Raw genomic sequence first — 53,847 nt, 5'->3', positions numbered from 1 at the left:
CTGGCGAGCCATTTGGTGGGAATGGCCGCAAGGTCTGGACAGGGGGATGCGTGGTCGGAGCCCCCTGCGATGTTGTTCACTTATAATACGTCCAACCTGAACGAATCGGCTTTGTGCCTGTCAGCCACCATTCAGCGACCGGCACCGCTTGCAGCCCGCGTCCCGCGCCCCTAACGCGCGCTCACCATGACCAACCCCGCCCCTCCCGCTCCACCCAAGGCCTCGGGCCTCGCTCCGGCGCTGGGAGCCTATCTGATCTGGGGCTTCCTGCCGCTCTACCTGCTGCTGGTGAAGAGCGTGCCGCCGTTCGAATTCGTCGGCTGGCGGATCATCTGGACGCTGCCGCTGTGCCTGGTGATCGTCGCCTGGCGCCGCCAGTTCCCCGAATTGCTGGCGGCGCTGAAAAGCCCCCGCAGCCTGCTGGCGCTGCTCGCCAGCGCGGTGCTGATCGGGTTCAACTGGTTCGTTTACATCTGGGCGATCATGGCGGGCGAGGTCTATGCCGCGAGCATCGGCTACTATCTCAACCCGCTGCTCAACGTGCTGCTGGGCACGTTGTTTCTCGGCGAGCGCCTGTCGCGGCGGCAATGGGTGGCGGTTGGCATCGCCGGGCTGGCGGTGACCTTGCTGGCGGCAGGCGCGGTGACAAGCCTGTGGATCAGCCTCAGTCTCGCTCTCAGCTTTGCCTTCTATGGCCTTGTTCGCAAACAAGTTGCTGTCGGCTCGCTCCCCGGCCTTACCATCGAAAGCGCAATCCTGATGCCGGTCGCCGCTGCCATCGCCGGATGGTACGCCATCAGCCCGCAAGGGTCAGCCTTCGGGCATGACGCATGGATGAGCGCGCTGATCGTCTTCTCGGGCGTGGTTACCGCTGTGCCGCTGCTGCTGTTTGCCATCGCGGCGCGGCGGATGGATTATTCGACGCTGGGCTTCATCCAGTACCTGTCGCCCACGATCGTGTTCTTCCTCGGGCTCACCGTGTTCCACCAGCCGCTAGCGCCCGCCAAGCTGGCGAGCTTCGTGCTGATCTGGATCGCGGTGGGCGTGTTCGTGTGGGACTTGTGGGCCAAGCGCAAAAGCGCGGCCTAACCCACGAATTTCCAACCGATCGTCTGCCCGCCATGCCAGGGCACGATCTCCTCGCCGGTGACGTGGAGATAGGCCGGCACCGCCACCTCGGCGCGTTCGAGCGTCACCGTCTCCTCATTGACCGGCAGATTGTAGAAGGCCGGGCCGTGGAGCGAGGCGAAGCCCTCGAACTGCCCGAGCGCGCCTTCCTCGTCGAACACGGTGACATAGGATTCGAGCGCAAAAGGCGCGCCGAAAATCCCTGCGCAGCCGCAGGCGCTTTCCTTGGCGCTGCGCAGGTGCGGGGCCGAATCGGTGCCGAGGAAGAACTTGGGGCTCCCGTTCGTTGCCGCCTTCCTCAGCGCCAGCCGATGGCTCTCGCGCTTGGCGACGGGGAGGCAGTAATTGTGCGGCTGGATGCCGCCCACCAGCATCGCATTGCGGTTGATGTGCAGGTGCTGCGGGGTGATCGTCGCGGCCACCTGCGGCCCGGCGGACATGACGAAGTCGACCGCGTCGCTGGTGGTGATATGCTCGAACACGATCCGCAGCTTCGGAAAGGCTGCAACAATGGCCCGCAAGTGCCTGTCAATGAATTCCTTTTCACGGTCGAACACGTCAACCGAATGATCGGTCACCTCGCCGTGGATGCACAGCACGATGTCCTCGGCCTCCATCCGCGCGAGGACGGGATAGAGCTTCTCGACATTGGTCACGCCCGCGGCCGAATTCGTCGTCGCGTTGGCGGGATACATCTTGGCCGCGGTGAAGACGCCCTCAGCCGCGCCGCGCGCCAGATCGTCGGCATCGGTGGTGTCGGTGAGGTAGCAAGTCATCAGCGGCTCGAACCGCACGCCCTCAGGCACCGCCGCGCGGATCCGGTCGCGGTAGGCCGCGCCCAGCGCCGTGGTCGTCACCGGCGGGGTGAGGTTGGGCATCACGATCGCGCGCGCAAACTGCCGCGCGGTATAGGGCACCACCTCGCGCATGATGTCGCCATCGCGGAAATGCAGGTGCCAGTCGTCGGGGCGGCGGATCGTGAGGCGGTCGGTCATGGCTTCCCCTTAGCGGCGCGCCTCCCTATCTGTCACGCATCATGGCTACCCTGCTGACATCGCGCGCCGTGGTGCGCCTTTCCCCCCTCGACCAAGCCGAGGACGTTGCCGCCTTCCTGCAAGGCCTCGTCACCAATGACGTGACCGGCCCGCTCCCGTGCTACGCCGCGCTGCTCTCCGCGCAGGGCAAGCATCTGTTCGATTTTCTGGTGTGGCGCGAGGACGCTGATCTGCTGCTCGACTGCGAGGCGGCGCACGCCGATGAGCTGGTCAAGCGCCTCTCGATGTACCGCCTGCGCCGCAAGATCGGAATTGCGCGTGAGGCACATCTGGGCGTTTACTGGCACCCCACCGAGCCGCAGAACCTCTCCCATATTCCGGGCCGCCCCCCCGGCTTGAACGCTTCAAGCGCATTGCTCGCGCCCGATCCCAGACTCGCCGCAATCGGCTTTCGCTGGATTACGGCGCGTGACGAAGCGCATGACGAAAGCGCCGATGCCCATTACCTCGCCCACCGCTTGCGCCTTGGCGTGCCCGAGGGCCACGCCGAGATGGGCGATATCCTGTGGCTCGAAACCAATGCCGTCGAACTGAACGGGGTCAGCTTCACCAAGGGCTGTTATGTCGGGCAGGAGAACACCGCGCGGATGAACTGGCGGCAGAAGATCAACCGGCGGCTGGTGGTGGTGCCCTTGGCCGAATCGGACGAGGCGCGGCGCAAGGCCGCCTATCCCGATCTTGGGCGCGCGGTCGATCACCTGCGGGTGGAAAGTCTCGATCCTGCCGCCCTGCCTGACTGGCAACGCGTCGGGGTTCAGGCCGAAACCTGAGGCACCTGATGCTCGGCGAAGCTCGCTTCGAGCATCGCCGTCGCCCGGTCGCGCGCCGCATCGCGCGGCAGGCCCAGCGACTTGGCCAGCGCCCCGCCGATCAGCGCATCGCCCAGCGCCAGCAGCACCAGCGAGAGCGTTTCGCGGTGCAGACGCCGCTCGGCCATGTGCTCGGGCGGCTCGGTCGGCGCGAGTTCATCGAGCAGGTCGTGAATGGTCGAAATGATCGGGTCGAGCGCGTCCTCGTTGCCGGTCAGCAACATCCAGCTGGTCAGCGCGCCGGCCCCTTCGCGGTCAAAGGCATCGAAGGCCAGATCGACCACCTGCCGGGGCGACCCCAGTCCGGCGCGGCTGGCGTGGACAGCGTCGAGGATCGTCTCGCACACCGACCGCGCGAGGTGTTCGGCCAGCGCTTTCTGCAGGCCCGAGGCCGAACCGAAGTGATGCAGCAGGTTCGCATGGGTGCGTCCGATCCGCGCCGAGACCGCCTTCAGCGTCACCGACTGCGGCCCCGTCTCGATCAGCAGCGCCCGCGCCGCGTCAAGCGCGGTGCTGCGCGACTCCTCAGGGGTTAACCTTTTGCGAACGACCATAGGGGGTCGCCCTAGTCGGTTTTGCATTTGCGAACAAGCATCGGCCTGACGGGCCGCGATTACGCGGCGCGCGCGAACGGCGCGGGATCCATGTCAGCCTCCATGTCGAGCGCATACTCGACCGATTCGACGGCGTGCCCGCGCGCCGCACTGAAGCGCAGGCCCGCGCGTCCGGTGGGAACAAAACCAAGCTTCCTCAACACCTTGCCTGACGCGGGATTGTCGACAAAATGGCCCGCCAGCACGCGCCGGTGGCCGAGGGTGCGGGCGATCCTGAGCACCGCCGCAGCCGCCTCGGTGGCATAGCCGCGGCCCCAGTGGTCGCGCGCGATCCAGTAGCCGATCTCGGGCTCGCCCTCATGCTCGCCCATCCCCGCGCTGCCGATCACCCCGACACCGGGGAGCGTCACCAGAAAATGCGGCAGGCGCATATCCTGCGGCATGGCGGCAAAGGCGCGCGCTTCCTCGATACCATAGGGCCACGGCGCACGGGCAAGGTTGCGCACGATCGCCTCCTCGCCGATGCCCGCCAGAATCGCGCCGCTATCCTCGGGGAAAGCGGGCCTCAGGAACAGTCTTTGGCTGCGATGGAACACGAGCGTTCTCCCTACCTCGCCCCGCGCCCGCCCCTAGGGGCTGCGCGTGACAATTTCATGGCCGCGAAACTTTGTAATTCCGCGCCTTTTTCGAGGGAGAGTGCAAAAAGGGAGACGGACCCCCTCGGTCAGAGGATGGTCCTGTCTCCCTCAAGCGTGGGTCTTGCACCCACCAGGACCATCCTTGCCGGACGATCCCTGTATCGGTCACGTCCGCTTATTCGGCGGCTTCAGCCATTGCGTCTACGCTGACGTATTTGCGGCCAAGCTTGCCGGCGTGGAATCGGACCACGCCTTCGGCGAGCGCGTAGAGGGTGTGGTCCTTGCCCATGCCCACGTTCACGCCCGGGTACACGCGGGTGCCGCGCTGACGGATGATAATGTTGCCGCCGATCACTTCCTGACCGCCGAACTTCTTCACGCCAAGGCGACGACCGGCCGAATCACGACCGTTACGCGACGAACCGCCTGCTTTCTTATGTGCCATGGTTCAGTCGCTCCTTATTCGGCCGAGGCAGCGGCTTCAGCAGCCGGGGCTTCGGTCTTGGTCTTCTTGGCGGCGGCCTTCTTGGCCGGCTTGGCTTCAGCGGCACCAACGGCGGTGATGCGCAGCAGGGTCATCTGCTGGCGGTGGCCGTTCTTGCGGCGATAGTTGTGGCGGCGGCGCTTCTTGAAGACGACCACCTTTTCGCTCTTGGCCTGGGCGATGATCTCGGCCGAGACGGTCACCTTGCTCACGTCGGCGAGATCGTCGCCTTCGCCAGCGAGCAGGATGTCGCCCAGGGTGATCGTGTCGCCGGCTTCGCCTGCGAGCTTTTCAACGGCAATCTTGTCTCCGGCGGCAACCCGATATTGCTTGCCGCCCGTGCGCACTACAGCGAACATGGCTCTAAACTCTCTTGTCTGTGCGGTGTCCGGCCATCGCGCTTGCGCCACAAAAACCGAACGGCAATGCGGGGCTAGCGCAGATGCAGCCCCGTAAAGGATGCGTGCCGTTAGGGGAAAGGCGGGCCCAAGTCAACGCCCGAGGGGCCGACGCATCATCAAAAAGTAGGATGCGCCCAAGTGTTCACTGTGATTGCCATTATCGGGTGTCATGTTAAAAGGACATGGGATCTTTATGCGTGAAAAATGGCGAAATCCTCTGGCATTCGGGCTGCTTGCGGCGGTGCTGAGCGGCTGTGCGGGGGACAAGGGCGACTATCCCTCGCTGGCGCTGCGGGCCTTCGAACGCGGCGAGGCCGTGCCGGTGCCTGCATCGCCCCCGCCCCCGATTCGCCCGCCTTCTGCCTCAGGGCAATTGGCTGACCTGATCGCCGATGCCGCCGCCGCGGAAAAAGCCTTTCTTGCGGCCGAAGGTGACGCGGCTCGCCTTGCGCGCGCGGCCAGCGGGCAGTCTGCGGAAAGCAACGCCCGTGCCGCGGCACTGGTAGCGCTGGCCGATCTCGACGCGCAGCGGGCCAGAACCGCGCTGGCGCTCGCAGGAATCGATTCGCTCGCTGCCGAAGCCGCCACCGCGCTCGCACCCGACCCGGCGGTGATCTCGGCGCAGAGCCGAATCGCGGGCGTTCTGGCCGGGCAGGACGCGACAATCACCCGGCTTTGGGGAGTGATGGGGTCATGAACCTTGCGTGCAGCACTTGTCCGGTCAAGGAGACAGCCGCCTGCGCGGTTCTGACCCCTGAAGAACGCGACGCCATGGCCGCCGCGGGCCGCACCCGCACCCTGAAGCGCGGCGAGATGCTGTTTGCCGCAGGCGACGAGGACGCCGCCTGCGCCACCTTGCTGAGCGGCGCACTCAAGGTCTCGGCGGTGGATCAGGACGGGAACGAGCAAATCCTCGCCCTTGTCCATCCGGCAGGCTTCATCGGCGAGCTGTTTGCACCTTTCGCCCATCACGATGTCGTCGCGCTGACCGAGAGCCGCCTGTGCACCTTCGCGCGCCGAGATATCGAACGCGCGATCGAGGATTACCCTGCGCTTGCCCGCGCGCTGCTGCGGCGCAGTCAGGCGGATCTGCTGGCAACGCGAGGTCTGCTCGAACTCACCGGCCACGCCAGCGCCGAGGCGCGGCTCGCCGCCCTGCTCCACGACTTTGCCGCTGCGGCGAGCGAAAGCTCGTGCCACCTGGCGCGCAGCTTCGAACTGCCGCTGACGCGCGGCGAAATCGGCAATATGCTCGGCCTCACCATCGAAACCGTCAGCCGCAAGCTGGGTGAGCTCGAAGACATGGGCGCGATCCGCCGCGAGGGGAAACGCGGGATCGCGCTGCGCAATCCGGAACTGCTGCAAGAAATCTCAGGACGATAAGGGCGCTTGCGACCGCGCTGGCGCGCGATGCAGACCGCCCGCCCCCCCACGACGACAAAGGAACGGAGCGGCGGCCGGGGAGAGTGGCCACCGCCCCGCTTGGGGAACTTGCGAAGGCTCAGGCCACCACTGCGGCGATCACCGCCACGGCAAGCCCCCAGATCACCAGCAGCACAGGCAGGATCAGCACCTGGATCGTGGCATCGCGCGCCGTAAGCCGACCGGTGTGGGTCATGATGCCGCGCTGTTCGAACTCGCCCAAGGTCTGCGGCTCGCTCGCATTGCCGGCCAGCCGCGTCCAGATCGCCGGGATGCCGAAGCCTGCAACGATGAACACCACGAAGATCGCCATCGGGATCGCCAGCACCGGATTGGCAAAGGCGCTGCCGACCACCAGCAGGAAGCCGAGATAGCCCGCGACAGTCGCGCCGTAGAGCGCGGTGGGGAGGCCGAAATTGCGGTCAGCCTCGACCTGATGACGCGGAGCAATGTCGGGCTGCTCGACGATCCGGGCATCGCCGCGGGCGAGGAGATCGTGGACGATGTGGCTCATGGGACGTTCCTTTCCGTTGTTGGAAAGCGAACTAGCCCGCGCCTGCGGCCCCTGCTTTGACGCCGATCAAATCAGGTCTGCCAGCGCGCAAGATCATTGTGATCGGCTGCGCGCGGCTCGATCCAGTGCCAGCCGTCGGCGCGCTTCTCGCGCTTCCAGAACCACGCCGCGCTCTTGAGGTGATCCATGCAGAAATCGGTCGCCGCGATCGCATCGCGGCGATGGCGCGCGGCGGCCGAGACGCAGACGATCGGCTCGCCCCGATGCATCAGCCCGACGCGGTGGAGCATCACCAGCCCGATGAGGTCAAACCGCGCAAACGCCCGGTCAGCAAGGTCGTGCATCCCCGCCAGGGTCAGGGGTTCGTAATGGGTGAGCTCCAGTGCTTCGATCCCGCCGCCAGCGCGAACCTTGCCCACAAAGCTGGCGATCCCGCCAATATCGGGCGATGCCATCGCCAGCGTGTCGATGGCGGCATTGGGATCGAACGGCGCATCGATCAGCCGGATGTCGCGCAACCTATCAGCCCCCCGACACCGGCGGGAGCAGCGCGATCTCGTCACCGTTTTTCGCCACCAGGTAGGTCTTATCGGGCAAAACCTCACCGTTCAGCGCCACCTTAACGCGCGGGTCTCTCACCGCTTCGGCGAGACCCTCCGCGACGTGATCGTCGAGCAGGGCGAGGATTTCTGGCCAGTCGAGGTCTCCAGAGCTCGAGACGAATTGGCTTTCGCCTTTGCCCGCCACGTCAGCCAGCTTCCCAAGGTAAACGATGCGGATCACCAGCGCTCCCCCTCGTCATTGCGAGGAGCCGCAGGCGACGCGGCAATCCATGGAGAGACGCTGCGCCCAGAAACAACGCGGGATCCATGGATTGCTTCGCTGTGCTCGCAATGACGAAACATGGAGCTCACCCCCCCGTCATCGACATATGCCGCGCCAATGCTGGCGCTGCGCCGCGGGTGTCCATGCGGAAGTGGTGCTTCTCGGGCTTGATCCGGAGCGCCTCGTCGAGCGCGGCGGCAAGGTTCGTCCCCGGCGCTTCAGACCGCAGCGCGGCGCGCAGATCAACCCGCTCGCCCCCGCCGAGGCAGGGGTAGAGCTGGCCGGTCGCGGTCACCCGCAGGCGGTTGCACCCGGCGCAGAAGTTGCTGGTGTGCGGCGTGATGAAGCCCAGCCGGCCGCCGGTTTCGGCAATGTCGACATAGCGGGACGGCCCGCCGGTGCGGTGGTCGCTGTCGGTCAGCGTCCAGCGCTGCGCGAGCCGGGCGCGGACAGTGTCGAGCGGGAGATACTGGTCGAGCCGCTCCTCCTCGACATCGCCCAGCGGCATGACTTCGATCAGGGTCACATCATGGCCCTGCCCATGCCCCCAGGCGATGAGATCGGGCAGCTCGTCCTCATTGACGCCCTTCAGCGCCACGGCGTTCAGTTTGACCTTCAGCCCCGCAGCCTTCGCCGCCGCGATCCCTTCAAGCACCTGCGGCAGACTGTCGCGCCGGGTGAGGTCGGCAAACCTTGCCCGGTCCAGCGTGTCGAGCGAGACATTCACCCGCCGCACCCCGGCCTTTGCCAGCGCCTCGGCGTGCTGGGCAAGCTGTGTGCCGTTGGTGGTGAGCGTCAGCTCTTCAAGATCATGCCCGAGCCTGCGGCCGAGCGCGCTGAACAGGTCGATGATGTCGCGCCGCACCAGCGGCTCGCCCCCTGTGATGCGGATCTTGGTAACGCCGCGGGCGATGAAGCCGGTGGCAAGGTCATAGAGCTCCTCAAGGCTCAGCACCTCCTTCTTGGGAAGGAAGGTCATGCGCTCGGGCATACAATAGGAGCATCTGAGGTCGCAGCGGTCGGTGACCGACAAGCGCAGATAGGTGATGCGGCGCATGAAGCCGTCGACCAGCGGACGCGGGTGATCGCCGATGCGGATCAGATCGGGCTGGCGAAGGGCGGGATCAGGCACAGGCTCATACATCGCACACCAGATACTGGCCTGTCACGCCCGGAGCATCTGCCAAAAAGCACAATGTCGCCTCACGCGCCGCCCCTTGCGGGCCTGCCACAATATTGACCCGCTTGGGCGCGACTTCCCGCGCGAGATTGCGGGCCAGCGCCAGCCGCCAGTCACGGTGCGCGCTGGGTGCGGGCGGAAGGATGATCGCCAGCGCGGTCGTTGCGGGATCGGCGAGGATGGCACGCGCCGCTTCGAGGTGCAGCGCCATGACCGCGACGCTCGCATCAAGCGGGCCATCGGGCAGCAGGCCGACCTCAAGCTGCCGCTGCATCGGATCAGCCGTGCTCTGCGCGGCGGGTGCGGTGGAGGGTGATCCCGATCTGCTCCCCCGCCTCGGCAATCGCCAGCTTGACGATCTTGACCGTCACCGCCTGCACTTTGGCATCCTGCACGAACAGCGTCTCGCAGATGTGATCGGCAACCGCCTCGATCAGCTTGAAATGCACGCCCTTGGGCAGTCCCTCGGATGCGGCGAACTTCAAGTCCATGTAGTTCTTGGACGCCTCAAGCGGCGTATCGGGATCGTAGCGATCGGCCACGGCATAGGCCGCCGCGATCGAGATGCGCAGCGGTTGGGGATTGCCGGTCTCTTCGGAATAGATGCCGGTCAGGACATCGACGACGAGATCGTTGACTTCGAGAGTAAGGGTATCGGTCATTGCCGCGCCCGTTGGCAGGATGGGGCGGACAAGTCCAGTGTTGGCGCGTGGCTTGAGCGTTGGCGCAGTCCCACCCCCGACCCCTCCCGCGGGCGGGAGGGGAGGATAAGCGCCAACCAGTCCCCCTCCCGCTTGCGGGAGGGGTTAGGGGTGGGCCTGTCAGCCGTTCGACCACCGCGCAAAAATCGCCGTCGGCAGCAGCCTGCCGCCCTCGCCTTCCTCGCGCACGGCGAGATCGCCATGTTCGATCTTGCCCGGCAGACCCCCGAGCGCCTCTTCCAGCAGCCCGGCAATCGCCAGGCTGCTCATGCGCACGGCATAGACGGTGAGGAACAGGAAGCGGCTCTCGCCATCAAGCAGCTTGGCACAGTCGGTGACGAGGCCGGGGAGATGCTCCTCCAGCCGCCACACCTCGCCCTCCGGCCCGCGCCCGAACTTCGGCGGATCGAGGATGATCCCGTCATAGCGCCTGCCGCGCCGCACCTCGCGCGCGGTGAACTTGGCGGCATCGTCGGTCAGCCAGCGGATCGGGCGATCCGTCATTCCTGAAAGGGCAGCGTTCTCGCGCGCCTGAGCGACCGACTTCTTCGAGGCATCGACATGGGTGACCTTGCCGTGCTGCGACAGCGCCAGCGTGCCGAGGCCGGTATAGCCGAACAGGTTCATGGTCTCGGCCGCGTCCATTCCGGCGAGTTGCGCCCGCATCCAGTCCCACACCGGGGCCATGTCGGGGAAGAATTGCAGGTGCCGGAACGGGGTCGGGCGCGCGGTGAAGCGCACTTCGTTCCATGACAGCGCCCAGCCATCATCGGGCAGACGTTCGGAAAACAGCCAGCGCCCGCCGCCATCCTCGTCCGATCCGGGGATGAACTCGCCCGCTGCCTGCCAGTCATCGCGGCGGGGCTGCCACATGGCCTGCGGTTCGGGACGGATGAAGCTGTAGGGGCCAAAGCTCTCCCATTTGCGCCCTGCCCCGCTGTCGAGCAGGCGGTATCCGTCCCACCCGGTGCATTCCATCACCAGCGGCTGCTGGATGAGGCTCGCCATTATGCCGCGCCCGCGCCTGCCCCGACGCCTGAGGCATGGCTGAGCACATGATCGCGGGTGGTGGCATAGTCGCCTGCCAGCTCGACAAAGCTCTCCGCGCGCCCGAACAGGTCGCCCACCCGCGCCGGCAGCGCCGGGCGCACGCCGATGGCGCGCTCGACCGCATCAGGGAACTTGGCCGGGTGCGCCGTGGCGAGCGTCAGGATCGGCACGCCCGCCGGAATATCGGTCGCCAGCGCACGCGCCGCATGGAGGCCGACGCCGGTGTGCGGGTCGATCACCTGCCCGGCGGCGCGGTAGGCCCATTGCAGCGCCCGCGCGGTTTCGACCTGATCGGCGCGCGCGGAGGTGAACAGGGCCGAAGCCCCCTCGGCCTGCGCGTTGGTCAGTTGCATCGCCTTGGAGGCTTCGAAGGCGTGCATCTGCGCTGCCATCGCAGCACCATCGCGCCCGCCCGCATCGAACAGCAGGCGCTCGAAATTGGAGGACACCTGAATGTCCATCGAGGGCGTGATCGTCGCCGTCACGCCGCCGGCCGAATAGTCCCCCTTGGCGAGCGCGCGGTGGAGGATGTCGTTGATGTTGGTGGCAACGATCAGCTTCTCGATCGGCAAGCCCATCTTCGCCGCGACATAGCCCGCAAACACATCGCCGAAATTGCCGGTCGGGACGGAGTAGGCCACCGTCCGGTCAGGCGCGCCGAGTTGCAGCGCAGAGGCGAAGTAATAGACCACCTGCGCCATCAGCCGCGCCCAGTTGATCGAATTGACGGCTCCCAGATTGAGGACGCTGGTCACGTCCGCATCGGTGAACATCCGCTTCACGTGCGCCTGTGCGTCATCGAAGCTGCCTTCGATGGCGAGGTTGTGGACATTGGGCGCGCGCACCGTGGTCATCTGGCGGCGCTGGACGTCGCTCACCCGGCCCTTGGGGTGGAGCATGAAGATCTCGACCCGGTCGAGCCCGGCCACCGCCTGGATTGCGGCAGAGCCGGTGTCACCGCTGGTCGCCCCGACGATGGTGAGGCGCTCATCGCGGCGGGCGAGGAAGGTTTCGAACAACCGCCCCAGCAATTGCAGCGCGACATCCTTGAACGCCAGCGTCGGGCCGTGGAACAGTTCGAGCAGCCAGTGCTGCTGATCGAGCTGCACCAGCGGGGTGACTGCGGCATGGCCGAAATCGCCATAGACCGTGTGGCAGATCGCCGAGAGTTCGTCTTCGGTGAGGCTACCCGCCACAAAGGGGGCCATGATCCTTGCGGCGAGATCGGGATAGGCCAGCCCGCGCATCGCCCGGATTGCGTCAGCCGAGAAACGCGGCCATTCGGCAGGAACATAGAGGCCGCCATCGCTGGCCAGCCCTGCGAGCGTGACCCCTTCGAAATCGAGCGCGGGCGCGCTCCCCCTGGTCGATACGTATTGCATATGCGAACAGCGCCTAGCGCTGGCGGCGACGTAATGCCAGCACGTAGATGACCAGCGCCGTCAGCGCGAAGAAGAACCACTGGCCCGCATAGGCAAGGTGGTTGTTGGGCAGATCGCCCGGATCGGGTTTCGCCATCGGCTGGAGGCCCGCGAGCGGCGGGTCGGCGACGAGGCGCGGGCCAGGCGCGATCACCCCAGTGATCTTGCCGCCGGACCAAGCGGGCTTGGCTAGGTCACGGCTGAAGCCGATATCAACAATGACCGCCGCATCCTCGCTTACCTTGCAGGATGCCCTTTGCACCCAACCCTTCTGACCGCTTGCAGCAGTTCCCGCGACAGGTTCGATCCCGTGCACGCCGAGGCACGCCACTTCGCTGCGGCGGAACCACGCGTCCGCGCCATCGCCGGCAATCGGAAAGGGGACAATCCCGCTCGCTCCCGCCGCCGCCTCGTAGCGCGCCAGGAGCGCTTCCTTCTCCTTCATGCGTCCGAGCTGCCACACACCCAGCCCCACCATCGTCAGCACGGCGGCAATAACGATGATCGTCGCGACAATCGGCACACGGCGGGCGGTCATTCCGAGCGTTCCTCGTATTGGTGATAGACCCACATGGTCTTGTAGAGCCGGAGGCAAAAGATCACGCTGGCAATCGTCACCGGTGCCCAGAAGACGAGGCTCGCCCACAGCGGCGGACGCAGCCATTCGTCAACCGCCAGCGCGGCCATGATCAGCACCAGCGCCAGCAGCATGGTGACGACACCGACAAACCGCCCGCCGCGTTCCAGCGCGCGGATATCGAGTCCGCAGGCCGAACACCTGTCCGCCAGCGCTGCCGGGGCTGCAAACAGGTGTGGGGCATGGCAGCGCGGGCATAAACCGGAAAGGGCAGCCGAGACGATCCCCGGCTGCCCCTTCTTTTCCGTCGGACTCTCGTCCGGGGTCATCAGTGGTATTCAGCGCCCCAGCCGCCCCACACGTAGATGGCGACGAACAGGAACAGCCACACCACATCGACGAAGTGCCAGTACCACGCGGCCGCTTCGAAGCCGAAGTGCTGGCGCGGGGTGAAGTGGCCCTTGTAGGCGCGGAACAGACACACGGCGAGGAAGATGGTGCCGATGATCACGTGGAAACCGTGGAAGCCGGTCGCCATGTAGAACGCGCTCGAATAGGTGTTGCCGCCGAAGCCGAAGGGCGCGGCTGCGTATTCATAGGCCTGGATCGAGCTGAACAGCAGGCCGAGCGCGATCGTCGCCCACAGGCCTTGCTTGAGACCCTGACGGTCACCATGGATCAGCGAGTGGTGCGCCCAGGTCACCGTGGTGCCCGAACACAGCAGGATCAGCGTGTTGAGCAGCGGCAGCGCGAACGGATCGAGCACTTCCATGCCTTCGGGGATGAAGGCGGCAACCGCGCCATCGGTGCCGAACAGGCTGGTGGTCAGCCCGGTCTCGTGATCGTACTGCAGCGCGGTCGGGAACAGCGCGAAGTCGAAGAAGCTCCAGAACCAGCCGACGAAGAACATCACTTCCGAGGCGATGAACAGGATCATGCCGTAGCGCATGTGCAGCTGCACGACCGGGGTGTGGTCGCCGCGCTCGGCTTCGATCACGATGTTCTTGAACCACATGAAGAAGGTCGCGATCAGGCCTGCGAGCCCTGCCCACATGACAAAGCTGGCAGCCGGCCCGAACAGGTCGGGGTGCCAGCTCAGCACCATGCCGCTGGTGAAGGTGAGCGCCGAAAGCGAGCCGACCAGCGGCCAGATATCGGGTTCGAGGATGTGGTAATCGTGGTTTGCCTTGCCAGCCATGTGGAAGTTCCCGTCCCTGGGTTTAGCGGATCAATTCGAGCCTTCAGGGGCCGCTGCTAGCGGCTCCTTCGTGCGGTGGAAAGTGTAGCTGAGCGTGATTTGCTCGACGCCCTTCATGTTCGGATCATCCAGCATCGCCGGATCGACGAAATAGAGCACCGGCATGGTCACTTCCTGACCCGGCTGCAAGGTCTGCTCGGTGAAGCAGAAGCACTGGATCTTGTTGAAGTACTTGCCGGCCTGTTCGGGCGTGACGTTGAAGGTCGCCATCCCGGTGATCGGCTGCGAACCGGTGTTGCGCGCAGTGTAGGTCGCGATGTCGCGCTCGCCGATGGTGACGGTGTCGGTCGGCTGCGTGGGGTGGAATGTCCACGGCATGTCGTTGGCGGTCGAGGCGTCGAAGCGGATCGAGATCTGCTGCCCCGTCGCTGCTGCCGCCGCGCGCTGCGCCTTGCTTTCGCTCGCGATCATGGTCGTGCCGCCGAAGCCGGTGACCTGACAGAACAGCCGATAGAGCGGCACCGAGGCATAGCCGAGGCCGAGCATCGCCAGCGCGCCCGCAAACGCCATCAACCCCACGCGCGCATTGCTGCGGGTGGTGGAGGCATCATGCAGAGGCGCGGCGCTCGCCATCAGCCAGCGTCTCCGATGCGCACGATGGTGATGGCGTAGAACAGCACCACGAAGAACAGCAGCGTGCCCGCGACCACAAGATTGCGCGCCTTGCGGCGGCGGAGGAATTCGCGCTCGTCTTCAGGCGTCATGCGATCCACCCCTGATAGGCCGCCACGCGGTCAGCTACGAGCGCGGCAAACAGCACGAAGAGATAGACGATGGAGAACTTGAACAGCGCCTTTTCGGGCAGCATCGCGTCGGTCTCGGCCCGCATCCGGGTGAAGACCGGCATCGCCAGCACCACGAACAGCGCCGACAGCACCACCGCGACCGAGCCGTAGATCCAGCTCGTCCCACCGATCGCCCAGGGCGCAATCGCGATCGGCGCGAGCAGAACGGTGTAGCCCATGATCTGGTTGCGCGTTGCCCGCTCGCCGGCGACCACCGGCAGCATCGGGATACCAACCTTGGCGTAATCGCTCTGCACGAACAGCGCGAGCGCCCAGAAGTGCGGCGGCGTCCAGAAGAAGATGATCGCGAACAGCAGCAGCGGCATGGCGGTGATCTCGCCCGTCACCGCGACCCAGCCGATCAGCGGCGGAAACGCGCCTGCACCGCCGCCGATGACAATGTTCTGCGGTGTGCGCGGCTTGAGCCACATGGTGTAGATCACCGCGTAGTAGATGATAGCGCCCAGCAGCAGTGCAGACGCCAGCCAGCCGACGGCAAGACCCATCAGCACCAGCGACACGCCCGACAGGAAAATCCCGAAATCGCGCGCATCCTCACGCCGCATCCGACCGCCGGGGAGCGGACGGTTCATGGTGCGCTTCATCCCTGCGTCGATGTCGGCTTCCCACCATTGGTTGAGCACCGCCGATCCGCCAGCGCCCATCGCAATCGCGAGGATCGCGGTGAAGGCGATGACGGGATGGATCGAGCCGGGTGCAGCCAGCACGCCGCAGATCGCGGTGAAGATCACCAGCGTCATCACCCGCGGCTTGGTGAGCGTGAAGAAATCACGCCACTCCGTGGGCATCATGCTGGCCGTCTGGGGTGCGGTGCTTGCCATCGTCAGGTCGGTTCCATTGCGAAGGAGCGCGACCATCAGCCGCGCTCCCCCTTGTCCTATGCTCCGGTGAGGGAGCCGATCACGCCGTTACCGGACGGTGATCGTGGTAGTCGTGCGCATCCGTGATCACGGGGAGCGTTTCGAACTGGTGGTACGGCGGCGGGCTCGGCAGCGTCCACTCGAGCGTGGTCGCACCTTCACCCCAGGGGTTCGCTTCGGCCTTCTTGCCCGCCAGCAGCGAGTAGAGAATGTTGACGAAGAAGAACACCATCGAACCGGCCATGATGTAGTACCCGAGGGTGCTGATCTGGTGCCAGTAGGCGTAGGCTTCGGCATAGTCGGGGTAACGACGCGGCATCCCCTGCATGCCCAGGAAGTGCTGCGGGAAGAAGATCACGTTCACGCCGACGAAGAAGGTCCAGAAGTGGATGTGCGACAGCAGTTCGGAGTGCATCCGCCCGCTCATCTTCGGGAACCAGTAGTAGAACCCGGCGAACATCGAGAACACCGCGCCCATCGACAGCACGTAGTGGAAGTGCGCGACGACGTAGTAGGTGTCGTGCAGGTTGTCGTCGATCCCGCCGTTGGCGAGGACAACGCCGGTCACGCCGCCCACGGTGAACAGGAAGATGAAGCCCATCGACCAGACCATCGGCGACTTGAAGCTGAGGCTGCCGCCCCACATCGTCGCGATCCAGCTGAAGATCTTCACGCCGGTCGGCACCGCGATCACCATGGTGGCAGCGGTGAAGTACATCTTCGTGTTCACGTCGAGGCCCACGGTGTACATGTGGTGCGCCCAGACGATGAAGCCGACCACGCCGATCGCGACCATGGCGTAGGCCATGCCGAGGTAGCCGAACACCGGCTTGCGGCTGAAGGTGGCGATGATCTGCGAGATCATGCCGAAGCCCGGCAGGATCATGATGTAGACTTCGGGGTGGCCGAAGAACCAGAACAGGTGCTGGTAAAGCACCGGATCACCGCCGCCGGCCGGGTTGAAGAAGGTCGTGCCGAAGTTGCGGTCGGTCAGCAGCATGGTGATGGCAGCAGCCAGCACCGGCAGCGCCAGCAGCAGCAGGAAGGCAGTGACCAGCACCGACCACACGAACAGCGGCATCTTGTGCAGGGTCATGCCCGGCGCGCGCATGTTGAAGATGGTGGTGATGAAGTTGGTCGCACCCAGGATCGAGCCCGCGCCCGACAGGTGAAGCGAGAAGATCGCGAAATCGACCGCCGGGCCGACCGAGCCGCTGGTCGACAGCGGGGCATAGACCGTCCAGCCGGTGCCGGCACCAGGCCCGGTGCCGCCGGGGACGAACAGCGAGAACAGCAGGCTGAAGAAGCCGGCGACCGTCAGCCAGAAGCTGACGTTGTTCATGCGCGGGAAGGCCATGTCCGGCGCGCCGATCATCAGCGGCACGAACCAGTTGCCGAAGCCGCCGATCATCGCCGGCATCACCATGAAGAACACCATGATGAGGCCGTGCGCGGTGATGAACACGTTCCACATGTGGAGCGCGGTGTTCAGATCATTGCCGCCGCCCATGAACTGGGCCCACCATTGCAGGTACTGGATACCCGGCTCGGCGAGTTCGACGCGCATGATGCCCGAAATCGCGCCGCCCACGATCCCCGCGATGATCGCGAAGATCAGGTACATCGTGCCGATGTCCTTGTGGTTGGTCGACATGAACCAGCGGGCAAAGAAGCCCGGCTTGTGGTCGGCGTGATCGTGGGCGTCATGCCCGTGATCGTGGCCGTGGGCGTCAAAGCCTTCTGCGGTGGTTGCCATGGTCAGCTACTCTCTTCGCTTATTGTCTTGTCTCTATGTCAGCTTGCGGCGGCAGGCGCAGCAGCGGCAGCATCAGCGGCGGGCGCAGCAGCCGGAGCCGCCTCCGCCTCACCGGGCATCGAGCCGCCCTGCGCCTTGACCCATGCGGCAAATTCAGCCGGGGGCAGCGCTTCGACGACGATCGGCATATAGCCGTGACGCGCGCCGCACAGTTCCGAACACTGGCCGTAGTACACGCCCGGCTCCTTGATGGTCAGGAGCTTCTCGTTGAGACGGCCCGGCACCGCGTCCATCTTGAACCACAGCGAAGGCACCGCGAAGGCGTGGATCACGCTGTCGGCGGTGGTCTGGATGCGCAGCGGCACGCCCGCGGGCACGACCATGCGATTGTCGACCGCCAGCTGGTGCGGCTCGCCGCGCTTCAGCGCCTCGGCCTCGTCGAGCATATTCGAGATCACTTCGATCTCGCCATGGTCGGGATAGGTGTAGCCCCAGTACCACTGATAACCGGTCGCCTTGATGGTGACCGCGTCGGCGGGCGGGGTTTCGTACTGGCGCGCCAGCAGCGTGATCGAGGGCACCGCGATCAGCACCAGGATGATCACAGGAACGATCGTCCAGACGACTTCGATCAGGGTGTTGTGGGTGGTCTTCGAGGCAACCGGGTTAGCCTTGCGGTTGAAGCGAACCACCACGAACAGCAGCAGGCCAAGCACGAACAGGCTGATGACAGTGATCACCGGCAGCAGGATGCTGTCATGCATCCACAGCGCATATTCGCCATTGGCGGAATACTGATCCTGGAAGGTCAGGCTCTTGGCGGGGTCGTCCTCGTAGGAGGTCGGCATCCCCTTGCCCTTGGTCGGGGCCATCGGAGTGTAGGTGCTGGCAGCAGCCTCGGCCGGGGCAGCTGCGGTCGCGACAGCATCGGCGGGCGCGGCTGCGGTGGTGGCCGCAGGCGCTTCGACAGCGGCAGCCGGAGCAGCGGGGGCGGCGTCCTGCGCCGAAAGGCTCACAGGCGCAAACGCCGCGAGCCCGGCAGCAACCGCCGCCAGAATAGCCTTTTTCATACGGGTGTCCCTCTGACCCATGATCATGTGTCCAAGTGGTTCGAATCTGATCCCATACCGCCCGGCGGCAAGCCCCCTCGAGACCCGCTACGGAACGGCGTTTGGCCAGCCCTGAGGCCAGCTTCAACCTCGCCCTTAGCCGCGCTTGCCGAGTGCCTCAAGCGCTTCTAGGGAGAAAATTATGCAAAGGCCCATGTCCCTCGCGCAAGTCGGCCTGTTCCCCTATATTTCTCACGAGGATACCCAGTGACGCAAGACGAAGTTCTGGCCGAATTCCGCAGCTCGGGTGCTTTGCTTGAAGGACATTTCAAACTGTCCTCAGGCCGGCATAGCGGACATTACCTGCAATGCGCCCGTGTGCTGATGAACCCTGCGCGGGCGGCCCGGCTGGCCGAAGCGGTGGTGGCAGGCATCCCCGCAGAGGTGCGCGCGGCGGTGGATGTGGTCGTCTCCCCGGCGATGGGCGGGATCATCATCGGCCATGAAGTGGGCCGGGCGCTGGGCAAGGACGCCCTGTTCCTTGAGCGGCCCGACGGCGTGTTCCACCTGCGGCGCGGCTTCGCGCTTTCGAAGGGCGCCAAGGTGCTGATGGTGGAAGACGTGGTCACCACCGGCCTCTCCAGCCGCGAGGCCATCGCCGCCGTTGCGCGCGAGGGCGGCGAAGTGATCGCGGAATGTGCAATCATCGACCGCTCCTGCGGATCGGTCGATCTGGGCGTGCCTTTCTATCCCCTGCTCGCCATTGATTTCCCGACCTATGACGAGAATGACATCCCCGAGGCGCTGGCAGCCGTAGAGGTTACGAAACCCGGCAGCCGGAAGGAATAATTGATGCGCAAACTGGCGGCACTTGCTGCACTCTGCCTACTCACCGCCGCAAAGGACGCGCCGCAAGGCGACTGGGTCGGCGATCCGCGGACGATCCCTGATGTCGTTCTGTCGGCCTACGCCTTCGATGGCGAAATTGCCGTGAGCGGCGGGGCCTTCGACGGGCTGACCTGGGCAAGCGAGGGCCGCCAGCCGGGCGCGACCTGGCCGTGGGCCTCGGTCACCAAGCAACTCGTCGCGACGGTCGTGATGCAGGAGGTCGAGGCCGGAAGGCTCGATCTCGACACCCCGGTGTCGAAGTGGCTGGCCGATTGGCCCGAAGACGGCCCGCCGGCCCCGTCGCTGCGCCAGCTTCTGCGCCACCAGTCGGGCCTCTACGACCCCGAGGACGATCCCGCATTCGACTGGACGGGCGCGAAGCCGCTCGATCCCATGCTGTGCGTCGCGCGCCGGACGCGCGCGCCGGGCGGGGACTTCGACTACACCAATTGCGACACGCTGCTGGCGGCGCGCGTGCTGGAACGCACCACCGGGCAGGACATCGCCGCGCTGATGCGCAAGCGGCTGGTCGAGCCCGCGGGCATGGGCGAGGCGGGTTTCGTCACGCTGGCCACGCGCCTCGCCCCGGGTGTCGATGCCGCACCGCCGCAGGACATCGCGAACTACGGGGCCGCAGGCGGGTTTTCGGGAACCGCGCAAAACCTCCTCGCCTATGATCGTGCCCTGATGGCGGGCCGCTTGCTTGGCGAGGCCGCGCGTGCCGAGATGTGGCGCGGCGATCCGCAACTGGGCTATACTGCGCTGGCCCAATGGGACGCGACCCTGCCGCTCCACGGTTGCGACGCACCGGTGCGCATCATCGAGCGGCGCGGCGCAATCGGCGGCTATCAGGCGCGCAACTTCATCCTGCCCGAGCGGGGCGTGGCGCTGGTCGTCTTTGCCGGGAAGTCGGAAGCCGATTATGCGTTCGGCGAAGTTTGGAGTGGCGAGGGATTGTCGTACGACCTGCTCTCTGCGGTCGCCTGCCGGAAAACATGATGAACCACACCCTGTCCCCCTCCCACCTGCGCCCCAACCATCTCAGATTGGGCGTCAATATCGACCACGTCGCCACCATCCGCAACGCGCGCGGCGGGGATCATCCCGATCCGGTGCGCGCGGCCGAGATTGTCGCGGCGGTCGGCGGCGACGGCATCACCGCGCACCTGCGCGAAGACCGCCGCCATATCCGCGACGAGGACCTCGCGCGCATCCAGGCGGCAACCAATCTGCCGCTCAACCTCGAAATGGCCGCCACGCCCGAGATGCTGGCCATCGCGCTCAAGCACAAGCCCCACGCCGCCTGCATCGTCCCCGAAAAGCGCGAGGAGCGCACCACCGAGGGCGGATTGGATGCGGCAGGGATGCACAACACGCTGGTGCCGATCTGCGAGGAACTGCGCAGCGCAGGCATCCGCGTCTCGCTGTTCATCGAGGCCGACGAGCGGCAATTGGACGCCGCGCTTCGCCTCGGCGCGCCGGTGGTGGAGTTCCACACGGGCGAATATGCCCACGCCTTCCTCGATGGTGACGGCGAGCGGGTGTCGCGCGAATTGAAGCGCATCACCGATATGGCAGCCCTCGCCGCCAAGAACGGGATCGAGCCCCACGCGGGCCACGGCCTCACCTTCGACAACGTCCAGCCGATCGCCGCCATCCCCCAGATCGCCGAACTCAACATCGGCCACTATCTGATCGGCGAGGCGGTGTTCGTCGGGCTTGAAGGCGCGATCCGCCGGATGCGCGAATTGATGGACGAAGCTCGGTGAGCGAGCCCGATCTCCCCGCCCTCACCAGCGAACAGAAACGCTGGGCCTTTGGCGCGGCGGGGCTGTTTCTACTGGCGGTGGGCTTTCTCGGGTTTTCGCTGAATACGGGCGTGATGCGGGTCTTCGCGGTCGGCTGGCTGGTGCTGATGATCTTCGGCTATGTCGGCGCGATCCGGGTGGCCAAGGGCGACTTTGCGCACCCGCTTTTCAAGAGCCAAGTGATGCTGCACGTGATCGCGGTGGGGCTGCTGGTGATGGTTTTCGCGAGGGCGTTTTCATGATTACGCTCGCCCTCCGGCGAGCGATATCCTCGCTCACACGGCCTGAAGGCCGCGTCGCTGCGGGCGGCCGGTCGGCCTTGCGGTCGCTGCGCGACCGGTTCAGCGCAACCATCGGAGGTGTCACTTGATCATCGGCATGGGCAGCGACCTCTGCAATATCGAGCGGATCGCGAACTCTATCGCCCGCTACGGCGAGCGGTTCGAGAACCGGGTGTTCACCGACATCGAAATCGCCAAGGCGCGCCGCCGCCCCTTCACCATTGCCGGAACCTACGCCAAGCGCTTCGCCGCCAAGGAGGCGTTTTCCAAGGCCGTCGGCACAGGATTCAGGCGCGGGGTGTTCATGAAAGACATCGGCGTCGTCAACGCGCCCTCGGGCGCGCCGACCCTCGCGCTCACCGGCGGGGCGGCTTTGCGGCTTGAAGAAATGACGCCGCACGGGCATGAGGCGCGCATTCACTTAACCCTGACTGACGATCACCCCTGGGCGCAGGCCTTCGTGATCATCGAAGCCGTCCCCCTGTGAAAGCCGCCCCATGGCAACAATCGAAAGCCCGCCCGTGACTGACAGCGACGCCCCGGAAAAGGTCAACTGGCTTGCCGAAATCAGGGGTCTGGCGCTGATGCTGCTCGCCGTGCTGGCGTTCCACAGCCTGGTCGCCAAGCCGTTCTACATCCCCTCGACCTCGATGATGCCGAGCCTGTGGGTCGGCGATCGGCTGGTGGTGAGCAAATATCCCTATGGCTGGTCATGGGCCTCGGCGAGCTTCCACCTGCTGCCCCGCAGCAAGACCCGGATCTGGCCGGCGACCCCGGAATATGGCGACATCGTGATCCCGGTGCATCCGGATGACGATGTCGATTACATCAAGCGCGTCGTCGCCCTGCCGGGGGATCGGATCGCGGTGAAGAACGGGCAGATCATCCTCAATGGTCAGCCGATCAAGCGCGAAGTCGTGCCACCGGTGCGCCTGCCGTTCGAGCCTGATCTGCTGTGCAAGGATGGCCGCCCGTGCCTCGAGGCCTTCGAGCAGTTCCGCAAGACCGGCCCCGATGGGCGCGACTATTTCGACCCGCCGACCTGGCGCGAGACGCTGCCGAACGGCGCGACCTATCTCACCATCGACTACCGCGATCAGGATCTCGACAATTACGAGGAAATCACCGTTCCGGCGGACTCGGTCTTCGTGATGGGCGACAACCGCGATCTTTCCGCCGATAGCCGCGCGCCTGCGATTGCCGATGGTCTGGGCGGGCCGGTGCCGATGGCCAATATCGGCGGGCGCGCGGAGTTCATCACCTTCAGCCTCGATGGTTCGACCACCTGGAACCCGGCGACCTGGTTCTCCAGCCTGCGCGGCGACCGGGCGTGGACGACGCTGCGCCCCCCGCTGGCCGAGGGACAACCCACGAAGTAACCTGACGAGGCGCCCCAAGCATGGCCCGCAAGTTCCTCTATCTCGTCGCTTTGTGCACTGTTCTGGTGATCGCAGCCGGCTTCGCGCTGGCGCTCTTTCCGGCAACGCTCACCAAGTGGGCGACGGTGCCCTCAGCCCCGTTTGCGCCGGTCAAGCCGCTTGACGCCAATGCCTATGAGAGCCCCGCCCTGTGGTATTCGCGGCCCGGCATCGGGGTGAGCGATCCGGCACGCTGGCAGCCGGTCTATGCCGGCGATCGCGGCACCTTGCCCACCCCGGCCGAGCCCAAGGCGCAATTCGCCGTCTTCTTCGTCCACCCGACGAGCTATGTGAACCGCGCCAGCTGGAACGCCCCGCTCGAAAATGGCGGCGACCCGGAAGCCGAACGGATCGCCCGCATCTATCTGCGCGGCATGGCCAGCCCCTTCAACGCGGCATCCGAAATCTGGGCACCGCGTTACCGGCAGGCAACGATGGGCGCGTTCCTGACCGATGCTGCCGAGGGCAAGCAAGCCATTGACGCGGCCTATGCCGATGTGCGCGAGGCGTTCCGGTTTTTCCTTGCCACGGTCGATCCGAAGACGCCGATTGTTCTGGCGGGCCATTCGCAAGGCGCGCTGCACGTCAAGCGCCTGATCGCCGAGGAGGTCAAGGGCACGCCCACCGCCGCGCGGCTGGTGGCGGCCTATGTGATCGGCTGGCCGGTGTCGACGCTGCATGATCTGCCCGCCATGGGCATCCCCGCCTGCGCCGCGCCCGATCAGACCGGCTGCGTGATCAGCTGGTCGAGCTTTGCCGAACCGGCCGATCCGGCGCTGGTGCTGGATGCCTATGCGGCTGGCCCGGCGCTCGATGGCAAGGCTCCGGGCAGCGATCCGATGCTGTGCACCAATCCGCTGACCGGCACCCCCGGAGGCAGCGCGCCCGCCAGCGCCAACCTCGGCACGTTGGTGCCGGAAGACAGCATGGAGAAGGGCACGCTCCAGCCCGCGCTTGTCCCGGCGCGCTGCGATGCGCGCGGGCTGCTGCTGATCGGTCCGCCGCCCGAAATGGGCGCCTATGTGCTGCCGGGCAACAATTACCACGTCTATGACCTGCCGCTGTTCTGGGCGAACACCAAGGCCGACGTGATCCGCAGGGCCGAGGCGTGGAAGCCGCAAGCCTGATCTTCGAGGACGCGCGCGGTTTCGGCGACGCGGTGGGCGAGGCGGGCGGCGTATTGCTCGGCCTTGACCTAGGCACCAAGACGCTGGGGACGGCGCTGTGCGATGCAGGCTGGCGCTTTGCCACCAACAACACCACAATCCAGCGCGGCAAGTGGGGCCGCGACCGCGATACGCTTGCTGCGCTGATCAAGAGCCGCTCGGTCAGGGGCATCGTCCTTGGTCTGCCGCGCAACATGGATGGCTCCGAAGGCCCGCGCGCGCAGGCCTCTCGCGCCTATGCCCGCAACATGGCCGAGGCCTTCGCCCTGCCCATCCTGCTGTGGGATGAACGCTGGTCGACCCAGGCCGCCGAGGCCGCGATGATCGGCATGGACATGAGCCGCGCCAAGCGCGCCGCCGCGATCGATGCCCATGCGGCAGCGGTGATCCTGCAAGGCGCGATCGACCGGCTGGCAGGGGGCGTGCTGTAGGTGATCGAGGATGTCGTCGGCGAAGTGGTCGAAGTGGTGGCCGATGTGGCTTTGTCCGGAGGCCCCGACCGACGCAAGCGTTCGGGCTGCTGGTGGTGGCTGCTGGCGGCGATGGTGCTGGTCGCGGTGTTCGTGGTCATCGTGCTGCTGAAACAATAGGTCTGGCCCGCCCTCTGCCGCGGCACCAGCGCATTTAGGGGATTGTAAGCGCCCGGCCTGCCCTCCTATGCGCGAGGCCATGACGACACCTGCCCCCGCCCGGTTCGACGCGCGCGAAGCATCGAAATGGTTCTTCCGCCATGGCCATACCGGCTGGCTCGGCCTGAAGTTCACCGATCAGGGCGACAACTGGGTCGAGCTGGAACTGCCCTGGCGCGAGGATCTGATCGGCGATTCGAGCCAGCACGTGCTCGCCTCCGGCCCGATCATCAGCCTGATGGACATGGCGAGCGGCATGGCGATCTGGCAGACGCGCGGCAGCTTCGAACCCGTGGCAACACTCGACCTCAGGGTCGATTACCAGCGACCCGCGCGTGAACGGGCGAGCGTGAGGGGCCGGGTCGAATGCTATCGCATCACCCGCTCGGCCGCCTTCGTGCGCGGGATCGCCTATGACGAGACGATCGCCGATCCGGTCGCGCACGTGGCGGGCTGCTTCATGACCATCGGCGCCGATCCGCGCGAGGCCAACCCTGCGCTGACAGGAGGCCGCCATGCCTGAGGGGCTGGAACTGCCCGCCTATGCCCGCTCTCTGGGCCTGACGCTGACGGGCGAGACCGAGGGCGGGATGCCGGTGCTGACGGTCGATTTCGGCGCGATGGTCGAAGGTCGTCCGCAGCATTTCCATGGCGGGGCGACCGCCGGTCTGCTCGAGAATGCGGGCTACGCCGCCTTGCGCACCGCACTTCTGGCCGCAGAGCGCGATCCGGTGATGAAGCCGATCAACATCACCGTGCAATATCTCGCCGCAGGCAAATCGCAGGCGAGCTTTGCGGTCGGCCGGGTCACCCGCCTCGGACGGCGCAATGCCAACATCACGGTCGAGGCCTGGCAGTCAGACCGCAGCCGCCCGATTGCCACCGCCGTGATGAACATCCTGATGGTCTGACAGCCAGCTTGACCGTCCCAACCTAGGGCGGCGGTGTCGGCGCTGGCGAGGGTCTGACCACCACCCCGCCCTGATCCACGCGCACCTCGACCGGCACGCCGTCCTGCCGCAGCGTCACGCCATTGCCGTCGACCTGCAGGCTCGTGCCGTCCTGCCCCAGCGGAATTTCGCCCTCGATCACGTCCATCGGCATGACCGGGCCTTCGGGATCGGGGGTATCGCTCGGCTCAGGCGCGGGCGCGGCCTCGATCTTGAGGGCGCTGCGCATGAAATCGGCCCAGATCCGCGCCGGCAGGCTGCCGCCCGTGATGCCGTTCAGGGGCGTGTTGTCGTCATTGCCGACCCAGACGCCCACGACCAGATCGCCCGCATAGCCCACGAACAGCGCGTCGCGGTAATCCTGCGTCGTGCCGGTCTTGCCGAAATTGGCGATCGGCAGCACCGCCGCGCGCCCGGTGCCGCGATTGATCGCCGCGCGCAGCATCCCTTCGAGATCTTCGTGGGTGCGGTCGGACATCGAATCGGTGCGGGTCGTCAGCCATTCGAGCCAGCCCTGCTCGCCGCGCGGAAAGGCGTGCGGTTCGACCGGATATTGATTGGCGGCGATCCCGGCATAGGCCGCGGTCAATTCCATCAGCGTCATCGACGAAGTGCCGAGCGCAAGGCTCGGATCGCCTTCGGTCATGGGTGAGGTAATCCCGAGGCGGCGCGCCGTGCGGATCACCTTGTCGCTCCCCACGGCCTGCAACAGCCGCACGGCCGCGACATTGCTCGACGAGGCGAAAGCATCTTCCAGCGTGATCTGCGGCGAATATTGCTCGCGCGCGTTCTTGGGGCGGTAAGACCCCTGGGTGATCGGCGTGTTGGGGATGGTGTCGTCCGGCTCCCAGCCCTCTTGCAAGGCGGTGAGATAGACGAAGGTCTTGAAGGTCGATCCGGGCTGGCGCTTGGCCTGCGTCACCCGGTTGAAGGGCGATTTGGCGTAGTCGCGCCCGCCGACCATCGCCACGACCTCGCCATTGCGCCGCATCGCCACCAATGCGACCTGCGCGTTGCCGATCCGGGAGCGTGCGACGATCCGGTTGGCAAGCGACTGCAGGCGGGAATCGAGCGTGGTGGTGAGCGTCGCTTGCGAATAGCTGGCCTCCATCCCCTCACGCGCCAGCGGCAGCGCCCAGTCGGCGAAATAGGTGCCGGTCGGCAGGTTGTCGTCGCGGGTGCGCACATCAATGCGCGGATCGGGCAGCGCGTCGGCCTCGGCCTTGGTGAGATAGCCGACATCGACCATCGACTTGATCACCAGCTCCATGCGCGCCTTGGCCTTGTCGTAATGCTTGGTCGGGGCATAGCGCGAGGGCGCCTGGAGCAGCCCCGCCAGCATCGCCGCCTGTTCGGGGCGGAGCTTTTCGGGCTGGCGGTAGAAATAGTGCAGGCTCGCGGCGCGAAGGCCATACTGGTTGTCGCCGAAATAGGCGTTTGAAAGATAGCGTTCGAGGATCTCGTCCTTGGTCAGCCAGCTCTCCAGCCACACCGCGATGAGAGCCTCGCGCGCCTTGCGGGTGATGGACTGTTCGGGCGTCAGGAAAGTGAACTTGGCGAGTTGCTGGGTGATGGTCGATCCCCCGCCATAGCCCGTCCACGCCGCCCGGGCGATGCCGCGTGGGTCGATGCCCCAGTGCGAATAGAACCGCCGGTCTTCGATGGCGAGGAAGGCCTCGACCACGTGCGGCGGCAGGTCGGCGACCTTGACCGGCGCTTCGACCACGGCCCCCTGCCGCGCAATCGGGGTGCCGTCGCTGGCGAGCAGCGTGACCTGCGGCGGGGCGATGGGTTCAAGGCTTTTGGAGAGCGGCGCGGTGATCATCAGCCAGCCGATCAGCAGCGCGAACACCGCAAGGCTCGCCATCGCCGCCCGTCCCGCCCACCACCATTTCGACCGCGTGCGCCAGTAATCGCGCTGCCACGGACGCAGGCGCTTGCGCTCGGTAACGACCAGCGCCTCGTCGATTTGGCCGAGCTTGGCGTCCCACGCATCGTAATCGGGCGTGGCCGAGACCTTGGGGCGCGGAAGCACATCGTCGTCCTCGTCATCGTCAAGGGGACGCGAGGATTCGTAGAGCGGATAGAACCCCGCAGGCGTGCCGGCGCCATCGGGAGCGCCGGTGCGGGTGCCTTTCCAGAATCGGTCGAAGAACGCCATGGTTAAGGGCTGTGTTATCAGCCTATGACACTAAGGCGCAAGCGGGGAGATTACCGCTTCTTCGCTGCACCTTCCGGCAGGTCTTCGCCGAACACGCGCTGGTAGTATTCGGCCACCAGCGTGCGCTCCGCCTCGTCGCACTTGTTAAGGAAGGAGAGGCGGAAGGCAAAGCCGGTCGAGCCGAAGATCGCCGCGTTCTGCGCCCAGGTGATCACGGTGCGCGGGCTCATCACGGTCGAGATGTCGCCGTTCATGAAGCCCTGCCGGGTCAGTTCGGCAACCTTGACCATGTCGGCGATCAGCTTGTCGTCGCTCTGGGGAGTCTTCGACTTGACGATCTGCTGTTCGACCTCGGGCTTCAAGTAGTTCAGCGCGACGACGATGTTCCAGCGATCCATCTGCGCCTGATTGATCGCCTGCGTGCCGTGATAGAGGCCCGAGGTGTCGCCGAGGCCCACGGTGTTGGTCGTGGCGAACAGGCGGAAGAACGGGTTGGGGGTGATCACGCGGTTCTGGTCAAGCAGCGTCAACCGGCCGTCGAACTCGAGCACGCGCTGGATCACGAACATCACGTCGGGGCGGCCTGCGTCATATTCGTCGAAGGTCAGTGCCACCGGGTGCTGAAGCGCCCAGGGCAGGATGCCTTCCTTGAACTCGGTGACCTGAAGCCCGTCCTTGAGCACGATCGCATCGCGCCCGACGAGGTCGATGCGGCTGATATGGGCATCGAGGTTGACGCGGATCGAGGGCCAGTTGAGACGGGCGGCGACCTGTTCGATGTGGGTTGACTTGCCGGTGCCGTGATAGCCCTGCACCATCACCCGGCGGTTGTGGGCAAACCCTGCAAGGATCGCCAGCGTCGTGTCCGGATCGAACACGTATGCGCCGTCGGTCTCGGGCACGTGCTCATCACGCTGCGAGAAGGCGGGAACCTGCCAGTCGACATCGATGCCGAAGGTCTCGCGGACGTCGATGGTGGTGTCGGGCTGGGTGGGCATGGCGCTGGCGCCGGTGGGGATCGTGGTCATGGCGCGCGGACGGTTAAACGGCATGACGCGAGGCTGCAAGCGGTGGATTGACCGCCCGGCCTCGCATTTTGACGAACGCGGCTTTCGCAGGCCCGGATCGTCCCTATATTCGTCCCATGCCCGATCCCGTCGAATCGCTGCGCCTGAAACTGGTAAGCCAGGTGCGCGGGGTGTTTCACGACACGGCGAACGGCCAGCAACCCACCCCGCCGTCCGATGAAGCGCTGTTTGAGCGCGATACGCCAATCCGGCAGGTTCACGCCGATATTGTCGGCATGATGACCGGCGGCGTGCGCGCGTTGCTGCTCCAGATGCTCCACCCCCACGCGCTGCAAGGCGTGCTCGACCATTCGAACTTCCGCGAGGATATGCACGGGCGGCTGCGGCGCACCGCGCGGTTCATCGCCGTCACCACCTTCGGCCACCGTGACGCGGCGATGACGGCGATCGAGCGCGTGAACCGCATCCACGCGGCTGTCGGCGGCACGCTGCCCGATGGCACGCCCTATCAGGCGACCAACCCGCGCACCCTCGCCTGGGTGCACGTGACCGAGGCGCAGAGCTTTCTTGCAGGCTATATCCGCCATGTCCGCCCCGCGATGCCGGTGGCCGAGCAGGACGAGTATTACCGCCAGTTCGCGCTGATCGCGCGTGCCTTGGGCGCCGATCCGGTGCCCGAAACCCGCGCCGAGGCCGACCGTATTTTCCGCGAGTTGCGTCACGACCTCGCCACCTCGAAGGAAGCGCGCGAAGTCGCGCAGCTGGTGCTCAGCCAGCGCCCGCAAGGCACGCCCCGCAGCGTTCAGACGATGATCACCGCCGATGCCGTCGCCATGCTGCCCGACTGGGCGCGCACCATGCTGCACTTGCAGCGCCCGGTGCTGACCGCCCTGCCCTCGCGTGCGGCGACATGGGGCATGGGCCGGACGCTCCGTTGGGCCTTCCGCCAGAATTGAGGCGCGCGCCGCACCCTCGCCTGCTAGAATTGCGGGCGGAGGGAGAGAGAAGATGTACGTTCAGGGATTCGTGCTCGCCGTGCCGGAGGGCAACAAGAACGCTTACCGCGAGGTCGCCGAGAAGTTCTGGGACATCGTCAAGGATTACGGCTGCCTGTCGCAGATCGAATGCTGGGAAGATGACGTCAAGGACGGCACCACCACCGATTTCCGCATGGCCGTGAAGGCCGAGCCGGGCGAGAAGATCGTCTTCGCCTGGACCACCTGGCCCGACCGCGCCACGGTCGAGGCGAGCCACGAAAAACTGATGGCCGACCCGCGCATGGCCGAGCATTTCGGCAATCCCGACGGCAGCGACATGCCCTTCGATGGCAAGCGCATGATCTTCGGCGGGTTCGAACCCATCGTGTGGAAGGAGGCCTAGGCCATGGCCGAATTCACCTTCTACACCGTCGCCATGAGCCGCGGCCAGATTTCGCGCTGGGCGTTGCACGAGGCGGGCGCGGATTACGAACACGTCGTGTTCGACTGGGCCACGCGCCCTGACAGCTTCAAGACCGTCAACCCGATGAACAAGGTTCCCGCCCTCGTCCATCATCATCAGGGCCACGACCACGTCGTGACCGAATGCGCTGCGATCAACCACTACCTCGCCGAGACCCACCCCGACAAAGGCCTGCTGCCCGACGCGCACGAGAAAGCCGCCTATTTCCGCTGGCTGTTCTTCGCTGCCGGGCCGCTCGAACAGGCGCTGATCGCGCGCTCCTTCGAGTGGCAGGTGCCCGAGGGCAAGACCGGGCAGGCGGGCTTCGGCAGCTTCGAACTGACGCTCGATGCCATCGACAACTGGCTGTCGGCCAATGATTTCATCGCCGGCCGCCGCTTTACCATGGCCGATACCTATGTCGGCAGCCAGTTCGTGTGGGGCCTGCGCTTCGGCTCGATCCCCGAGCGCCCATCCTTCCGCGCCTATGTCGAGCGCATCACCCAGCGCCCCGCCTACGGGGAGGCGAACGCGATCGACGCCGCGATCATCAAGGAGGCGCAGAACAATGGCTGATCATGCAATGGCCACCTGCCTGTGGTTCGCCTCGGGGGCAGAGGAAGCGGTCAAGTTCTACTGCGATCTGTTCCCGGGCAGCGCCGTCACCCGCACCGACCGCGCGCCGGGTGATTATCCCGGCGGCAAGGCGGGCGATGTGCTGACAATGAATTTCACTCTGCTCGGCCAGCCCTTCATGGCGATGAACGGGCGGCCCGAGGGGGATTTTTCAGACGCCGTGTCGTTTCAGGTATTCACCGAGACCCAGGCTGAAACCGACCGGCTGTGGGACGCGCTGGTCGCCGATGGCGGTGCGGAAATGGCGTGCAGCTGGTGCCGTGACCGCTTCGGCATCCGCTGGCAGATCGTCCCGCGCGTGCTCATGGACGCGCTGGGGCACGAGGATGCAGGGGTGCGCGGCCGGGTGTTCGGCGCGATGATGGGCATGGTCAAGATCGACCATGCTGGGATCGAAGCGGCGATCAACGGCGCAGCGCAATCAAAGGCATGAAGGTGCGTCCCGCCACGGCCGACGACGTGCCGCAATGGGCCGCGATGCGCGCGCAGCTCTGGCCTGACGATGATGCGGCGGCCCACTCCGAGGACATCGCCGAGACCTTCCTTTCCGGCGATCCCGATCAGGTCGCCTTTGTGGCCGAAGGCGCGAACGGCGCGCTGCTCGGCTTTGTCGAGGCGAGCATCAGGCGCGACTATGTCGACGGGTGCGACACCTCACCGGTTGCTTTCGGCGAAGGCGCGTTCATCCGGCCCGAGGTGCGCGGCTCCGGTGTGGGCCGCGCGCTGGTTGAGGCCGTGGCCGAATGGGGTCGTGCGAAAGGCTGCACCGAACTGGCCTCGAACGCGCTGCTGGAGAACACCGCCAGCCATGCCTTCCACGAGGCGGTGGGCTTCGAGGAGACCGAGCGGGTGGTGTTCTTCCGCCGGATGCTGTGACGCGTCAGGCCAGGGCCGCGCTTTTCCGGAGCAGCTGATAGGCATCGACCACTTCGGTGAGCTTCGCCTCGTGCTGCCGGTCGCCGCCGTTGCGGTCGGGGTGGTAGCGACGCACCAGTTCGGAATAGCGCCGTCTCAGCCGCGAGCGATCGGTGTCGGAGCCGAGGCCCATGGTCTCCAGCGCCAGCGCTTCCTCCTTGGAAAAGCGTCCTGACATCGCAGTGCGCGCCGCGCGTTCGGCATGGGACTTGATGCCCCGCGCGCGGGCGCTGATCGCGTCGAGCGGGTCGGCGTAATCGGCCCAGCGCGGCCCGTCGGCGATCCCTGCCGTGGGGCGGAACACCCGGCTTTCGGTCTGCCAGCCGGCAATCGGCGATTGCGCGCGGAGGATTTCCTCGGCGCTCATGCCCTCGAACCAGTCGTAGCCCGCGTTGAATTCGCGCACGTGCTGCAAGCAGAACCAGCGCCATTCGCCCGGTCCGTCAAACCCGTGGGGCCGCCGTCCGGGCGCGCGGAACTCGCCTGGCTCGCGGCAGCCGGGGGCTTCGCATTTGCGCCCTGTGCTCTCGACGCGGCCGTGGAATCGTGGTGAAGGCATAAGCGCCTTGAATGGCGATTGGGCATCGAAGTTCCAAGTCCAGAACGCGCCCACCATGATTGCAAAGAAGGAAAGCCGTGATGAGTGTCGCCGAGGAAATGCACGCCCTGTTGACCGAGGCTTTCGCCCCCACCCGCCTCGCCATCATCAACGACAGCGCGAAACATTCGGGCCACATGGGCGATGATGGATCGGGCGAATCGCATTTCACCGTCGAGATCGAGGCGGCGGCCTTCACCCCGATGAACCGCCTCGCCCGCCAGCGCGCGGTGATCGCAGCGCTGGGCGACATTGTCGGTCAGCGCGTCCACGCGGTGGCGATCAAGGCGAGCGTGCCTGCCGAATGACCCTCAACCCCAACCTGCGCCTGCGCCGTGCGGCGCGGCTGATCGTGCTCGATCCGGCGGGCCGCGCGCTGATGTTCCGCTATGATGTTCCGGGGCGCGATCCGTTCTGGGTGACGGCGGGGGGTGAGGTCGATCCGGGCGAAAGCTTCGAGGATGCCGCGCGGCGCGAGCTCTTCGAGGAAACCGGCATAGCGGCCGACCCGGGCGAGCAGATCGCGCAGATGACGCCCGAATTCATCACCGTCGAAGGCGAGCTGGTGCAGGCCGATGAACGCTTCTTCCTTGTCCGGGTCGCCGAGGCCCGGGTCGATACCGCAGGCCATACCGAACTCGAACAGCGCCTGATGACGCAGCACCGCTGGTTCACCCTCGCCGAGCTGGAAAGCTGGCATGAAGCCGTGTTCCCGGTGAACCTCGCCGACATGATAAGGTCGCAAATCGCAACCTGATTGCGCATGGCCCGCGTGCCCGCTACCTCTCCCCAAAACGGGAGAGAGACATGGAATTTGCAGGCAAGGTGGCTTGGATCACCGGGGCATCCTCCGGCATTGGCGCAGCGCTGGCGCGGGAATTGGCGGCGCGCGGTAGCCATGTGGTGCTATCGGGCCGGGATGCCGCGCGGCTGGAAGAGGTGGCGGCGGATTGCGGTGCCAAGGGACAAGAAAGCCTGATCCTCACCTTCGATGTGCGCGACGAGGCCGCGCTGGCTGATGCCACTGCCAAGGCGATCGCGTGGAAGGGCGCCGTCGACATCGCCTTCGCCAATGCCGGGATTTCCCAGCGCAGCCGCGCGCTGAAAACGTCGATGCAGGTCTATCGCGACATCATCGAAGTCGATCTCCTTGCCCAGATCGCCTTCACCCAAGGGCTGATCGGCCACATGGCAGAACGCGGGTCGGGCGCGCTCGGGTTCATCTCCTCGATCGCGGGCAAGGTCGGGGTGCCGATGCGCACGGCTTACAGCGCCGCCAAGTTCGGCCTCGCCGGCTATGCCGATGCGCTGCGAGCCGAGCTGTCGATCAACGGCGTCACCGTCCACACCATCTACCCCGGATCGGTCGCGACCAATGTCTCGCGCAATGCGCTGAACGCCGACGGAACCCAGCGCGGGCGCAGCGACAAGGCGATCGACGAGGGCATTCCTGCCGATGTCGCCGCGCGCCAGATGCTCGACGAAATCGCCAAGGGCACGCGCGAGATCATCGTCGCGGAAGGGGGCGAACTCGCGATGGGCGAGGCCCGCCGCACGCCCGAGGCGCTGTTCGATCAGGTCGCAGGCATGGTCGCCAAGGGCTACATGGACAAGCTGGAGCAGCAGTAATGAGCTTTGATCTGAAGCGGGTGCAACTACCCAACGGCATCTCCCTCAACATCGTCGATGAAGGCCCGGTCGATGCGCCGGTGCTGATCTTCCTCCACGGCTTTCCGGAGAGCCACCGCACCTGGCGGCACCAGATCCGGCATTTCAGCAACAGGTTCCGCTGCATCGCGCCCGACCAGCGCGGCTATCGCGGATCGTCCAAGCCGCAGAACGTTGACGCCTACACCCCCGACAAGCTGATCGGTGATGTGTTCCTGCTGGCGGGCGCCTTGGGAATCGCGCACTTCACCATCGTCGGGCACGACTGGGGCGGCGCGATTGCCTGGGGCGTGGCCTTGGGCGGCCAGCACGCCCGCGTCACCCGTGCGGTGATCGCCAATGCGCCGCACCCGGTGACCTTCCAGAAGCTGCTCTACACCCACCCCGGCCAGCGCGAGGCGAGTCAGTATATCCGCGGTTTCCGCGATCCGGCCAATGATGCGCTGGTGAAGGAGCATGGCCTCACCGGCCTGCTGCTGAAGGAGGTCAAATGGGACCGCCCCAGCGCGATGGAGCCTGAGGAGCGCAACGCGCTGCTGCTCGACTGGCAGAACCGCGATGCCGCCTTCGGGATGCTCAACTACTACCGCGCCAGCCCGATCGATGTGCCGCCGATGGATGCGCCTTTCGAAATTCCTGCGGGCTGGACACCCCCTGCCCTGCCGAAGCTGACCATCCCGACGCTGGTGATCTGGGCGCTGGACGATCTCGCCCTGCCGCCAGAAAACCTCGACGGGCTGGAGGAGATCATCGACCCGCTCACCATCGTGCGCGTGCCCGATTGCGGGCACTTCGTCCCGTGGGAGGCTCCGCAAGCGGTCAACGCGGCGCTGGAGGCGTTTCTGGCGGACTAACCCGCCAGCCACTCGACCCATGCGCCGTGGGGGTGGGCGTGGGACAGCAGGTGCTCCTCGCCCTGATGCCCTGCACCGTCCCACAGGCGCACGCGCAACTCGTGACGGAAGGTGGCGGGGTCGGTCTCGAGCGCGATCCAGCCGAGCGGGGTGTCAGGGCTTGCCGCCGCACCGGCGTCTTCGAAGGCGGCGGTGATGCGGGCTTGCGTGGCGGCGGGCAGGTATTGCCACATGATCGAATGGAACATCACCCGCGCCGTGCTTGCCTCCGCCGGGCGGGCGAGCATGGCAGCGGCGAAATCGCCTGCGTCAGCCGCGACCAGATCGGGCGGCTGCTGGCCCGCCAAGGCAATCGCCGCGTCGATCCGCGCCATGCGCTCGGCGGCATCGGGCCAGACATAGGCCTTGAGGCGCAGCGCCGCCTCGGGATCGGCGAGGTTGATCGGGGCGATGTCGCAGCCCTTGACCTCGGTAATGGCGAAACCCTCGGGCGGCGGTGGGGGTGAGGCACCCCGCCAGTCGGGCACGATCTGCATGGGCGAGGCCGCTGGGCCGACTTCGGTCGTGCCGAGCCGGAAGAAATAGCGGTCCAACATGGTGTTGACCCCGGCGCTTGCCCCCAGCTCGAACAGGCTGAACCGGGGGAGGCGCACCCGCTGCGCGAGCCACACCAGCCCCGCCATGATGCTGGCAGAACGGCCCGCCTCGTTGGTTTGCGGCGGGCCATCGAGCCACGGCAGCAGCCGCGCATCGAAGCGGTGCGCGAGATGAAGCACCAAGGCATCGACCGCCGCCTGATCGGTCACCTCGCCGCGATAGACCGCGCCCAGTCGCTCGTCCGCCCCAGTCAGCACAAGGTGATGAAACCCGCCCGCGATCCGCAGCGGCATCGCGTCCTTGAGCGTCAGGCCCGGCCAGTTCGCGATCCGGCGCCCGGTGGCCGTATCGCTCGCCCGCACGCCTGCCAGCGCCCGGATCACCCGCGCCGTGGCTGGTGCGCCGTTCTCCTCGGCATGGCGGGCCTGCCAATCGAGCGCGGCGGTAAAGTCTTCAAGGCCCATGATTCCCGCGCCGCTTGCTGCCATCACCATTGCCCTTTTGCCCGTCCGCCCTTAAGTGCGCCCCCGATCATGACCAGCATTGGCCTTCCCGACAATATCGGACAGCTCACCTTCGCTGTCCCCAAGGGGCGCATCCTCGATGAAGCGCTGCCGGTGATGGCGCGCGCCGGGGTCGAGCCTGACGCGGACTTCCACAATCCCAAGAGCCGTGCGCTCGCCTTTGCCTGCACCCGCCCCGATATGCGGATGATCCGCGTGCGGGCCTTCGATGTCGCGACCTTTGTCGCGCATGGGGCCGCGCAGGTGGGGATCGTCGGTTCGGACGTGATCGAGGAATTCGACTACGCCGATCTCTACGCCCCGGTCGATCTCGGGATCGGGCTGTGCCGCCTGTCGGTCGCGCGCATGGCGAATGACGCTCACGCGGCGGGCAGTGTCAGCCACCTGCGGGTCGCGACCAAATACCCCAACCTTACCCGCCGCCATTTCGAGGCGGCCGGCGTGCAGGCCGAATGCGTCAAGCTGAACGGGGCGATGGAATTGGCGCCGTCACTCGGCCTTGCGCGCCAGATCGTCGATCTCGTCTCGACCGGCACCACGCTGCGCGAGAACGGCCTCGTCGAAAGCGCGGTGATCCTTGAGATTTCCGCGCGTCTGATCGTCAACCGCACCGCTCTGAAGACCGACCCCCGGGTCGCAGCGCTGGTCGATGCCTTCCGCCGCGAGGCCGAGGTGCGGTGCAACAGCGCAGTTGCTGCCGCATGACCGTATCAATGCTCTCCACCCTGCAACCCGATTTCGAGGCCAAGTTCGCCCGGATCGTCGATGCGCGGCGTGAATCCGATACCGATGTGGCGGGTCAGGTTGCGAGCATCCTTCAGGCCGTCAAAGGGCGCGGCGATGCGGCGCTGGTCGAATACACCCAGCGCTTCGATGGCTATACGCTGGTCGACGATGCCGACTGGGTGATCACCCGCGAACGATGCGAGCAGGCCTATAACGACCTCGCCCCCGATCTGCGCGACGCGCTGGAACTCGCCGCCGCGCGCATCCGCGCCTATCACGAGGCGCAGCTTCCGGCGAACCGCGACTACACCGACAGCGCGGGCGTGCGCCTGGGCGCGATCTGGCGGGCGGTGGACGCGGCGGGGCTCTATGTCCCCGGCGGGCGCGCGGCCTATCCCTCCTCGCTCTTGATGAACGCCATTCCGGCGCGTGTGGCCGGGGTCGAGCGGCTGGTGGTCGTCACCCCGACACCCAAGGGCCAGTCGAACCCGCTGGTTCTCGCCGCCGCGCACATCGCAGGCGTGGACGAGATCTGGCGCGTCGGCGGCGCGCAGGCGGTCGGCGCGCTCGCCTATGGCACCCAGCGGATCAAGCCCGTGGACGTCATCACCGGCCCCGGCAACGCCTGGGTGGCCGAGGCCAAGCGCCAGCTTTACGGCGTGGTGGGTATCGACATGGTCGCCGGGCCTTCGGAAATCCTCGTGATCGCCGATGGCAAGAACGATCCCGACTGGATCGCGGCAGACCTGCTTAGCCAAGCCGAGCATGATCCGACCTCGCAATCGATCCTCATCACCGACGATGCCGGTTTCGCGCGGCAGGTGGAGGACTGCATCGACCTCCAGATCATGCAGCTTGCGACCGCCAAGACCGCGCGGGCATCGTGGGACGCGCACGGGGTGATGATCGTGGTCAACGATCTGCTGGCCGAAGCGCCCGCGCTCGCCAACCGCCTCGCCGCCGAGCACGTCGAGATCGCGGTCGATGATCCGGAACCCTACCTTGCAGCGATCCGCCACGCGGGCAGCATCTTCCTTGGTCGCATGACCCCCGAAGCCGTGGGCGATTATGTCGCCGGGCCGAACCACGTTCTGCCCACCGGTCGCCGCGCGCGCTTTTCGAGCGGGTTGTCGGTGCTCGATTTCATGAAGCGCACCAGTTTTCTCGGGCTTGATGCGACCTCCTTCGCCGCCATCGGCCCTGCCGCTGCCACCCTCGCCCATGCCGAGGGGCTGCCGGCTCACGCCAAATCTGTCGAATTGAGAATCAAATGAACCACCCCGCCCGCTCGCAAGCCCGTTCGGCTGCGCGTCTTGCCGCTGTTCAGGCGCTTTATCAGCAGCACATGGAGGGCACGTCGCTGCCCCGCCTGCTCGATGAATTCCACCAGCATCGCCTCGGCCGCACCATCGACGAGGACGCTTTCGACGCCGCCGAATATGCCGATGCCGAAGTGCCGTTTTTCGACGATGTGGTGCGCGGGGTCGATGCCCGCCGCGACGAGATCGACGCGCTGGTGGCAAGCAAGCTGGCAAGCGGGTGGAGCCTCGCGCGGCTCGACAAGACCATGCTGCAAATCCTGCGCGCGGGCGCTTACGAGCTGCTCGCCCGCGCCGATGTGCCTTCGGCCGTGACGATCAACGAATATGTCGAGGTCGCCAAGGCGTTCTTCGATGATGGGCAGGCCAAGTTCGTCAACGGCATCCTCGATGCGGTGGCCAAGGACGCGCGGGGCTAAGTGCCTTCAACCTTTATCTCGGCTGTTGAGGACGCATTCGAGATCACCGGACGTGGAATTGTTGTCGTTCCGGGCATTCCACACGATGGCGCGTTGCGCATCCAGATCGGTGATCCCTTGGCGATCAAGGTTGAAGGAAGGCGAGATGTCCTGACTTCAGTTCGCGGCTTGGAAATGATTGGCCGTCCCGTCTCTATGGCATCTGTCGCCAAGCGCACACAAATAGGAACTCCAATCCTTTTGGGACCGCAGGTGACGCTGGCGGACATACCGGCAGGAGCAGAGATCTGGTTGTGCGGACGAGGCAATGACTGAGACCGATTTCATCGCCGCCCTGCGCGCCCTGCCGCTCCACCCGGGCGGGCGCGGGTTGATGGATGATTGCGCCGTTCTGACAGTCGGCAGCGAAACCCTCGTCATCACTCACGACATGATGGCCGAGGGCACCCATTTCCGCCCCGATGCCGACATGGCGGATGTGGCATGGAAGCTGGTGGTGACCAACCTTTCAGACCTTGCCGCGAAGGGCGCGGCGCCGGTCGGCGTGCTGCTGGGTCACACACTGGGGCGCGATGATGCGCGGTTTCTCGAAGGCCTGCGCGCGGCGCTCGAGACTTTCGACACGCCGCTCCTCGGGGGTGACACCATCGGTGCCGCTGGAGCGCGCACCCTCGGCCTGACGGCCATTGGGCGGGCGACGTTCACCCCGGTTCCGGCAAGGAGCGGCGCACAGGTGGGCGACGAGGTGTGGATCACCGGCCCGGTCGGTCGCGCGATGCTCGGCTTTGCGGGCGATCCCGAACACCTTTCGGCCTTCAATCGCCCCGTGCCGCGCCTCGTCGAGGGCCTTGCGCTCGCCCCCCAGGTCAGCGCGATGATGGACGTCTCGGACGGCCTTCTGCTCGATGCCTTCCGCATGGCCGAGGCAAGCGGGGTGACCTTCGCGCTCGACCCGGCGGCGATCCCCGTCGGCGATCCCGCGCAATTCGAAAAGAGCATCCGCTGGGGTGATGATTACGAGCTGCTGTTCACCGCCCCGCCAACGGCCAACCTGCCTGTCCCTGCACACCGCATCGGCATCGTAGCCTTGCGCGGCCCTGCCCCCCTGGCTCTCGGCGAGACCGTGTTCAGCGATCCGGCACACCTCGGCTACCGCCACGGCTGACGCGGCTACAGCGCGCGCTATCCCTCTCAATACTGCTGAAAGCGGCGCAAAACGCGCTTTGGCACTCTCCGGGAGGCTTGCCAGCCCCTTGCAAGCCCCTATGACTATGCGCCTCGCGCCCGAGGGATCACAAAAGAGGCGCGTGCGCCCCGCAAGGGGAAGCAACATAAAACGAGAGGGGATTGCTCGTGAATCTATTGCTCATTTCGATTGGGCTGGGGGTGCTTGCCATTGTCTATGGCATCGTCACCAGCTCGCAGGTGCTGAGTGCCAGCGCCGGCAATGCGCGGATGCAGGAGATTGCCGCCGCCATTCAGGAAGGCGCGCAGGCCTACCTGAACCGCCAATACACCACCATCGCCATCGTCGGTGTCGTCGTCGCCGCGATTGTCGCCTTTGCGCTGGGCACGACCGCCGTGATCGGCTTCGTCACCGGCGCGGTGCTTTCGGGCGTGGCGGGCTATATCGGCATGAATATCTCGGTGCGTTCGAACGTGCGCACCGCGCAGGCGGCCTCCGAGGGGCTGCAGGCGGGCCTCACCCTCGCCTTCCGCGCAGGCGCGATCACCGGGATGCTCGTGGCGGGCCTCGCGCTCCTCGCAATCGCGGTGTTCTTTGCCGCGATGATCGGGCCGATGGGGCTGACCCCGTCGAGCCGCGCTGTGATCGACGGGCTGGTCGGCCTTGCCTTCGGCGCCTCGCTGATCTCGATCTTCGCGCGTCTGGGTGGCGGCATCTTCACCAAGGCGGCAGACGTGGGCGCGGACCTTGTCGGCAAGGTCGAGGCCGGCATCCCCGAGGATGATCCGCGCAACCCGGCGGTGATCGCGGACAACGTGGGCGACAATGTCGGCGACTGCGCCGGGATGGCCGCCGACCTGTTCGAGACCTACGTCGTGACCGTCGGCGCGACCATGGTGCTGACCGCGCTGCTGCTCACCGATCTGGGCGAGATGCTGCTGCCGATGATGGCGCTGCCGCTGCTGATCGGCGGCGTGTGCATCGTCACCTCGATCCTTGGCACCTACTTCGTGCGCCTGGGCGGCGGAACCAATGTGATGGGGGCCATGTACAAGGGCTTCATCGTCACCGCGCTGACCTCGATTCCCGCCATCTATGGCGTGATGACCTATGCGTTGGGCGACATGAAGCGCGAGATCGGCGGCGGCTCGGAAGATGTGACGCAGATCATCGACCCGGCCACCGGCGAGACCATCACCCAGACCACGATCACGATGGGCTTTTCGGGCATGAGCCTGTTCCTGTGCGCCCTGCTGGGCCTTGCGATCACCGGGCTCATCATCTGGATCACCGAGTATTACACCGGCACCAAGTATCGCCCGGTGCGCTCGATCGCCAAGGCTTCGGAGACGGGCCACGGCACCAACGTGATCCAGGGCCTCGCGATCAGCCTTGAGGCGACCGCGCTGCCGACGCTGGTTATCGTCGCGGGCATCATCATCGCCTATGGCCTCGCCGGCCTCATGGGGATTGCCTATGCGGCAACCGCGATGCTGGCACTCGCCGGCATGGTCGTGGCGCTCGACGCCTATGGCCCGGTGACCGACAACGCAGGCGGGATCGCCGAAATGTCGGGTCTCGACGATAGCGTGCGCGAGAAGACCGACCTTCTGGACGCGGTGGGCAACACCACCAAGGCCGTGACCAAGGGCTATGCCATCGGTTCGGCGGGCCTCGGCGCGCTGGTGCTGTTTGCGGCCTACACCACCGATCTTCGCACCTTCTTCCCGGATGCGGATGTCGACTTCAGCCTCGAAAACCCCTTTGTGATCGTCGGCCTGCTGCTCGGCGCGTTGCTCCCCTACCTGTTCGGGGCGATGGGCATGACCGCGGTCGGCCGTGCGGCGGGCGACGTGGTGGTGGATGTGCGCGAGCAGTTCCGCACCAATCCGGGGATCATGGAAGGCACCTCCAAGCCCGACTATGCCCGCACCGTCGACCTCGTCACCAAGGCGGCGATCAAGGAGATGATCATCCCCTCGCTGCTGCCCGTGCTGGCGCCGGTGGTGGTGTATTTCGTGATCACCGCGATCGCCGGACAGGACAACGGCTTTGCGGCGCTGGGCGCGCTGCTGCTGGGCGTGATCGTGGGCGGGCTGTTCGTCGCGCTCTCGATGACCGCTGGCGGCGGGGCGTGGGACAACGCCAAGAAGTACATCGAGGACGGCAACCACGGCGGCAAGGGCAGTGAAGCCCACAAGGCCGCGGTGACGGGCGACACGGTCGGCGATCCCTACAAGGATACCGCTGGCCCGGCGGTCAACCCGATGATCAAGATCACGAACATCGTCGCGCTGCTGCTGCTCGCGGCGCTGGCACACGGGGCGGCGTAACCCGTCCGATCCGGTGAAAATCCTGACCCCGCCGGCAGCAATTCCGGCGGGGTTTATCTTTGCACGAGCCCCTGTCCCCCTCTCGGACAGCCGCCGCCCACGCTGAGGCTTTCTTAATCGCCCTGTGTCATATCGCTGCCCAAGCGCACGGATCCGCGCGGCAAGGCAGGGTTAACGAAGATGGACATGGCACGTGCGGACAGTTTTCGCACCAGCGGCAGCGCAGGCACTGCGCCGACCGCATTGCCGCATGGTGAGTTGCGCCTGCTGACGGCTGAAGAACTGGCCGAACCCGCCTTCCTCGCCCAGTGGGAACGGCTGGTGGCCCGCGCGTCAGAGCCCAATCCCTTCTTCGAGCCGTGGTTCCTGCTGCCCTCGCTGGCACAATGGGGCGCGGCCGACCGCGTGGTGACCAAGGCATGGTTCCACGAGGGGCGGCTGGCTGGCCTGCTGCCGGTGGTGCGCAGCGCCAAATATTACGGCCATGTCGTGACCCATGCGACGGGCTGGCTGCACGCCAACGCCTTTTGCGGCACGCCGCTGGTCGCCGTGGGCCTTGAGGACGCCTTCTGGACCGACATCCTCGCCCACTTCGACCGCCGCGCCCGGCGCGCGCTGTTCCTGCACCTGCCGCTGATGTCGGTCGAAGGCCCGGTCGGCGCAGCGCTTGACCGCGCGCTCGCGCGCAGCCCCCGCGTCCACTACACCGTCGCCGAGGAAGCCCGCGCACTGCTCACCGGCGATTGCGACGCAGCGACCTATCTCGAAGCGGCGATGTCCGCCAAGAAGCGCAAGGAACTGCGCCGCCAGCACAATCGCCTTGCCGAAGAAGGCGTGCTCGCCTTCGAGCGGGTCGAGGGGGATGCGGGGCTTGCCGATTGGACGGCGGAATTCCTCGCGCTGGAGGCGGCGGGCTGGAAGGGCGAGGCGGGCTCGGCGCTCGCCAATGCGCCCGACACCCGCGCGCTGTTCGAACAGTCGCTGGCAGGCGCGGCGGCGGCCGGGCGGCTCGAACGGCTGGCGCTCAGGATCGACGGGCGCGCCGTCGCGATGCTGGTCAATTTCATCACCCCGCCGGGCGCCTACAGCTTCAAGACCGCCTTCGACGAAGCCTTTGCGCGCTTCTCTCCGGGGATGCTGCTCCAGCTGGAAAACCTTGCGCTGCTGGAACGGGCGGACGTGCAATGGGCCGATAGCTGCGCGGTCGAAGGCCACCCGATGATCGAACGCCTGTGGCGCGACCGTCGCCGCGTGGTGAGCCGCAATATCGCCATCGGCGGCCCGCTGCGGCGCGCTGCCTTCCGCCTGCTGATGGCCTGGGAAACCCGATCGAGGACACGCTGATGAACGCTCCTGCCCACTTTGCTGACGCTCTGCCCGCGACGGTGTTTGACCGGCCTGCGCGCCGCCGCTTTGCCGCGCATTATCCCGAACGGCCGCACATCCTGACGCACGCCCTTACGAGCCATCCGCTGCTGGAGATCGAGGCACTAGCGCAGCTGGCTGAACAGCTGCCGCTCAGCAGCGTCGAATACAACCGCGGCGATCTGCCGATCGGGGTTGACGGCAAGCCCGGCTCCAACGGGATGACCATTGCCGAGACCATCCGCAAGGTCGCCGAGGCGGAAAGCTGGGCGGTGCTCAAGAACATCGAGCAGGTGCCCGTCTATCACGATCTGCTGCTCGGCCTGCTCGAGGAAATCCGCCCCGAGATCGAGGCTGCAACCGGCGCGATGCTGACGCCGCAGGGGTTCATCTTCGTCTCCAGCCCCAATTCGGTCACGCCCTATCACTTCGATCCGGAGCACAACATCCTGCTCCAGATCCGGGGCAGCAAGGTGATGACCCAGTTCCCCGCAGGCGACACGCGTTTCGTGCCGGACGAGGCCCACGAGACCTACCATTCGGGCGGCCCGCGCGAGTTGAAGTGGGACGACAGCTTCCTGCAACACGGCACCGAATTCCCCCTCGCGCCCGGCGAGGCGCTGTTCGTGCCGGTGATGGCGCCGCACTTTGTCAGGAACGGCCCCGCGCCGTCGGTATCGCTGTCGATCACCTGGCGCAGCGAGTGGAGCTACCGCGAAAGCGATGCGCGCATCTTCAACGCGATCCTGCGCGAGAAGGGCTTGCGTCCCGCAGCGCCGGGTCGCTGGCCGCAGCAGAACTACGCCAAGGCCTATGCATTTCGCGTGATGCGTCGTTTGGGTTTGACCGGAAACTGACTGCGCCGCATGGCATGGCGCCATGACTGATACGCCGACCCGGGAACAGCTCGTTGCAGGCCTGATCCGCCTGCTCACCGTCGAAAAGCGCGCCTCGGATGTCTATGCCGGGCCGCCGCAAGCCGACGGGATCGGGCGGGTGTTCGGCGGTCAGGTGCTGGCGCAGGCGCTGCAGGCGGCGCAGGCGAGCGTCACCGACGGCAAGTGCGCCCACTCGCTCCACGCCTATTTCCTGCGCGGCGGGCGCGAAGGTGCGGGGATCGAATACCGCATCGCGCGCGACTTCGACGGGCGCAGCTTCGCCAATCGCCGGGTCGTCGCCTCGCAGGAGGGCGAGGACGGCACACCAGTGCCGATCCTCAACCTCACCGCCAGCTTCCAGCTGCCCGAAGAGGGGCTCGAACACATCGATTCGCCGATGCCCGATGTTCCCGGCCCCGAAGATCTGCGCCCCGACATGGAGCAGCGCCGCGCAATCGCCGAGCGGCTGGGCGATCGGATGAGCGAGCAGCAGCGCCGCATGATGCTGCGCCCGCGCCCGATCGAGATGCGCACGGTCGATGCGCTGCATTGGATGAACAAGGAACCGCGCGCGCCGCGGGCGCATACCTGGTTCCGGGTCTGCGCGCCGATCACCGGCACTGACGATACGCCCGAACTGCACCGCGCAATCATCACCTATGCCAGCGACTACACCCTGCTCGGCACCAGCGCGCTGCCCCACGGCCTCAGCTGGATGCGGGGAGAACTGGTCGGCGCGAGCCTCGACCACGCCTTGTGGTTTCACCGTGAGGCTCGGGCCGACGAATGGCTGCTCTATGCCACTGACGCCCCCTGGAGCGGCGGTGGGCGCGGGTTCAACCGCGGGCGCATCTTTAACCTTGCTGGCGAACTCGTGGCGAGCGTCGCGCAGGAAGGCATGATGCGGCGGAAGGTGAAGGGGTAAGCCCCCTCCCCTTCGTCATTGCGAGCAGAGCGAACCAATCCAATGACGAACTAATGCGCCAGCAGCACCGGCAGCTTCGGCGCGCTCAGCATCCGGCGCGTGACCCCGCCCATCACCAGTTCGGCGAGGCGGGAATGGCCATAGGCTCCCATCACCAGCAGCCCGCATTCACGCATTTGCGCAGCTGCAAACAGCGTGTCGGCAATGTTCGCCTCCCCACGCGGGATTTCGACCACTTCGCAGTCGATCCCGTGGCGCGACAGGTATTTCGCCCCGTCGGTCGAGGGGAAATCGTAACGCGACTTTTCGGATGGCTCGGTGATGCTGGCGAGCGTCACCTTGCACGAACAGGCGAGCAGCGGCACCGCCGCGCGCAGGGCGTGGGCGCTTTCCGCCGAACCGTTCCACGCCACCAGCATCGGCGCGCCGAGATCGAGCGCGACCGCATCCTGCGGCACCACCAGCACGGGTGCGTGCGCCTTGAGCACCACATCGCCCACCAGCGCGGAAGGCCCGCGCCCGTCATACCCGACCTCGGCAGGGCCAAGGATCACGAGATCAGCCAGTGGCGAGGCTTCGAGCAGGCGGTGCGGGGCGATGCCATAGACAAAGCGCCAGTCCCACGGCACGCCTTCGTGTTCCAGCTCCGCTTCGATCTGGCTGCGCAGCTTTTCAGCGTTCTCCTTAATCACCGGCATCGCTGCGGCAATCGCCGAGCCGTAGAAATCGCCCGGCGCGAAGACCTCGTAGCTCACGGCCTGGAGGCAGGTAACATGGCCGTTGGTGGCACGGGCGACATCGAGCGCGACTTGCAGGCGCGCTTTCATTGCGGTGTCGTGGTCGATGTGGAGCAGGATCGATTTCATGGCGGATCTCCCATTGATGCTGAGGATGATCGCCCCGGACGTCGTGTCTGGCTTTGACCCGGATCAATTTTCGTTGCGGGTCCACGTGATCGCACCATAGCACCTTGCCAGAGATAAAGCGCGCGATCATTCTGCGCGGAAGGGAGAATGAAATGCAGATCACGCGCCATCCGCCGGTGAAAACCTCGCTGGAGCCGTCGAACCACCCCTATCTGACCGGGCCGTGGACGCCCTGCCATGAAGAGGTCGACGTGCCCGAACTGCGGGTGATCGAAGGGGCGATCCCTGCCGACATCGACGGCATCTATCTGCGCAACACCGAAAACCAGGTGCACCAGCCACTTGGGCGTCATCACCCTTTCGACGGCGATGCGATGATCCATCAGGTCAGCATTTCAGGCGGCAAGGCGAGCTATCGCAACCGCTTCGTGCGCACCCATTGCTTCGAGGCCGAGCAGATCGCGGGTCGCAGTCTGTGGGGCGGGTTGATGGACCCGTGGGGCACCAGTGTCCGGCCCGGATTCGGCGCGCATGGGGGGCTGAAGGACACAGGCTCGACCGACATCATCGTTCACGCCGGCACCGCCTATGCCACACTCTACCAGTGCGGCGAGGCGTGGATGCTCGATCCCGTGACATTGGGCAGCCGCGGCAAGGCACCGTGGGTGCCGCTCGACGGCATCTCGGCCCACCCCAAGGTCGACGAGGGGACAGGGGAGATGATGTTCTTCAACTACTCCAAGCACGCGCCTTTCATGCATTACGGGGTGGTCGATCGCACCGGGGCGCTGGTGCATTACGTGCCCATCCCCCTGCCCGGCCCGCGCCTGCCGCATGATATGGCGATCACGCCCAATTGGTCGATCCTCAACGATATGCCGCTGTTCTGGGACGAGGAATTGCTGGAGCGGAACATCCATGCCGCCCGCCTCCACCCCGGCGTGCCGACCCGCTTTGCGCTGATCCCGCGCCATGGCCAGCCGCAGGACATCCGCTGGTTCGAGGCCGCGCCGACCTATGTCCTCCACTGGACCAATGCGTGGGAAGAGGGCGACGAGGTGATCCTCGAAGGCTATCATCAGGCCAAGCCGATGCCCGATCCGCTCGAGGAAATGGGCCGCTACAGCCACATGATGGCTTACGTGGACGAGCACTCCTTCCAGAGCCGCCTCCACCGCTGGCGCTTCAACCTCAAGACCGGCGAGACCCGCGAAGAGCGCCTGTCGGACAAGATCGTCGAATTCGGGATGATCAATCCGCGCTACGCCATGCACAAAAGCCGCTACGTCTGGTCGACCACCACCCGGCCCGGCTGGTTCCTGTTCAACGGCTATGTCCGCCACGACACCGAGACCGGCGAAGAACAGGTCTATCGCCTGCCCGAGGGGGTCTATGCGAGCGAAAGCCCGATGATCCCCAGCAAGGGCGCGACCGCTGAAGACTCCGGCTACCTCGTCACCTTCCTGATCGACGAGAACACCGGCACGTCCGAATGTGCGATCCTCGATGCAGCGGACGTCACCAAAGGCCCGATCTGCCGCCTTGCCCTGCCGCACAAGATCTCTTCGGGCACCCATTCTGTGTGGGTTGAACATGATCAGCTGCGCAAGGATGCCGCCTTCCACCGGGAGCGGTTCGCCGCGGCCTGATCTCGCCGTGCCCTGACGTCATGCCGCCGGTCGATGCGGCGATGTCGCTCGTCGCCCGCGTTCTTGTGCCCCTGTGGCGCGAGGCCTAGGCGCGCACCCTTGGATATCTGCACCCAGGGGACACCTTACATGACCTTGCGCCTCGCCCTCGCCGTGTCGACGGCCTTGCTGCTCACCACCGCGCCGGCGCAGGCGCACGGCGTGACAGCGCCCGCGGCCGCGCAGGCGACCGGGACGAACACCGCCGCCCCGCAGACCGAACACGACAAGCTCTTTGCTCTGTTCGACGATGCCGACGCGCGCGAACTGGCGCTGAACCCGCTCTCGCGCCTGTTCCGGGGCGAGGAAGACGGCGCTGACCGGCTGGGCGACCTGCTGACCGATTCCGCCTTCCTTGCCAGCCGCACCGACATCAAGCTCAACCTCGCCCTGCTCGCCGCCATCGACCGCAGCAAGCTCGATGCGACCGATCAGCTGGCCTACGATGTGTTCCTCTACACTCAGAGCCGCGCGCTGGAGGGATATAGCGATGAAATGCGTGCGCTGACCGAAGTGCGCCCGCTCAATCACTTCTACGGGCTGCACACCTTCTACCCGCAATTTGCCAGCGGCACCGGGGTCGCCCCGTTCAAGACGATCCAGAATTACGAAGACAACCTCAGCCGCCACGATGATTACATCGCCTTCATCGACCGCGCGATCGGCAAGTTCCGCGAAGGAATGGCCTCGGGCGTGGTCGAGACCAAGCTGACGGTCGAGATCATGGTCACCCAGCTGGGCACGCAGCTCGACACTCCGGTCGATGATTCGATGTTCATGGCGCCGACCAAGACCTTCCCCGACACCATCGGCGATGCCGATCGCGCGCGCCTCACCGCCGCCTATGCGGCCAAGACGCAGGAAATCTACGCTTCCAACACGCGGCTTCGGGACTTCCTCAAGAACGAATATCTTCCCGCCGCGCGTGACAGCATCGGCCTGTCGCAGATGAAGGGGGGCGACAAGCTCTATGCCCGGCTGGTCGAGGAATCGACCACCTTGCCGCTCGACCCTGAAACGATCCACCAGCTCGGCCTTACCGAAGTCGCGCGGATCAAGGCCGATCTGGAAAAGCTCAAGAAGGAAGTGAAGTTCAAGGGCACCCTCACCCAGTTCTTCGACTATGTCCGCACCGATCCCAAGTTCCAGCCCAAGAGCCGCGAAGCGCTGACGCAATCCTATTACGACATCGGCAAGCAGGTCGACGCGAAGATCGCCACGTTGTTCTCGCTGGTGCCCAAGTCGCCGCTGGAAATCCGGCCCTATGATCCCTCAACCGAAAAGTTCGAGGCGGGCGGTTCCTATCAGTCGGGCTCGGCCGATGGCACGCGGCCGGGGGTGTTCTACTTCAACGCCTATGACCTGCCGAGCCGCCTGACCCCGGGCAACGTCACGCTCTACCTCCACGAAGGCGCGCCGGGGCACCACTTCCAGATCAGTCTTGCTCAGGAGAACGAGGCGCTGCCCGCCTTCATGCGGTATGGCGGCACCAATGCCTATGTCGAAGGCTGGGCGCTCTACGCCGAAACGCTGGGCTATGAGATGGGCTTCTACAAGGATCCGTGGAACCGCTACGGCACCTTGCAGGACGAACAGCTGCGCGCGATGCGGCTGGTGGTGGATACCGGCATCCACGCCAAGGGCTGGACGCGCGATCAGGCGATCGCCTTCATGATGGACAATTCTGGCATGACCCGCACCGAAGTGATTGCCGAGGTTGACCGCTATATCGCCATCCCCGGACAGGCGCTCGGCTACAAGATCGGCGCGCTCAAGATCCAGGAGCTGCGCCAGCGCGCGGCGGCCAAGCTGGGTGCGAAGTTCGACATCAAGGCCTTCCACGAGCAGGTGCTGAACACCGGCGGCCTGCCGCTCGCCGTGCTGGAAGCCAAGATCGACCGCTGGATCGCATCCGAAGCGGCGAAATAGCGCATCCGGCGGGGCCGGATTGCCCGCCCCTGACGATGCCGCAATGGCGGTGATTGACACCGGATCACGCGAAGCGGAGGCTTGCGCGCGGCTCAACTCGTCGCATAACTTGCCCCGGTTGCCCGCTCCTGCAAAGAGGCGATGAAGGGTGTTCACCTGCGAGCAAGGTGTTGCTGAACAACCACGGCTCGCGCAGAAAACGCCAATCATGGGCCACCACAAGGGATCGCGGCCCGCACACAGGAGCACAACCACTGTGACCACGACTATCCGCACCGCGCGCAACGCCGCGCTTATCGCCCTTCTGGGCGCCACCGCCGCCACGGGCCTTGCTGCCCAGACCATGCCCGCCGCCGATCAGGGTGAGGTCTTGACCACGGTCTATGGCTCGCTTCCCCCGCTGGCCGAAATGACCGAGGGGCCGAAGGTCTCTGGCATCATCTCGGCCCGCAAGGGCTCGCGGCTTCAGATCACCGCCGATGATGGGACGGTGACCATGGTGACGCTGCACCCGGAAACCGAAATCCGCACGCGCGGCGGTTTCCTCGGGATCGGCAACAAGACCTTCGACCAGACCGCCCTCATCAATGGCCTGCCGGTGATCGTGAAGACCGGTCAGTTTGGCGAAGGTCTGGTGGCGAGCGAAGTCCGCTTCACCAGCGATGACCGCCAGATCGCGGCAATGATCCGCGGCGGCACCCAGCAGCAGTTCGGCGAGCAGGGCGCTGCCATCAAGCAGAACGCCGCCGCCACCGAAGCGCTGCGCGGCCGGCTTGGCGACATCGACAAGTACAACCTCAAGAGCACCACCAACGTCTATTTCGACACCGGCAAGGCGGTGCTCTCGCCCGCGGCCAAGAACGAGCTTTGCCTTGCCGCGCAGCAGGCGGGCGCGAACGAGAATTCGCTGATGCTGGTGCTCGGCTACACTGACACGACCGGCTCGCAGGAGGTCAACCAGGCCCTCTCGGAAAAGCGTGCTGCCGCCGTGGTCAACCACTTGCAGCAGGTGTGCAAGTGGAAGCCCTACCGGATGCTGACGCCGACCGGCATGGCCACCGCCGATCCGGCCGCCGACAACAGCACCCCGGCAGGCCGCGCGCAGAACCGCCGCGTTTCGGTCAATGTGCTGGTGAGCAAGGCGCTAGACGGGCAGTAAGCCCGGCACAAACGGGTGACGAAGGAGGGCGGGCCGCGCGGCTCGCCCTTTTTCGTGTCCCCCCCTCAACCACCGGCGTGGTAGAAATCATAGACCTTGCGCGCCACCGTCGCGCTGACGCCGGGCGCGCGTTGCAGGTCTGCGAGCGCCGCCGCACGAACCTTGCTCGCCGTGCCGAAGTGCAGCAGCAGCGCGCGCTTGCGGGCCGGGCCGATGCCGGGGATTTCGTCCAGCGGTGAGGCGGTGATCGCCTTCGATCGCTTCGCCCGGTGCGCGCCGATGACATAGCGGTGCACTTCGTCGCGCAGGTTCTGCAAGTGGAACAGCAACGGCGAATTGACGGGAAGCATCTTCTCGCGCCCATCGGGAAAGTGGAACACCTCGCGGCCTTCTCTGCCGTGATGCGGCCCCTTGGCAATGCCGATCACCGCGACATCGTCGGCGATGCCGATCTCCTCAAGCACGCGCATGACGCTGGAAAGCTGCCCCTTGCCGCCGTCGATCAGGATCAGGTCGGGGAGCGTGGTTTCGTGCCCGCCGGGCTTGGCCTCGGGGTTCTCCTCGCCCTCGGCGAAGTTGCGGAACCGCCGTTGCATCACCTCGCGCATCATCGCGAAATCGTCGTTGGTCTGCGCCTCGCGGATGTTGAACTTGCGGTACTGCCCCTTCTCGAAGCCCTCTGGCCCGGCAACCACCATCGCGCCCACGGCCTTGGTGCCCTGGATATGGCTGTTGTCGTAGACCTCGATCCGCTGCGGGGGCGAATCGAGCTCCAGAAACTCCGCCAGTTCGCGGTTGAGTTTGGCCTTGGTGCCGGTTTCGGCCAGCCGCCGCTCGAGCGCCTCGACCGCGTTCCGCTGCGCCTGCGCCATCAGCTTGCGCCGGTCGCCGCGTTCGGGAACGGACAAGCGCACCTTGCGGCCCGCTAGCTCCGACAGCGCGGCCTCGATCAGCTCGCTTTCGGGCAATTCGCGGTCGACCAGAATGGTCGGCGGCGGCGGCACTTCCTCATAGAATTGCAGCATCACATCGGCGAGCACCTGCGCCTCGTCGACATCCGCCGTGTGGCGCGGGAACAGCGCGCGGTGGCCCCAGTTCTGCCCGCCGCGGATGAAGAAGGACTGGACGCTCATCTGCCCGTTCTTGGCGGCAAGCGCGAAGACGTCGGCATCGCCCAGCCCTTGCGCATTGATCGCTTGGCTTCCCTGAATGAAGGTCGCCGCCCGCAACCGGTCGCGCAACATCGCCGCCGTCTCGAAATCGAGGTTCGCCGCGGCCTCCGCCATCTGCCGCTCGAGATCGGCCTGCACCGCGCCCGACTTGCCCGAGAGGAAATCCTTCGCCTGCCGCACCAGCGCGTCATAGCCCGGCTCGTCGATCCGCCCCACACACGGCGCGGAGCAGCGCTTGATCTGGTAGAGCAGGCAGGGCCGGTCGCGGTTGTTGAAGAAGCTGTCGGTGCAACTCCGCAGCAGGAACAGCTTTTGCAGCGCATTCAACGTGGTGTTGACGCTGCCGGCGCTCGCAAACGGCCCGTAGTAATTGCCCTTCGCCCGCCGCGCGCCCCTGTGTTTCTGGATGCGCGGGTAGGCGTGATCGGCGCGCAGCAGGATGAAGGGGAAGCTCTTGTCGTCGCGCAGCAACACGTTGAAAGGCGGGCGGAAACGCTTGATCAGCTGCGCTTCGAGCAGCAACGCCTCGGCCTCGGAATTGGTGATGACGATTTCCATGCTGCGGGTCTGGCTGATCATCCGCAGGATGCGCCCCGATAGCCCGGCGATCTGAGTGTAGTTCGCCACCCGCGCCTTCAGGCTCCGCGCCTTGCCGACATACAGCACCTCGCCCCGGGCATCGAGCATCCGGTAGACGCCGGGGACGGGCTTGAGCACCTTCACCGTCTCGCGGATCGCCTGCACCCCGCCTTCCAGATCGGGCTGGGCGCTGGCGACGGTATAGGCGGCGCGCTCCTCGTTGAAGCGCTCCGCACCGCGGGGGTCGTGGGGGGTGCCGGCGGGGGTTTTGGCCATGCCTGCCCAATAGGGATGGAAGGGCGCGATTGGCAATTCCCGCGCGCCCCCCTATCGGCAGCTTCGTGGAAACGAGCGACGTCATCATCCTCGGCGCGGGAGCGGCCGGACTGTTCTGCGCCGGGCAGGCGGGCCAGCGCGGCCTCAGGGTCGCCGTGCTGGAGAAGGCCGAGGCGCCGGGCAAGAAGATCCTGATCTCGGGCGGCGGGCGGTGCAATTTCACCAATCTCGGCGCGGGGCCAGCGAACTATCTCAGCGTCAATCCCCATTTCGCCAAGAGCGCGCTGGCCCGCTACACCCCGGCCGACTTTCTGGCGCTGGTCGAAAGGCACGGCATCGCCTGGCACGAAAAGACCCTCGGCCAGCTGTTCTGCGACGGGTCGGCCAAGCAGATCGTGGCGATGCTGCTGGCGGAATGCCCCGCCGAAACCGTGACAATAAGCTGCCAAACCGCGCCACAGACTGTCGAACGCAGCACAGACGGTCGCTTCATCGTCACCGCCGAAGATGGCCGCCAGTGGCAAGCCCCCGCGCTGGTGATCGCCACCGGCGGGCCGTCCATCCCCAAGATGGGCGCGACCGATTTCGCCTATCGGCTGGCGCGGCAATTCGGCCTCAAGGTGGTCGAGCCCCGCCCCGCCCTTGTTCCCCTGACATTGGGCGGCGAAGAGACGCTGTTCCGCGAACTCTCCGGCGTTGCCGCCCCGGTGCTGGCCCGCGCAGGGACAGCCGAATTCGCCGAGGCCGCGCTGTTCACCCACAAGGGGCTCTCCGGCCCGGCCATATTGCAGGTTTCAAGCTACTGGCGGCATGGCGAGGCGGTGGGGATCACTTTCCTGCCCGATGCCGCGACCGACTGGCTGATCGAAGCCAAGCACAGCCGCCCTCGCACGCACCTTCGCACCCTGCTCAGGGAACGCTTGCCCGACCGCCTCGCCGATGCGCTGGCCGACCGGCTCGGGCTGGATCGCGAACTGG

The 53,847-nt window shown here is 66.1% G+C and carries 64 protein-coding genes (1 of these 64 running past the window's edge); 37 read left to right on the top strand and 27 right to left on the bottom strand.

Going from position 1 to position 53,847, the window contains the following annotated elements:
• Positions 1 to 186 precede the first annotated feature (186 nt).
• A complete protein-coding gene (gene rarD / locus PS060_RS11305; protein ID WP_273983252.1) occupies positions 187 to 1,089 on the top strand; it encodes an EamA family transporter RarD in 903 nt (300 codons plus the stop codon).
• Here the strand turns inward: rarD and pyrC are convergent.
• Positions 1,086 to 2,123 (bottom strand): dihydroorotase, encoded by a 1,038-nt coding sequence (gene pyrC / locus PS060_RS11300; protein WP_273983250.1) that lies wholly within the window; start codon positions 2,121 to 2,123, stop codon positions 1,086 to 1,088. The two genes, rarD and pyrC, sit on opposite strands and share 4 nt — an antisense overlap.
• 38 nt (positions 2,124 to 2,161) lie before the next feature.
• On the opposite strand from pyrC, the gene ygfZ reads away from it, so the two are divergent.
• On the top strand, positions 2,162 to 2,953 hold the full coding sequence (ygfZ, locus tag PS060_RS11295) for a CAF17-like 4Fe-4S cluster assembly/insertion protein YgfZ (protein WP_273986910.1): 792 nt from the start codon (positions 2,162 to 2,164) through the stop codon (positions 2,951 to 2,953).
• Here ygfZ and PS060_RS11290 read toward each other — a convergent pair.
• The 4 genes from PS060_RS11290 to rplU all read right to left on the bottom strand — a co-directional run bounded on the left by PS060_RS11290 (position 2,938) and on the right by rplU (position 5,027).
• Positions 2,938 to 3,546, bottom strand: a complete 609-nt coding sequence (locus PS060_RS11290) for a TetR/AcrR family transcriptional regulator (protein WP_273983248.1) — start codon at positions 3,544 to 3,546, stop codon at positions 2,938 to 2,940. The two genes, ygfZ and PS060_RS11290, sit on opposite strands and share 16 nt — an antisense overlap.
• A 59-nt stretch (positions 3,547 to 3,605) precedes the next feature.
• On the bottom strand, positions 3,606 to 4,142 hold the full coding sequence (locus PS060_RS11285; RefSeq protein ID WP_273983246.1) for a GNAT family N-acetyltransferase: 537 nt from the start codon (positions 4,140 to 4,142) through the stop codon (positions 3,606 to 3,608).
• A gap of 217 nt (positions 4,143 to 4,359) precedes the next feature.
• Positions 4,360 to 4,629, bottom strand: coding sequence for a 50S ribosomal protein L27 (gene rpmA, locus PS060_RS11280; protein ID WP_073974473.1), 270 nt, complete (start codon positions 4,627 to 4,629; stop codon positions 4,360 to 4,362).
• Positions 4,630 to 4,643: 14 nt separating this feature from the next.
• Positions 4,644 to 5,027, bottom strand: a complete 384-nt coding sequence (gene rplU, locus PS060_RS11275) for a 50S ribosomal protein L21 (RefSeq protein WP_273983243.1) — start codon at positions 5,025 to 5,027, stop codon at positions 4,644 to 4,646.
• A gap of 235 nt (positions 5,028 to 5,262) precedes the next feature.
• Between rplU and PS060_RS11270 the strand changes: the two genes are divergently transcribed.
• Both PS060_RS11270 and PS060_RS11265 read left to right on the top strand, forming a co-directional pair.
• Positions 5,263 to 5,766 carry a hypothetical protein gene (locus tag PS060_RS11270; protein ID WP_273983241.1) on the top strand — a complete coding sequence of 168 codons (504 nt, stop codon included), beginning with the start codon at positions 5,263 to 5,265 and terminating at the stop codon, positions 5,764 to 5,766.
• A 74-nt stretch (positions 5,767 to 5,840) separates the two neighbouring features.
• Positions 5,841 to 6,452 (top strand): Crp/Fnr family transcriptional regulator, encoded by a 612-nt coding sequence (locus tag PS060_RS11265; RefSeq protein WP_273983239.1) that lies wholly within the window; start codon positions 5,841 to 5,843, stop codon positions 6,450 to 6,452.
• A gap of 118 nt (positions 6,453 to 6,570) precedes the next feature.
• On the opposite strand, the gene PS060_RS11260 is transcribed toward PS060_RS11265, so the two are convergent.
• The 16 genes from PS060_RS11260 to coxB form a co-directional block, all read right to left on the bottom strand.
• The gene (locus PS060_RS11260; protein ID WP_273983238.1) at positions 6,571 to 7,005 is read right to left on the bottom strand and encodes a hypothetical protein; all 435 of its coding nucleotides are present in this window, start codon (positions 7,003 to 7,005) and stop codon (positions 6,571 to 6,573) included.
• A gap of 71 nt (positions 7,006 to 7,076) precedes the next feature.
• Positions 7,077 to 7,523 carry a molybdenum cofactor biosynthesis protein MoaE gene (locus PS060_RS11255; protein WP_273983236.1) on the bottom strand — a complete coding sequence of 149 codons (447 nt, stop codon included), beginning with the start codon at positions 7,521 to 7,523 and terminating at the stop codon, positions 7,077 to 7,079.
• Positions 7,524 to 7,527: 4 nt separating this feature from the next.
• On the bottom strand, positions 7,528 to 7,788 hold the full coding sequence (locus PS060_RS11250) for a MoaD/ThiS family protein (protein ID WP_273983235.1): 261 nt from the start codon (positions 7,786 to 7,788) through the stop codon (positions 7,528 to 7,530).
• A 127-nt stretch (positions 7,789 to 7,915) separates the two neighbouring features.
• Positions 7,916 to 8,974, bottom strand: a complete 1,059-nt coding sequence (moaA, locus tag PS060_RS11245) for a GTP 3',8-cyclase MoaA (RefSeq protein ID WP_273983233.1) — start codon at positions 8,972 to 8,974, stop codon at positions 7,916 to 7,918.
• On the bottom strand, positions 8,967 to 9,284 hold the full coding sequence (locus PS060_RS11240; RefSeq protein WP_273983231.1) for a Rossmann fold domain-containing protein: 318 nt from the start codon (positions 9,282 to 9,284) through the stop codon (positions 8,967 to 8,969). The genes moaA and PS060_RS11240 overlap by 8 nt, the downstream gene beginning before the upstream one ends.
• A gap of 4 nt (positions 9,285 to 9,288) precedes the next feature.
• Positions 9,289 to 9,672 (bottom strand): dihydroneopterin aldolase, encoded by a 384-nt coding sequence (locus PS060_RS11235; RefSeq protein WP_273983229.1) that lies wholly within the window; start codon positions 9,670 to 9,672, stop codon positions 9,289 to 9,291.
• A 159-nt stretch (positions 9,673 to 9,831) separates the two neighbouring features.
• Complete coding sequence (locus tag PS060_RS11230) at positions 9,832 to 10,719, bottom strand: class I SAM-dependent methyltransferase (protein WP_273983227.1); 888 nt, start codon at positions 10,717 to 10,719, stop codon at positions 9,832 to 9,834.
• Complete coding sequence (gene thrC, locus PS060_RS11225; protein WP_273983226.1) at positions 10,719 to 12,143, bottom strand: threonine synthase; 1,425 nt, start codon at positions 12,141 to 12,143, stop codon at positions 10,719 to 10,721. The genes PS060_RS11230 and thrC overlap by 1 nt, the downstream gene beginning before the upstream one ends.
• 13 nt (positions 12,144 to 12,156) lie before the next feature.
• On the bottom strand, positions 12,157 to 12,720 hold the full coding sequence (locus PS060_RS11220; protein ID WP_273983225.1) for an SURF1 family cytochrome oxidase biogenesis protein: 564 nt from the start codon (positions 12,718 to 12,720) through the stop codon (positions 12,157 to 12,159).
• Positions 12,717 to 13,088: a DUF983 domain-containing protein gene (locus PS060_RS11215; protein ID WP_273983224.1), complete on the bottom strand. Its 372-nt coding sequence runs from the start codon at positions 13,086 to 13,088 to the stop codon at positions 12,717 to 12,719. The genes PS060_RS11220 and PS060_RS11215 overlap by 4 nt, the downstream gene beginning before the upstream one ends.
• Positions 13,088 to 13,957 (bottom strand): cytochrome c oxidase subunit 3, encoded by an 870-nt coding sequence (locus PS060_RS11210; protein ID WP_273983223.1) that lies wholly within the window; start codon positions 13,955 to 13,957, stop codon positions 13,088 to 13,090. The genes PS060_RS11215 and PS060_RS11210 overlap by 1 nt, the downstream gene beginning before the upstream one ends.
• Positions 13,958 to 13,987: 30 nt before the next feature.
• A complete protein-coding gene (locus PS060_RS11205) occupies positions 13,988 to 14,590 on the bottom strand; it encodes a cytochrome c oxidase assembly protein (protein ID WP_273983222.1) in 603 nt (200 codons plus the stop codon).
• Positions 14,590 to 14,721 (bottom strand): hypothetical protein, encoded by a 132-nt coding sequence (locus PS060_RS11200; protein ID WP_273983220.1) that lies wholly within the window; start codon positions 14,719 to 14,721, stop codon positions 14,590 to 14,592. Before PS060_RS11200 ends, PS060_RS11205 begins: the two co-directional genes overlap by 1 nt.
• Entirely contained in the window at positions 14,718 to 15,644 is a 927-nt protein-coding gene (locus tag PS060_RS11195; protein WP_273986909.1) for a heme o synthase, read from the bottom strand. Before PS060_RS11195 ends, PS060_RS11200 begins: the two co-directional genes overlap by 4 nt.
• 79 nt (positions 15,645 to 15,723) lie before the next feature.
• Positions 15,724 to 17,439, bottom strand: a complete 1,716-nt coding sequence (gene ctaD, locus PS060_RS11190; protein ID WP_273983219.1) for a cytochrome c oxidase subunit I — start codon at positions 17,437 to 17,439, stop codon at positions 15,724 to 15,726.
• A 38-nt stretch (positions 17,440 to 17,477) separates the two neighbouring features.
• Positions 17,478 to 18,509 carry a cytochrome c oxidase subunit II gene (coxB, locus tag PS060_RS11185; RefSeq protein ID WP_273983218.1) on the bottom strand — a complete coding sequence of 344 codons (1,032 nt, stop codon included), beginning with the start codon at positions 18,507 to 18,509 and terminating at the stop codon, positions 17,478 to 17,480.
• A gap of 246 nt (positions 18,510 to 18,755) precedes the next feature.
• Here coxB and pyrE point away from each other — a divergent pair, with 246 nt between their 5' ends.
• The 11 genes from pyrE (at position 18,756) to PS060_RS11130 (ending at position 25,589) form a co-directional block, all read left to right on the top strand.
• A complete protein-coding gene (gene pyrE, locus PS060_RS11180) occupies positions 18,756 to 19,337 on the top strand; it encodes an orotate phosphoribosyltransferase (protein ID WP_273983217.1) in 582 nt (193 codons plus the stop codon).
• Positions 19,338 to 19,340: 3 nt separating this feature from the next.
• Positions 19,341 to 20,375, top strand: a complete 1,035-nt coding sequence (locus tag PS060_RS11175) for a serine hydrolase domain-containing protein (RefSeq protein WP_273983215.1) — start codon at positions 19,341 to 19,343, stop codon at positions 20,373 to 20,375.
• On the top strand, positions 20,372 to 21,145 hold the full coding sequence (locus tag PS060_RS11170) for a pyridoxine 5'-phosphate synthase (RefSeq protein WP_443112381.1): 774 nt from the start codon (positions 20,372 to 20,374) through the stop codon (positions 21,143 to 21,145). The genes PS060_RS11175 and PS060_RS11170 overlap by 4 nt, the downstream gene beginning before the upstream one ends.
• Positions 21,142 to 21,426, top strand: coding sequence for a pyridoxal phosphate biosynthetic protein (locus PS060_RS11165; protein WP_273983214.1), 285 nt, complete (start codon positions 21,142 to 21,144; stop codon positions 21,424 to 21,426). The genes PS060_RS11170 and PS060_RS11165 overlap by 4 nt, the downstream gene beginning before the upstream one ends.
• Positions 21,427 to 21,550: 124 nt before the next feature.
• Positions 21,551 to 21,952 (top strand): holo-ACP synthase, encoded by a 402-nt coding sequence (acpS, locus tag PS060_RS11160; RefSeq protein ID WP_273983212.1) that lies wholly within the window; start codon positions 21,551 to 21,553, stop codon positions 21,950 to 21,952.
• A 10-nt stretch (positions 21,953 to 21,962) separates the two neighbouring features.
• The gene (gene lepB, locus PS060_RS11155; protein ID WP_273983211.1) at positions 21,963 to 22,844 is read left to right on the top strand and encodes a signal peptidase I; all 882 of its coding nucleotides are present in this window, start codon (positions 21,963 to 21,965) and stop codon (positions 22,842 to 22,844) included.
• 20 nt (positions 22,845 to 22,864) lie between these two features.
• Positions 22,865 to 24,010 (top strand): DUF3089 domain-containing protein, encoded by a 1,146-nt coding sequence (locus PS060_RS11150; RefSeq protein ID WP_273983210.1) that lies wholly within the window; start codon positions 22,865 to 22,867, stop codon positions 24,008 to 24,010.
• Positions 23,992 to 24,480, top strand: coding sequence for a Holliday junction resolvase RuvX (ruvX, locus tag PS060_RS11145; RefSeq protein ID WP_273983208.1), 489 nt, complete (start codon positions 23,992 to 23,994; stop codon positions 24,478 to 24,480). Before PS060_RS11150 ends, ruvX begins: the two co-directional genes overlap by 19 nt.
• The gene (locus tag PS060_RS11140) at positions 24,481 to 24,639 is read left to right on the top strand and encodes a hypothetical protein (protein ID WP_273983207.1); all 159 of its coding nucleotides are present in this window, start codon (positions 24,481 to 24,483) and stop codon (positions 24,637 to 24,639) included.
• Positions 24,640 to 24,718: 79 nt separating this feature from the next.
• Complete coding sequence (locus PS060_RS11135; protein WP_273983205.1) at positions 24,719 to 25,201, top strand: PaaI family thioesterase; 483 nt, start codon at positions 24,719 to 24,721, stop codon at positions 25,199 to 25,201.
• The gene (locus tag PS060_RS11130) at positions 25,194 to 25,589 is read left to right on the top strand and encodes a PaaI family thioesterase (RefSeq protein WP_273983204.1); all 396 of its coding nucleotides are present in this window, start codon (positions 25,194 to 25,196) and stop codon (positions 25,587 to 25,589) included. The genes PS060_RS11135 and PS060_RS11130 overlap by 8 nt, the downstream gene beginning before the upstream one ends.
• A gap of 22 nt (positions 25,590 to 25,611) precedes the next feature.
• Here the strand turns inward: PS060_RS11130 and PS060_RS11125 are convergent, their stop codons facing one another.
• Positions 25,612 to 27,789: a transglycosylase domain-containing protein gene (locus tag PS060_RS11125; protein ID WP_273983202.1), complete on the bottom strand. Its 2,178-nt coding sequence runs from the start codon at positions 27,787 to 27,789 to the stop codon at positions 25,612 to 25,614.
• A gap of 50 nt (positions 27,790 to 27,839) precedes the next feature.
• On the bottom strand, positions 27,840 to 28,817 hold the full coding sequence (gene cobS / locus PS060_RS11120) for a cobaltochelatase subunit CobS (protein WP_273983201.1): 978 nt from the start codon (positions 28,815 to 28,817) through the stop codon (positions 27,840 to 27,842).
• Positions 28,818 to 28,933: 116 nt separating this feature from the next.
• On the opposite strand from cobS, the gene PS060_RS11115 reads away from it, so the two are divergent.
• The 5 genes from PS060_RS11115 to aac(6') are packed head-to-tail and all read left to right on the top strand — an operon-like array spanning position 28,934 to position 31,769.
• A complete protein-coding gene (locus PS060_RS11115; RefSeq protein WP_273983199.1) occupies positions 28,934 to 29,773 on the top strand; it encodes an oxygenase MpaB family protein in 840 nt (279 codons plus the stop codon).
• Between the two features lie 52 nt (positions 29,774 to 29,825).
• Positions 29,826 to 30,197 carry a DUF1428 domain-containing protein gene (locus PS060_RS11110; protein ID WP_273983197.1) on the top strand — a complete coding sequence of 124 codons (372 nt, stop codon included), beginning with the start codon at positions 29,826 to 29,828 and terminating at the stop codon, positions 30,195 to 30,197.
• Between the two features lie 3 nt (positions 30,198 to 30,200).
• On the top strand, positions 30,201 to 30,833 hold the full coding sequence (locus PS060_RS11105) for a glutathione S-transferase family protein (RefSeq protein WP_273983196.1): 633 nt from the start codon (positions 30,201 to 30,203) through the stop codon (positions 30,831 to 30,833).
• Positions 30,826 to 31,326, top strand: coding sequence for a VOC family protein (locus tag PS060_RS11100; RefSeq protein ID WP_273983195.1), 501 nt, complete (start codon positions 30,826 to 30,828; stop codon positions 31,324 to 31,326). Before PS060_RS11105 ends, PS060_RS11100 begins: the two co-directional genes overlap by 8 nt.
• Complete coding sequence (gene aac(6') / locus PS060_RS11095) at positions 31,323 to 31,769, top strand: aminoglycoside 6'-N-acetyltransferase (protein WP_273983192.1); 447 nt, start codon at positions 31,323 to 31,325, stop codon at positions 31,767 to 31,769. The genes PS060_RS11100 and aac(6') overlap by 4 nt, the downstream gene beginning before the upstream one ends.
• A gap of 4 nt (positions 31,770 to 31,773) precedes the next feature.
• Here the strand turns inward: aac(6') and PS060_RS11090 are convergent, their stop codons facing one another.
• Positions 31,774 to 32,367 carry a J domain-containing protein gene (locus PS060_RS11090; protein ID WP_273983191.1) on the bottom strand — a complete coding sequence of 198 codons (594 nt, stop codon included), beginning with the start codon at positions 32,365 to 32,367 and terminating at the stop codon, positions 31,774 to 31,776.
• An 80-nt stretch (positions 32,368 to 32,447) separates the two neighbouring features.
• Here PS060_RS11090 and PS060_RS11085 point away from each other — a divergent pair, with 80 nt between their 5' ends.
• From PS060_RS11085 to PS060_RS11070, 4 genes are read left to right on the top strand one after another with little or no spacing between them, the layout of a single operon-like run.
• Positions 32,448 to 32,714 (top strand): BolA family protein, encoded by a 267-nt coding sequence (locus PS060_RS11085; RefSeq protein WP_273983189.1) that lies wholly within the window; start codon positions 32,448 to 32,450, stop codon positions 32,712 to 32,714.
• Positions 32,711 to 33,163 (top strand): NUDIX hydrolase, encoded by a 453-nt coding sequence (locus PS060_RS11080; protein WP_273983187.1) that lies wholly within the window; start codon positions 32,711 to 32,713, stop codon positions 33,161 to 33,163. The genes PS060_RS11085 and PS060_RS11080 overlap by 4 nt, the downstream gene beginning before the upstream one ends.
• A 50-nt stretch (positions 33,164 to 33,213) precedes the next feature.
• Complete coding sequence (locus PS060_RS11075; RefSeq protein ID WP_273983186.1) at positions 33,214 to 34,035, top strand: SDR family NAD(P)-dependent oxidoreductase; 822 nt, start codon at positions 33,214 to 33,216, stop codon at positions 34,033 to 34,035.
• Positions 34,035 to 34,928, top strand: coding sequence for an alpha/beta fold hydrolase (locus tag PS060_RS11070; RefSeq protein WP_273983185.1), 894 nt, complete (start codon positions 34,035 to 34,037; stop codon positions 34,926 to 34,928). The genes PS060_RS11075 and PS060_RS11070 overlap by 1 nt, the downstream gene beginning before the upstream one ends.
• Here the strand turns inward: PS060_RS11070 and PS060_RS11065 are convergent.
• Complete coding sequence (locus PS060_RS11065; RefSeq protein ID WP_273983183.1) at positions 34,925 to 36,013, bottom strand: DUF2332 domain-containing protein; 1,089 nt, start codon at positions 36,011 to 36,013, stop codon at positions 34,925 to 34,927. The two genes, PS060_RS11070 and PS060_RS11065, sit on opposite strands and share 4 nt — an antisense overlap.
• 45 nt (positions 36,014 to 36,058) lie before the next feature.
• On the opposite strand from PS060_RS11065, the gene hisG reads away from it, so the two are divergent.
• The 9 genes from hisG (at position 36,059) to PS060_RS11020 (ending at position 45,200) form a co-directional block, all read left to right on the top strand.
• The gene (gene hisG, locus PS060_RS11060) at positions 36,059 to 36,754 is read left to right on the top strand and encodes an ATP phosphoribosyltransferase (RefSeq protein ID WP_273983181.1); all 696 of its coding nucleotides are present in this window, start codon (positions 36,059 to 36,061) and stop codon (positions 36,752 to 36,754) included.
• A complete protein-coding gene (gene hisD / locus PS060_RS11055) occupies positions 36,751 to 38,049 on the top strand; it encodes a histidinol dehydrogenase (protein WP_273983180.1) in 1,299 nt (432 codons plus the stop codon). The genes hisG and hisD overlap by 4 nt, the downstream gene beginning before the upstream one ends.
• On the top strand, positions 38,046 to 38,513 hold the full coding sequence (gene nusB, locus PS060_RS11050; RefSeq protein WP_273983179.1) for a transcription antitermination factor NusB: 468 nt from the start codon (positions 38,046 to 38,048) through the stop codon (positions 38,511 to 38,513). The genes hisD and nusB overlap by 4 nt, the downstream gene beginning before the upstream one ends.
• The gene (locus PS060_RS11045; RefSeq protein WP_273983178.1) at positions 38,514 to 38,828 is read left to right on the top strand and encodes a hypothetical protein; all 315 of its coding nucleotides are present in this window, start codon (positions 38,514 to 38,516) and stop codon (positions 38,826 to 38,828) included.
• Entirely contained in the window at positions 38,821 to 39,678 is an 858-nt protein-coding gene (gene thiL, locus PS060_RS11040; RefSeq protein WP_273983177.1) for a thiamine-phosphate kinase, read from the top strand. Before PS060_RS11045 ends, thiL begins: the two co-directional genes overlap by 8 nt.
• A 188-nt stretch (positions 39,679 to 39,866) precedes the next feature.
• Positions 39,867 to 42,032, top strand: a complete 2,166-nt coding sequence (locus PS060_RS11035) for a sodium-translocating pyrophosphatase (RefSeq protein ID WP_273983176.1) — start codon at positions 39,867 to 39,869, stop codon at positions 42,030 to 42,032.
• A gap of 180 nt (positions 42,033 to 42,212) precedes the next feature.
• Entirely contained in the window at positions 42,213 to 43,376 is a 1,164-nt protein-coding gene (locus tag PS060_RS11030) for a GNAT family N-acetyltransferase (protein ID WP_273983175.1), read from the top strand.
• On the top strand, positions 43,376 to 44,254 hold the full coding sequence (locus PS060_RS11025; RefSeq protein WP_273983174.1) for a cupin-like domain-containing protein: 879 nt from the start codon (positions 43,376 to 43,378) through the stop codon (positions 44,252 to 44,254). The genes PS060_RS11030 and PS060_RS11025 overlap by 1 nt, the downstream gene beginning before the upstream one ends.
• Positions 44,255 to 44,276: 22 nt before the next feature.
• Complete coding sequence (locus PS060_RS11020) at positions 44,277 to 45,200, top strand: acyl-CoA thioesterase (RefSeq protein ID WP_273983173.1); 924 nt, start codon at positions 44,277 to 44,279, stop codon at positions 45,198 to 45,200.
• Positions 45,201 to 45,250: 50 nt separating this feature from the next.
• On the opposite strand, the gene PS060_RS11015 is transcribed toward PS060_RS11020, so the two are convergent.
• Positions 45,251 to 46,066, bottom strand: coding sequence for a universal stress protein (locus PS060_RS11015; protein ID WP_273983171.1), 816 nt, complete (start codon positions 46,064 to 46,066; stop codon positions 45,251 to 45,253).
• 152 nt (positions 46,067 to 46,218) lie between these two features.
• On the opposite strand from PS060_RS11015, the gene PS060_RS11010 reads away from it, so the two are divergent.
• From PS060_RS11010 to PS060_RS11000, 3 genes are all read left to right on the top strand, one after another.
• Positions 46,219 to 47,715 carry a carotenoid oxygenase family protein gene (locus tag PS060_RS11010; protein ID WP_273983170.1) on the top strand — a complete coding sequence of 499 codons (1,497 nt, stop codon included), beginning with the start codon at positions 46,219 to 46,221 and terminating at the stop codon, positions 47,713 to 47,715.
• A 129-nt stretch (positions 47,716 to 47,844) separates the two neighbouring features.
• Complete coding sequence (locus PS060_RS11005; RefSeq protein WP_273983168.1) at positions 47,845 to 49,683, top strand: DUF885 domain-containing protein; 1,839 nt, start codon at positions 47,845 to 47,847, stop codon at positions 49,681 to 49,683.
• 256 nt (positions 49,684 to 49,939) lie between these two features.
• Positions 49,940 to 50,842 carry an OmpA family protein gene (locus PS060_RS11000; protein ID WP_273983166.1) on the top strand — a complete coding sequence of 301 codons (903 nt, stop codon included), beginning with the start codon at positions 49,940 to 49,942 and terminating at the stop codon, positions 50,840 to 50,842.
• 65 nt (positions 50,843 to 50,907) lie between these two features.
• Here PS060_RS11000 and uvrC read toward each other — a convergent pair whose 3' ends face one another.
• Complete coding sequence (gene uvrC, locus PS060_RS10995) at positions 50,908 to 52,869, bottom strand: excinuclease ABC subunit UvrC (protein WP_273983165.1); 1,962 nt, start codon at positions 52,867 to 52,869, stop codon at positions 50,908 to 50,910.
• 65 nt (positions 52,870 to 52,934) lie between these two features.
• Here uvrC and PS060_RS10990 point away from each other — a divergent pair, with 65 nt between their 5' ends.
• On the top strand, positions 52,935 to 53,847 hold the 5' portion of the coding sequence (locus tag PS060_RS10990) for an NAD(P)/FAD-dependent oxidoreductase (protein ID WP_273983163.1). 284 nt of this gene lie beyond the right edge of the window; only the first 913 of its 1,197 coding nucleotides appear in the window; it begins with the start codon at positions 52,935 to 52,937; the stop codon falls past the right edge of the window.

The sequence above is a fragment of the Erythrobacter sp. BLCC-B19 genome (assembly GCF_028621955.1).
Taxonomy (GTDB): domain Bacteria; phylum Pseudomonadota; class Alphaproteobacteria; order Sphingomonadales; family Sphingomonadaceae; genus Erythrobacter.
Note: the sequence above shows the minus strand (reverse complement) of the source record. Positions and strands in the feature narration are given on the sequence as shown.

Excerpts from the sequence above, each read along its gene's own strand:
- rarD (WP_273983252.1), top strand. The coding sequence starts at position 187 with ATGACCAACCCCGCCCCTCCCGCTCCACCCAAGGCCTCGGGCCTCGCT.
- pyrC (WP_273983250.1), bottom strand. The coding sequence starts at position 2,123 with ATGACCGACCGCCTCACGATCCGCCGCCCCGACGACTGGCACCTGCAT.
- PS060_RS11290 (WP_273983248.1), bottom strand. The coding sequence starts at position 3,546 with ATGGTCGTTCGCAAAAGGTTAACCCCTGAGGAGTCGCGCAGCACCGCG.
- rpmA (WP_073974473.1), bottom strand. The coding sequence starts at position 4,629 with ATGGCACATAAGAAAGCAGGCGGTTCGTCGCGTAACGGTCGTGATTCG.
- rplU (WP_273983243.1), bottom strand. The coding sequence starts at position 5,027 with ATGTTCGCTGTAGTGCGCACGGGCGGCAAGCAATATCGGGTTGCCGCC.
- PS060_RS11270 (WP_273983241.1), top strand. The coding sequence starts at position 5,263 with ATGCGTGAAAAATGGCGAAATCCTCTGGCATTCGGGCTGCTTGCGGCG.
- PS060_RS11265 (WP_273983239.1), top strand. The coding sequence starts at position 5,841 with ATGGCCGCCGCGGGCCGCACCCGCACCCTGAAGCGCGGCGAGATGCTG.
- PS060_RS11260 (WP_273983238.1), bottom strand. The coding sequence starts at position 7,005 with ATGAGCCACATCGTCCACGATCTCCTCGCCCGCGGCGATGCCCGGATC.
- moaA (WP_273983233.1), bottom strand. The coding sequence starts at position 8,974 with ATGTATGAGCCTGTGCCTGATCCCGCCCTTCGCCAGCCCGATCTGATC.
- PS060_RS11240 (WP_273983231.1), bottom strand. The coding sequence starts at position 9,284 with ATGCAGCGGCAGCTTGAGGTCGGCCTGCTGCCCGATGGCCCGCTTGAT.
- PS060_RS11235 (WP_273983229.1), bottom strand. The coding sequence starts at position 9,672 with ATGACCGATACCCTTACTCTCGAAGTCAACGATCTCGTCGTCGATGTC.
- PS060_RS11230 (WP_273983227.1), bottom strand. The coding sequence starts at position 10,719 with ATGGCGAGCCTCATCCAGCAGCCGCTGGTGATGGAATGCACCGGGTGG.
- thrC (WP_273983226.1), bottom strand. The coding sequence starts at position 12,143 with ATGCAATACGTATCGACCAGGGGGAGCGCGCCCGCGCTCGATTTCGAA.
- PS060_RS11220 (WP_273983225.1), bottom strand. The coding sequence starts at position 12,720 with ATGACCGCCCGCCGTGTGCCGATTGTCGCGACGATCATCGTTATTGCC.
- PS060_RS11215 (WP_273983224.1), bottom strand. The coding sequence starts at position 13,088 with ATGACCCCGGACGAGAGTCCGACGGAAAAGAAGGGGCAGCCGGGGATC.
- PS060_RS11210 (WP_273983223.1), bottom strand. The coding sequence starts at position 13,957 with ATGGCTGGCAAGGCAAACCACGATTACCACATCCTCGAACCCGATATC.
- PS060_RS11205 (WP_273983222.1), bottom strand. The coding sequence starts at position 14,590 with ATGGCGAGCGCCGCGCCTCTGCATGATGCCTCCACCACCCGCAGCAAT.
- PS060_RS11200 (WP_273983220.1), bottom strand. The coding sequence starts at position 14,721 with ATGACGCCTGAAGACGAGCGCGAATTCCTCCGCCGCCGCAAGGCGCGC.
- PS060_RS11195 (WP_273986909.1), bottom strand. The coding sequence starts at position 15,644 with ATGGCAAGCACCGCACCCCAGACGGCCAGCATGATGCCCACGGAGTGG.
- ctaD (WP_273983219.1), bottom strand. The coding sequence starts at position 17,439 with ATGGCAACCACCGCAGAAGGCTTTGACGCCCACGGCCACGATCACGGG.
- coxB (WP_273983218.1), bottom strand. The coding sequence starts at position 18,509 with ATGAAAAAGGCTATTCTGGCGGCGGTTGCTGCCGGGCTCGCGGCGTTT.
- PS060_RS11175 (WP_273983215.1), top strand. The coding sequence starts at position 19,341 with ATGCGCAAACTGGCGGCACTTGCTGCACTCTGCCTACTCACCGCCGCA.
- PS060_RS11170 (WP_443112381.1), top strand. The coding sequence starts at position 20,372 with ATGATGAACCACACCCTGTCCCCCTCCCACCTGCGCCCCAACCATCTC.
- lepB (WP_273983211.1), top strand. The coding sequence starts at position 21,963 with ATGGCAACAATCGAAAGCCCGCCCGTGACTGACAGCGACGCCCCGGAA.
- PS060_RS11150 (WP_273983210.1), top strand. The coding sequence starts at position 22,865 with ATGGCCCGCAAGTTCCTCTATCTCGTCGCTTTGTGCACTGTTCTGGTG.
- PS060_RS11135 (WP_273983205.1), top strand. The coding sequence starts at position 24,719 with ATGACGACACCTGCCCCCGCCCGGTTCGACGCGCGCGAAGCATCGAAA.
- PS060_RS11130 (WP_273983204.1), top strand. The coding sequence starts at position 25,194 with ATGCCTGAGGGGCTGGAACTGCCCGCCTATGCCCGCTCTCTGGGCCTG.
- PS060_RS11125 (WP_273983202.1), bottom strand. The coding sequence starts at position 27,789 with ATGGCGTTCTTCGACCGATTCTGGAAAGGCACCCGCACCGGCGCTCCC.
- cobS (WP_273983201.1), bottom strand. The coding sequence starts at position 28,817 with ATGACCACGATCCCCACCGGCGCCAGCGCCATGCCCACCCAGCCCGAC.
- PS060_RS11115 (WP_273983199.1), top strand. The coding sequence starts at position 28,934 with ATGCCCGATCCCGTCGAATCGCTGCGCCTGAAACTGGTAAGCCAGGTG.
- PS060_RS11110 (WP_273983197.1), top strand. The coding sequence starts at position 29,826 with ATGTACGTTCAGGGATTCGTGCTCGCCGTGCCGGAGGGCAACAAGAAC.
- PS060_RS11105 (WP_273983196.1), top strand. The coding sequence starts at position 30,201 with ATGGCCGAATTCACCTTCTACACCGTCGCCATGAGCCGCGGCCAGATT.
- PS060_RS11100 (WP_273983195.1), top strand. The coding sequence starts at position 30,826 with ATGGCTGATCATGCAATGGCCACCTGCCTGTGGTTCGCCTCGGGGGCA.
- PS060_RS11090 (WP_273983191.1), bottom strand. The coding sequence starts at position 32,367 with ATGCCTTCACCACGATTCCACGGCCGCGTCGAGAGCACAGGGCGCAAA.
- PS060_RS11085 (WP_273983189.1), top strand. The coding sequence starts at position 32,448 with ATGAGTGTCGCCGAGGAAATGCACGCCCTGTTGACCGAGGCTTTCGCC.
- PS060_RS11080 (WP_273983187.1), top strand. The coding sequence starts at position 32,711 with ATGACCCTCAACCCCAACCTGCGCCTGCGCCGTGCGGCGCGGCTGATC.
- PS060_RS11075 (WP_273983186.1), top strand. The coding sequence starts at position 33,214 with ATGGAATTTGCAGGCAAGGTGGCTTGGATCACCGGGGCATCCTCCGGC.
- PS060_RS11070 (WP_273983185.1), top strand. The coding sequence starts at position 34,035 with ATGAGCTTTGATCTGAAGCGGGTGCAACTACCCAACGGCATCTCCCTC.
- PS060_RS11065 (WP_273983183.1), bottom strand. The coding sequence starts at position 36,013 with ATGGCAGCAAGCGGCGCGGGAATCATGGGCCTTGAAGACTTTACCGCC.
- hisG (WP_273983181.1), top strand. The coding sequence starts at position 36,059 with ATGACCAGCATTGGCCTTCCCGACAATATCGGACAGCTCACCTTCGCT.
- hisD (WP_273983180.1), top strand. The coding sequence starts at position 36,751 with ATGACCGTATCAATGCTCTCCACCCTGCAACCCGATTTCGAGGCCAAG.
- nusB (WP_273983179.1), top strand. The coding sequence starts at position 38,046 with ATGAACCACCCCGCCCGCTCGCAAGCCCGTTCGGCTGCGCGTCTTGCC.
- thiL (WP_273983177.1), top strand. The coding sequence starts at position 38,821 with ATGACTGAGACCGATTTCATCGCCGCCCTGCGCGCCCTGCCGCTCCAC.
- PS060_RS11030 (WP_273983175.1), top strand. The coding sequence starts at position 42,213 with ATGGACATGGCACGTGCGGACAGTTTTCGCACCAGCGGCAGCGCAGGC.
- PS060_RS11025 (WP_273983174.1), top strand. The coding sequence starts at position 43,376 with ATGAACGCTCCTGCCCACTTTGCTGACGCTCTGCCCGCGACGGTGTTT.
- PS060_RS11020 (WP_273983173.1), top strand. The coding sequence starts at position 44,277 with ATGACTGATACGCCGACCCGGGAACAGCTCGTTGCAGGCCTGATCCGC.
- PS060_RS11015 (WP_273983171.1), bottom strand. The coding sequence starts at position 46,066 with ATGAAATCGATCCTGCTCCACATCGACCACGACACCGCAATGAAAGCG.
- PS060_RS11010 (WP_273983170.1), top strand. The coding sequence starts at position 46,219 with ATGCAGATCACGCGCCATCCGCCGGTGAAAACCTCGCTGGAGCCGTCG.
- PS060_RS11005 (WP_273983168.1), top strand. The coding sequence starts at position 47,845 with ATGACCTTGCGCCTCGCCCTCGCCGTGTCGACGGCCTTGCTGCTCACC.
- uvrC (WP_273983165.1), bottom strand. The coding sequence starts at position 52,869 with ATGGCCAAAACCCCCGCCGGCACCCCCCACGACCCCCGCGGTGCGGAG.